General features: G+C 32.3%; 34 protein-coding genes and 1 tRNA gene (1 of these 35 only partly in view). 17 read left to right on the forward strand and 18 right to left on the reverse strand.

Features of this window, described 5'->3' with window-relative positions:
* On the forward strand, nucleotides 1–100 hold the end of the coding sequence (locus ACY3IT_RS09530) for a DUF128 domain-containing protein (RefSeq protein ID WP_463082708.1). 893 nt of this gene lie to the left of the window's left edge; the window shows 100 of its 993 coding nt (coding positions 894–993); its start codon lies beyond the left edge, outside the window; it ends in the stop codon at nucleotides 98–100.
* Here ACY3IT_RS09530 and argH read toward each other — a convergent pair.
* The 7 genes from argH to ACY3IT_RS09565 are packed head-to-tail and all read right to left on the reverse strand — an operon-like array spanning nucleotide 90 to nucleotide 10,311.
* A complete protein-coding gene (argH, locus tag ACY3IT_RS09535) occupies nucleotides 90–1,532 on the reverse strand; it encodes an argininosuccinate lyase (protein ID WP_463082709.1) in 1,443 nt (480 codons plus the stop codon). The genes ACY3IT_RS09530 and argH overlap by 11 nt on opposite strands.
* A complete protein-coding gene (gene carB / locus ACY3IT_RS09540) occupies nucleotides 1,496–4,663 on the reverse strand; it encodes a carbamoyl-phosphate synthase (glutamine-hydrolyzing) large subunit (protein ID WP_463082710.1) in 3,168 nt (1,055 codons plus the stop codon). The genes argH and carB overlap by 37 nt, the downstream gene beginning before the upstream one ends.
* 14 nt (nucleotides 4,664–4,677) lie before the next feature.
* A complete protein-coding gene (gene carA, locus ACY3IT_RS09545) occupies nucleotides 4,678–5,751 on the reverse strand; it encodes a glutamine-hydrolyzing carbamoyl-phosphate synthase small subunit (RefSeq protein ID WP_463082711.1) in 1,074 nt (357 codons plus the stop codon).
* On the reverse strand, nucleotides 5,748–6,911 hold the full coding sequence (locus tag ACY3IT_RS09550) for an aspartate aminotransferase family protein (RefSeq protein WP_463082712.1): 1,164 nt from the start codon (nucleotides 6,909–6,911) through the stop codon (nucleotides 5,748–5,750). The genes carA and ACY3IT_RS09550 overlap by 4 nt, the downstream gene beginning before the upstream one ends.
* A 10-nt stretch (nucleotides 6,912–6,921) precedes the next feature.
* Nucleotides 6,922–8,097: a bifunctional glutamate N-acetyltransferase/amino-acid acetyltransferase ArgJ gene (argJ, locus tag ACY3IT_RS09555; RefSeq protein ID WP_463082713.1), complete on the reverse strand. Its 1,176-nt coding sequence runs from the start codon at nucleotides 8,095–8,097 to the stop codon at nucleotides 6,922–6,924.
* A 17-nt stretch (nucleotides 8,098–8,114) separates the two neighbouring features.
* Nucleotides 8,115–9,125: an N-acetyl-gamma-glutamyl-phosphate reductase gene (argC, locus tag ACY3IT_RS09560; protein ID WP_463082714.1), complete on the reverse strand. Its 1,011-nt coding sequence runs from the start codon at nucleotides 9,123–9,125 to the stop codon at nucleotides 8,115–8,117.
* Complete coding sequence (locus tag ACY3IT_RS09565; RefSeq protein WP_463082715.1) at nucleotides 9,118–10,311, reverse strand: argininosuccinate synthase; 1,194 nt, start codon at nucleotides 10,309–10,311, stop codon at nucleotides 9,118–9,120. Before ACY3IT_RS09565 ends, argC begins: the two co-directional genes overlap by 8 nt.
* Nucleotides 10,312–10,577: 266 nt before the next feature.
* Between ACY3IT_RS09565 and ACY3IT_RS09570 the strand changes: the two genes are divergently transcribed.
* A complete protein-coding gene (locus tag ACY3IT_RS09570) occupies nucleotides 10,578–10,937 on the forward strand; it encodes an FHA domain-containing protein (protein ID WP_463082716.1) in 360 nt (119 codons plus the stop codon).
* Here the strand turns inward: ACY3IT_RS09570 and ACY3IT_RS09575 are convergent.
* Both ACY3IT_RS09575 and argF read right to left on the reverse strand, forming a co-directional pair.
* Complete coding sequence (locus ACY3IT_RS09575) at nucleotides 10,934–12,937, reverse strand: protein kinase domain-containing protein (protein WP_463082717.1); 2,004 nt, start codon at nucleotides 12,935–12,937, stop codon at nucleotides 10,934–10,936. The genes ACY3IT_RS09570 and ACY3IT_RS09575 overlap by 4 nt on opposite strands.
* A 38-nt stretch (nucleotides 12,938–12,975) precedes the next feature.
* Nucleotides 12,976–13,905 (reverse strand): ornithine carbamoyltransferase, encoded by a 930-nt coding sequence (gene argF / locus ACY3IT_RS09580; RefSeq protein ID WP_463082718.1) that lies wholly within the window; start codon nucleotides 13,903–13,905, stop codon nucleotides 12,976–12,978.
* Between the two features lie 111 nt (nucleotides 13,906–14,016).
* Here argF and ACY3IT_RS09585 point away from each other — a divergent pair, with 111 nt between their 5' ends.
* The 8 genes from ACY3IT_RS09585 to ACY3IT_RS09620 all read left to right on the forward strand — a co-directional run bounded on the left by ACY3IT_RS09585 (nucleotide 14,017) and on the right by ACY3IT_RS09620 (nucleotide 22,572).
* Nucleotides 14,017–15,279: an MFS transporter gene (locus ACY3IT_RS09585; protein ID WP_463082719.1), complete on the forward strand. Its 1,263-nt coding sequence runs from the start codon at nucleotides 14,017–14,019 to the stop codon at nucleotides 15,277–15,279.
* Nucleotides 15,245–16,141 (forward strand): AEC family transporter, encoded by an 897-nt coding sequence (locus tag ACY3IT_RS09590; protein WP_463082720.1) that lies wholly within the window; start codon nucleotides 15,245–15,247, stop codon nucleotides 16,139–16,141. Before ACY3IT_RS09585 ends, ACY3IT_RS09590 begins: the two co-directional genes overlap by 35 nt.
* Nucleotide 16,142: 1 nt before the next feature.
* Nucleotides 16,143–17,381, forward strand: coding sequence for a DUF401 family protein (locus tag ACY3IT_RS09595; protein ID WP_463082721.1), 1,239 nt, complete (start codon nucleotides 16,143–16,145; stop codon nucleotides 17,379–17,381).
* A gap of 37 nt (nucleotides 17,382–17,418) precedes the next feature.
* Nucleotides 17,419–18,933: a bifunctional metallophosphatase/5'-nucleotidase gene (locus tag ACY3IT_RS09600; RefSeq protein WP_463082722.1), complete on the forward strand. Its 1,515-nt coding sequence runs from the start codon at nucleotides 17,419–17,421 to the stop codon at nucleotides 18,931–18,933.
* 1 nt (nucleotide 18,934) lies between these two features.
* On the forward strand, nucleotides 18,935–19,174 hold the full coding sequence (locus ACY3IT_RS09605; protein ID WP_463082723.1) for a hypothetical protein: 240 nt from the start codon (nucleotides 18,935–18,937) through the stop codon (nucleotides 19,172–19,174).
* Nucleotides 19,153–20,898 (forward strand): pyruvate kinase, encoded by a 1,746-nt coding sequence (gene pyk, locus ACY3IT_RS09610; protein ID WP_463082724.1) that lies wholly within the window; start codon nucleotides 19,153–19,155, stop codon nucleotides 20,896–20,898. The genes ACY3IT_RS09605 and pyk overlap by 22 nt, the downstream gene beginning before the upstream one ends.
* Nucleotides 20,876–21,229 carry an FtsB family cell division protein gene (locus ACY3IT_RS09615; RefSeq protein WP_463082725.1) on the forward strand — a complete coding sequence of 118 codons (354 nt, stop codon included), beginning with the start codon at nucleotides 20,876–20,878 and terminating at the stop codon, nucleotides 21,227–21,229. The genes pyk and ACY3IT_RS09615 overlap by 23 nt, the downstream gene beginning before the upstream one ends.
* A 206-nt stretch (nucleotides 21,230–21,435) precedes the next feature.
* Entirely contained in the window at nucleotides 21,436–22,572 is a 1,137-nt protein-coding gene (locus ACY3IT_RS09620; RefSeq protein WP_463082726.1) for a putative DNA modification/repair radical SAM protein, read from the forward strand.
* An 18-nt stretch (nucleotides 22,573–22,590) separates the two neighbouring features.
* On the opposite strand, the gene ACY3IT_RS09625 is transcribed toward ACY3IT_RS09620, so the two are convergent.
* Entirely contained in the window at nucleotides 22,591–23,931 is a 1,341-nt protein-coding gene (locus ACY3IT_RS09625) for a GH1 family beta-glucosidase (RefSeq protein WP_463082727.1), read from the reverse strand.
* Between the two features lie 154 nt (nucleotides 23,932–24,085).
* Here ACY3IT_RS09625 and ACY3IT_RS09630 point away from each other — a divergent pair.
* From ACY3IT_RS09630 to ACY3IT_RS09640, 3 genes are all read left to right on the forward strand, one after another.
* Nucleotides 24,086–24,160: transfer RNA gene (locus ACY3IT_RS09630), tRNA-Asn, on the forward strand.
* A 152-nt stretch (nucleotides 24,161–24,312) separates the two neighbouring features.
* Nucleotides 24,313–25,308: a glycoside hydrolase family 130 protein gene (locus ACY3IT_RS09635; RefSeq protein WP_463082728.1), complete on the forward strand. Its 996-nt coding sequence runs from the start codon at nucleotides 24,313–24,315 to the stop codon at nucleotides 25,306–25,308.
* 44 nt (nucleotides 25,309–25,352) lie between these two features.
* On the forward strand, nucleotides 25,353–25,886 hold the full coding sequence (locus ACY3IT_RS09640) for an archaemetzincin family Zn-dependent metalloprotease (protein WP_463082729.1): 534 nt from the start codon (nucleotides 25,353–25,355) through the stop codon (nucleotides 25,884–25,886).
* Here the strand turns inward: ACY3IT_RS09640 and ACY3IT_RS09645 are convergent.
* Nucleotides 25,863–28,304 (reverse strand): beta-mannosidase, encoded by a 2,442-nt coding sequence (locus ACY3IT_RS09645; protein ID WP_463082730.1) that lies wholly within the window; start codon nucleotides 28,302–28,304, stop codon nucleotides 25,863–25,865. The two genes, ACY3IT_RS09640 and ACY3IT_RS09645, sit on opposite strands and share 24 nt — an antisense overlap.
* A gap of 99 nt (nucleotides 28,305–28,403) precedes the next feature.
* Nucleotides 28,404–29,189: an SHOCT-like domain-containing protein gene (locus ACY3IT_RS09650; RefSeq protein ID WP_463082731.1), complete on the reverse strand. Its 786-nt coding sequence runs from the start codon at nucleotides 29,187–29,189 to the stop codon at nucleotides 28,404–28,406.
* Between the two features lie 256 nt (nucleotides 29,190–29,445).
* Here ACY3IT_RS09650 and glgP point away from each other — a divergent pair, with 256 nt between their 5' ends.
* Complete coding sequence (gene glgP, locus ACY3IT_RS09655; protein WP_463082732.1) at nucleotides 29,446–31,158, forward strand: alpha-glucan family phosphorylase; 1,713 nt, start codon at nucleotides 29,446–29,448, stop codon at nucleotides 31,156–31,158.
* A 45-nt stretch (nucleotides 31,159–31,203) separates the two neighbouring features.
* Here glgP and ACY3IT_RS09660 read toward each other — a convergent pair whose 3' ends face one another.
* The 4 genes from ACY3IT_RS09660 to ACY3IT_RS09675 all read right to left on the reverse strand — a co-directional run bounded on the left by ACY3IT_RS09660 (nucleotide 31,204) and on the right by ACY3IT_RS09675 (nucleotide 35,527).
* Nucleotides 31,204–32,046 carry a carbohydrate ABC transporter permease gene (locus tag ACY3IT_RS09660; RefSeq protein WP_463082733.1) on the reverse strand — a complete coding sequence of 281 codons (843 nt, stop codon included), beginning with the start codon at nucleotides 32,044–32,046 and terminating at the stop codon, nucleotides 31,204–31,206.
* On the reverse strand, nucleotides 32,046–32,933 hold the full coding sequence (locus ACY3IT_RS09665; protein WP_463082734.1) for a carbohydrate ABC transporter permease: 888 nt from the start codon (nucleotides 32,931–32,933) through the stop codon (nucleotides 32,046–32,048). The genes ACY3IT_RS09660 and ACY3IT_RS09665 overlap by 1 nt, the downstream gene beginning before the upstream one ends.
* 63 nt (nucleotides 32,934–32,996) lie before the next feature.
* Nucleotides 32,997–34,241 carry an ABC transporter substrate-binding protein gene (locus ACY3IT_RS09670; protein WP_463082735.1) on the reverse strand — a complete coding sequence of 415 codons (1,245 nt, stop codon included), beginning with the start codon at nucleotides 34,239–34,241 and terminating at the stop codon, nucleotides 32,997–32,999.
* 95 nt (nucleotides 34,242–34,336) lie between these two features.
* Entirely contained in the window at nucleotides 34,337–35,527 is a 1,191-nt protein-coding gene (locus ACY3IT_RS09675) for an ROK family transcriptional regulator (RefSeq protein ID WP_463082736.1), read from the reverse strand.
* 146 nt (nucleotides 35,528–35,673) lie between these two features.
* On the opposite strand from ACY3IT_RS09675, the gene ACY3IT_RS09680 reads away from it, so the two are divergent.
* Genes ACY3IT_RS09680 through ACY3IT_RS09690 form a run of 3 tightly spaced genes read left to right on the forward strand, consistent with a single transcriptional unit; the run spans nucleotide 35,674 to nucleotide 38,697 of the window.
* Nucleotides 35,674–35,970 (forward strand): hypothetical protein, encoded by a 297-nt coding sequence (locus ACY3IT_RS09680; protein ID WP_463082737.1) that lies wholly within the window; start codon nucleotides 35,674–35,676, stop codon nucleotides 35,968–35,970.
* A 15-nt stretch (nucleotides 35,971–35,985) separates the two neighbouring features.
* Nucleotides 35,986–36,930: an aldo/keto reductase family protein gene (locus ACY3IT_RS09685; protein WP_463082738.1), complete on the forward strand. Its 945-nt coding sequence runs from the start codon at nucleotides 35,986–35,988 to the stop codon at nucleotides 36,928–36,930.
* Nucleotides 36,931–36,933: 3 nt separating this feature from the next.
* Nucleotides 36,934–38,697, forward strand: coding sequence for an Rqc2 family fibronectin-binding protein (locus ACY3IT_RS09690; protein ID WP_463082739.1), 1,764 nt, complete (start codon nucleotides 36,934–36,936; stop codon nucleotides 38,695–38,697).
* On the opposite strand, the gene ACY3IT_RS09695 is transcribed toward ACY3IT_RS09690, so the two are convergent.
* Nucleotides 38,647–39,558 (reverse strand): RluA family pseudouridine synthase, encoded by a 912-nt coding sequence (locus tag ACY3IT_RS09695; RefSeq protein ID WP_463082740.1) that lies wholly within the window; start codon nucleotides 39,556–39,558, stop codon nucleotides 38,647–38,649. The genes ACY3IT_RS09690 and ACY3IT_RS09695 overlap by 51 nt on opposite strands.
* A 6-nt stretch (nucleotides 39,559–39,564) precedes the next feature.
* Nucleotides 39,565–40,248 carry a Crp/Fnr family transcriptional regulator gene (locus ACY3IT_RS09700; RefSeq protein WP_463082741.1) on the reverse strand — a complete coding sequence of 228 codons (684 nt, stop codon included), beginning with the start codon at nucleotides 40,246–40,248 and terminating at the stop codon, nucleotides 39,565–39,567.
* Nucleotides 40,249–40,445 lie beyond the last annotated feature (197 nt).

Consider the following 40,445-nt stretch of genomic DNA (forward strand, 5'->3'; position numbering starts at 1 on the left):
AGCAGGAGTCATTGAATCAAATATTGATGCTATGAACGAAGCCATGAGTATACTTTATAAATATGAAGATCTTGTACCTATTAAGGATCTTACAAAATAATTCTTTCGATAATCTTGTCTATAGTTGGCAGTTTATCTTTTATAAGCTCCCATTTTAATTTTTGATCTTCTATAGACTGTCTTTTCTTTTTTATTACCTCTCTATTTAATGATGGATTAGGACTTCCCCATGTTTTCTTAGATTTGATACTTTCTTCTGGATTTAATAATTTAAAAATTTCTTCGTCAAAAAGGGGAGAAAAATTTTTCCATTCATCTATACTAAGTTCCTTAAAACTCTTCGAATTATCTTCACAATACTTTACTACTTCTCCCACCGTTTTATGAGCATCCCTAAAGGGCATCCCTTTTAAGACTAAATATTCTGCTATATCAGTTGCATAGAGAAAATCATTTCTTAAAATCTTTTCTATTCTATCCATATTAAATTCTAAATTCAGTATAAAATTACTCCATACTTTTAATGCCAATTTTAATTCGTCTATCACTAAAAAAACTGCAGGTTTATCTTCCTGGAGATCTCTATTATAACTTAAGGGTAAAGCCTTCAAAATAGTTAGAATATTCACAAGGTTACCTATAATCTTCCCTGTTTTTCCACGGGTAAGTTCAGCTACATCAGGATTTCTTTTGTGAGGCATCATACTACTACCTGTGGAGTATTCTTCTGGAAGTCTAATAAAAGAAAATTCTTGTGTAGACCATATAACAATCTCTTCAGAAAGCTTAGATAGGTGAGTAAAAACAAGAGATGAAAAATATATAAAATCGGCTACAAAATCCCTATCAGCCACCGAATCCATACTATTATCTGATACTTCTGAGAACCCTAAAATTTCTGCTACATAATATCTATCAAGTGGTAGATTACTTCCTGCTAAAGCTCCAGAACCAAGAGGCATTACATCCAATCTTTTATAAAGTTCACCCAATCTTTCTAAGTCTCTTGCAAACATTGAATCATAAGCCAAAAAATAGTGCCCTATAGAGACTGGCTGTGCTTCTTGTAGATGAGTATAACCAGGTATAGGAAAATCTATATATTTCTCCGCTATATATAAAAGATTTTCTCTAATTTTCAAGATCAACTGAGAAAGTTCATATGCTTCTTCTCTTAAGTAAAGCCTCAAATCTAACGCAACTTGATCATTTCTACTCCTTCCAGAGTGTATCTTCTTAGCTATATCACCGATTTTTTGAGTTAGATTTTCTTCTACATACGTATGAATATCTTCACTATCCTTTATATTATCAATATCATCTTTTAACAATTCATAAAGATTTTTAATTTCCTCTACTAAAACTTTTATCTCCCAATTTGTTATTAGACCAATTTTATTAAGCATTAATACATGGGCTAAAGTACCAATTAAATCAACTTTAAATAGCCTTTTGTCAAAATCCAAAGAATAAGTAAATTCTTCCACAGCTTTATCTAATGATTTTCTCCAACGGCTTCCCCAGAGAGCCATACTTCCTCCTTATAAAAATCTTGAACAGCTCTATAATCTACATCCAAATCTCCAAATTCATCAAGCATTTTTATAACTGCATTAAACATATCCTCTGTAACAATACATGGCAACCCAATATCATAACAAGCTCTTCTCCAACCTTTATCCTTATCGTCTATAGCAATAACAAGGTCGAATTCGTAAGATGCAAGGGTAGACATTTCATCATCCTTGAAATTCACTTTTATAAATCCTTCTTTATCTTCAAGAGAATAAAGTTTATAACCCTTTAAAATTAGTTTTTCCCATGGGGCTGAGAAAACAGAGGTTACAAATATTTTCCCTCCATTTATTGGAATTTTAATACCACTGGCATAAAGAGCCTTATAAAGAGCTTTAGCCCATTCATAATCTATTCCCATAACTTCACCTGTAGATCTCATTTCGGGGCCAAGTTCTACTTCAGCACCCTTAATCTTGGTAAAGGAAAATACAGGAGCCTTAATAGCATAATAATTTGGTTTCGGATAAAGGCCAGGTTTTAAGCCAAGCTCTCTTATGGTGTATCCTAAAGCAATTTTAGTTGCATATTTAACTAAAGGAAGTTTTAATGCTTTACTTAAATAGGGTACAGTCCTTGATGCTCTTGGATTTGCTTCTAAAACATATACTTCGTTTGTCTTATCAGAGATCACATATTGAATATTTAAAAGTCCTTTAACTTCAAGTCCTAAAGCTATTTTAGTAGAGTAATCCACTATAGTATCTATGATTTCATTTGATAGAGAATAAGGTGGAAAAACAGCGGTACTATCTCCAGAATGAATTCCTGCCCTCTCAATATGCTCCATAACTCCCGGAATAAAAACCTCCTTGCCATCACAGAGTATATCAACCTCTGCTTCCTTACCAACAATAAACTGATCCATCCATAAGGGAAGAATTATATCCCTTCTTTTAAAATAACTTTCCAAAGTTTCCATATCTTTTACAATTATCATTGCCCTACCCCCCAAAACATATGAAGGCCTCAATAATACAGGAAAACCAATCTCTTTTATTACCTCTTTTGCCTCTTCTAAGCTTCTTATATAAAATCCTTTAGGTCGTGGTATTTTATTCATCCTTAAAAATCTATCAAATTTTTCTCTATCTTCTGCCAAATCAATACTCTTTTGAGAAGTACCAAGTAGATAAAACCCTCTTTTTTCCAGATTCTTAGATAAGTTTATAGCTGTCTGTCCTCCAAATTGGGAGATAAATCCAAGAGGTTCTTCCTGTTCCATAATATTAGTCACATCTTCACTTGTAAGAGGTTCAAAATAAAGTCTATCAGACATATCAAAATCTGTACTTAACGTCTCAGGATTATTGTTAATCATTATAGAAACAAGTCCCTCTTCTTTTATTGCCTTAACTGCATGGACTGTACAATAGTCAAATTCTATTCCCTGTCCTATCCTTATAGGTCCACTACCTATGACCACTACTGACCTTTGTGGATTTTTCTGAGCTTCGTTCTCATCTTCATATGTGGAGTAGTAATAGGGAGTATTAGCAGAAAATTCGGCAGCACAGGTATCTACGATCTTATATACTGGAAAGATTTTATGAAGTCTTCTATAGGCGAAAATATCTTCTTTTGTAGACTTAAGGAAACATGACAAATCATAATCTCCAAATCCAATCTTTTTCAGACTCTTTAACTCTTCAGGTGAAATTTCATTAAGAGATTTATCTTTATATATTTTGGATATTTCTATAAGGTTATAAATTTTTGTTAAGAAAAATTTATCAATTTTAGTTAGATCATAAACTTCTTCTATGGAATAACCTCTCATAAATCCTTCAGCTATAAGGAATAATCTTCTATCATCCGCATTTTTCAATCCATTTCTTATCTCTTCATCTGACATATAAGAAAATCTTCTATCAAATAATCCCGCTTCAACTTCTAAGGACCTCAAAGCTTTAAGTAAAGCCTCTTCAAAAGTTCTACCAAGAGCCATGACCTCACCAGTAGCTTGCATTTGTGTTCCAAGTTTCCTATTCTTAACTTTAAATTTTTCAAATCCCCATTTTGGAATCTTAACTACCACATAATCTAATGTAGGTTCAAAAGCTGCGTAAGTCTCTCCAGTTACCGGATTTTTTATTTCATCCAAGGTTTTTCCAATAGCAATCTTAGCTGTAATTCTGGCTATTGGAAAACCTGTAGCTTTTGAAGCCAATGCTGATGATCTGCTTACTCTTGGGTTAACCTCAATCACAAAGTATTCCCTTTTATATGGATTTAAAGCAAATTGAATATTGCATCCACCTTCAATCTTCAAAGCTGTTATAATTTTCAAAGAAGCACTCCTAAGCATTTGATATTCTATATCATTAAGAGTCTGAGTAGGTGCTACAACAATACTATCACCAGTATGAATTCCCATAGGATCAACATTTTCCATACTACATACTGTTATTACATTTCCTTTTCTATCTCTCATTACTTCAAATTCTATTTCTTTCCAACCTACCACACTTTTTTCAAGAAGGGCTTGACTTACAGGGCTCAACTTTAAACTTCTCAATAACGCTTTTTCAAATTCTTCCTCTGTTTCTACTATTCCCCCACCAGTACCTCCTAAGGTATAAGCTGGCCTTATCACTAAAGGAAGGCCAATAAGCTCTAAAGTTTTTCTTCCTTCATCCATAGATCTTACAACAATACTTGGTAAAACAGGTTCACCAATCTCTTCCATCCTCTTTCTAAAAAGTTCTCTATCCTCTGCCATACTTATAGATTCTAACGAGCACCCTAAAAGAGGAATTCCATATTTCTCAATAATCCCTTTAGATGCAAGTTCCATTGCTAAATTCAAGCCTGTTTGTCCACCAAGAGTAGCAATTATACCATCTGGTCTTTCTTTTTCAATAATTCTTTCTACCACTTCAGCAGTAATAGGTTCTATATAGATCCTATCTGCCATTTCCCAATCTGTCATGATTGTTGCGGGATTAGAATTTATAAGTACTACTTCAATCCCTTCTTCTTTTAAAGCTCTACAAGCTTGAGTACCTGAATAATCAAATTCTGCAGCTTGACCAATAACTATTGGTCCTGAACCAATCACAAGTACTTTTTTATACTTTTTAGACAATCTCTTTCACCTCTCTATGAAATTAGATTGTAAAAATCATCAAAAATATATTTTGTATCCCATGGACCAGGAGATGCCTCAGGATGGAACTGTACAGCTATTAAAGGATAGGAATCATGCTTTATTCCTTCCACCGTATTATCATTAAGATTATAGTAATTTACTTCAAAACCTGGTGGTAGAGTTCTATCATCAACAGCATAACTATGATTCTGAGAAGTTATAAAAGTCCTTCCAGAGTCCACATGATAAACAGGATGATTAGCTCCTCTATGTCCAAATTTTAATTTATAGGTTCGAGCCCCCACACTTAATGAAAGAAGTTGAATTCCAAGGCATATACCAAGAATCGGTCTTTCCAGTTTTAATATTCTCCTTATAGTCTCTTGTACATATGGAACATTGGAAGGATCTCCAGGGCCATTTGAAAGAACTATTCCATCTGGATTATAGCTTTTAATATCTTCAAAGGATGCCCATGCTGGAAAAACTTTTATTCTTAAATTATACTTTAGAAGCTCTCTTATTATTCCTCTTTTTACTCCAAAATCTATCAGGGCAATTTTCTTATTCCCGTCCTCATTTATTTCGTAAGGAATTGTAGTAGTAACCCTTCTTACAAGATCTAAATAATTAAAATCATAAACTCCAAGCTTTTTAACTAACACAAAGGGGTCTTTCTCTTCGGTGGAAATAATAGCTTTCATAGTGCCAAATTTCCTTATTTCACGAACTATAGCCCTTGTATCTATTTTGTGGATACCAATTATCCTATTTTCTATCAAAAATTCCTCTAAGGATTTATCACTATTCCAATGAAATTTATAATCATTAAATTCTCTTGCAACAACACCTACACAATGAATCTTATTACTTTCTAATCTTTCAGAATCTATCCCATAATTTCCTATTAAAGGATAGGAAAAGACTATTATTTGATTGGCATATGATGGATCAGTAAGTACTTGGGGATATCCTACCATGCTGGTGTTAAAAACTATCTCACCTATTGTTTCTCCTTTATGTCCAAAACTTTCTCCAATAAAACTATGGCCTGTTTCTAAAACAAGAATCGCCTCTTTGCTCATAAGTTTTCACTCCTCTTTAATAAAACTTCTCTTATTTTTGAAATGCCATAATCTATTTCTTCTTTTTCTATGATAAGAGGAGGCAGTAGTCTTAGTACATTTTCACCTGCGGATAAGGCTACCACACCTTTCTCAATTAATTCCTCTAAAATATCTCTTACTTTAATCTTTAACTCTATTCCCCACATTAATCCCCTACCTCTTATATCTACTATCAATGGAGTTTCATTTCTTAACTCCAGAAGTTTTCCTTGAAGATAGGAACCCTTCTCCCTAACCCCCCTTAAAAATTTCTCATTGCCAATAGTATCCAGTACTGCAATTCCAGCAGAACAAGCAACTAAATTTCCTCCCATAGTAGTTCCATGACTGCCAGAAGTCATAGCACTTGCTATATCTTTAGTGGTACAAACAGCCCCTAATGGAAGTCCTCCCCCTAAAGCTTTTGCAAGAAGAATTATATCCGCTTGTATCTCATAAAACTCCTCAGCTAGAAAATATCCTGTCCTTCCAATTCCAGTCTGAATCTCATCAAGGATAAGAAGAATTCCTTTTTCCTTAGTTATCTCTCTTATCCTTTTAAGATATTCCTTGTCAGCTGGATAAACACCGCCCTCACCTTGTATAGGTTCCAATATAATAGCACATGTTTCTTCATCTATAGTTTCCTCTAATACCTCTATATTATTAAAAGGGACATAAGTAAATCCAGGTACTAAAGGTTCAAAACCCTCATGATATTTCTTTTGTCCAGTAGCGGATAAAGCACCATATGTTCTACCATGAAAAGAATTTTGCGTACTTATAATCTTCCACTTTTTACCCTGAAAAAACTTACGAGCCAATTTAATACTTGCCTCAACAGCCTCAGCACCACTATTAGATAAAAAAAATGCCTCCCTTTTTGTAAGGGAGGCAAGTCTTTCTAAAAGTTCAAACTGCGGTAAATTATAAAATAGATTTGATACATGAGCTAATTTTTCTATCTGATTTTTGACCTTTTCAACTATATGAGGATGGGCATGTCCTAAAGCATTAACTCCAATACCACTACTTAAATCCAGATACTTATTTCCGTTGCTATCAAAAAGCCAAACACCTTCACCCCTTACAAAGACGGGCTTAAACCTTTTATAAACAGGAAAAAATCTATCTTCCATTTTTTCCACCTCATGTCCTATAATATGCATTTATTTTTACATATTCCTCCGTCAAATCTGATCCCCATGAAACTGCATTATATCTACCTTCATTTAATACTATACGCACCATAACTTCCCTATTTTTTAAATAATTTTTGACTTCCTGAGAATTATACCTTAAAGGTTCATTTTTTGCAAAAACTAAATATTCACCAATATAAAGCTCTATCTTGTCTAAATCGATGTTGTATCCTGTTTGACCAATACTTGCTAATATTCTACCCCAATTATCATCCCCACCTGCAAAAGCAGCTTTTACTAAATTAGAAGTAATAACAGCTCTTCCTAAAACCCTTGCTTTTTTCAAACTTTCCGCCTTTTCAATTCTAACCTCAATCAATTTAGTGGCCCCTTCTCCATCTTTTGCTATCATCTTTGCCAAATCTTCAGTTAACATGTCAAATCCTTTTTGAAAAATATTCTCTTTAATTTCCTTTTCTGAAGTAGCAAAAAAAAGAACCGTATCATTTGTGCTGGTACATCCATCTACACTTATCTGATGAAATGATTTACCCACACCTCTTCTAAGAACTTTCTTCATAGCATCTTTTCCCAATTTAGCATTTGTGCCTATAAAAACCAACATGGTTGCCATATCAGGATGAATCATACCTGCTCCTTTTGCTATTCCAGATATTATTACATCACCATATTTAACAGATGACATTTTGGGAAAAGTGTCAGTAGTCATAATTGCTTCGGCTACTTCTCTTCCTGAATTCTTAGATAAAACCTTACATGCCAAATCAATTCCACTAACTATCTTATCCATTTCCAGATATGCTCCTATTTTACCTGTAGATGCCACAAAAACTAATTCCTTATCAATACCTAAATTTTGAGCAACTCTTTCTGCCATCATCTCTGCATCCTTTATTCCTTTTTCTCCAGTACAGGCATTTGCTTGCCCACTATTTATAACAATTGCTTGGATCATGCCACACTTTTCTAAATGCCTCTTAGAAACAATAATAGGAGCAGCCTTAACAGTATTTTTAGTAAACATAGCTTCAGCAAAAACTGGTTTATCAAGCACAATTAGAGCAAGATCCAATTTATTATCTTCTTTTAAGCCACAGGATACACCTGCTGCTTTTACACCATTTATATCAGTTAAATAAATTTCATCAAATTTCCATAACATATTTATCTCTCCTTAATCTATGGATATAAAGGTAAAAAATCAAGTCCTTCTTCCTCTGAAAAACCAAACATAATATTCATGTTTTGTACTGCTTGTCCCGCAGCTCCCTTTATCAAATTATCTATAGCCACAAATATTAATGCATTTTTAGTATTCTTATCTACTTGAGCACTTATAAATACCCAATTCGTCCCTCTTACTTTCTTAATTTCTGGGGAAGTAAAAGGAGGAAGAACTTTAACAAAAGGTTCATTTTTATATATATTCGTGTAAATTTCAAAAAGATCTTCAGAAGATATCTCTTCATTTAAAGGTACATATATGGAAGCAAATATACCTCTAAAGGTTGGTAAAAGTTGAGGTACAAATAAAACTTTTATATAACCAAATTCTTTAATCACATTCTCTATTTCAGGCTGATGCCTATGATTTAGAATAGAATAAGCCTGGAAATTTTCTGCAATATTTCCATATATATTTTTATCAGAAGGTTTTCTACCTGCTCCTGAAATCCCAGATTTTGCATCTATAATTGCAGATCCAAAAGTCTTTCCTTCCTTAATCAATGGATATATCCCTAAAATAGAAGCAGTAGGATAACACCCAGGATTTGCAATATATTTTGCCTTTTTTATTTCTTTTCTAAAAATCTCTGGAAGTCCATATACAACTTCCTCTAATACATTAGGTAATGTATGTTTTATACCATAAATTCTCTCATACTCATAAGGATTTTTAAATCTAAAATCTGCACTTAAATCTATGAATCTTTCTGGAACTCTACTTTCTGATAAAATTTTTAAAAGCTCCCCATTTCCAAGGGCAAAAAAGAATAAATCTAAATCATCCACATATTCTTGATAATCTTTTCTTTCCCTTATTATTAACTTGTCACCTCTAAATATATCAGCACCTTCAAAATGGTCAGTAAAAAGATATATTTTTTCTACTTTTCCATGTTTCAACAAGATCCGAGTAAGTTCTTGTCCTACATATCCAGAAGCACCTACAATACCTACTCTAATCATTTTGGTTTCCCCTTAATGCATATAGATAATTTTGAAGTCCAAAAAGTTTTATAAAACCTACTGCTGACTCAGTAGAAAAGGTGCTTCCTTTATCATAAGTAGCAAGCCCATGATCATACAAAGAGTAGGGAGACATTCTTCCTACTACAGAAAAATTCCAAGGCATAAGCTTTATCCTTACTTTTCCTGTGATTCTTTCTTGAGTTTTATCCATAAAGGCTTGAATAGCTTCTCTAAAAGGATCAAACCAAAGGCCATAATATACAAGTTCAGCATATTTCCCCTCAAGAATCTTCTTAAAATGTGCAAGTTCTCTTGGTAATACCATATCTTCTAAAGCTTCATGAGCCTTTATTATTACCACCGCAGAGGGTGCCTCATAAATTTCTCTAGATTTGATTCCCACAAGTCTATTTTCAATATGATCTATTCTTCCTATCCCATATGAACCAACGATCTCATTCAAGTTTTCTATTATTTGTAATAGATTTTTTCTTTCACCATTTAATTCTACAGGGATTCCTTCTTCAAAAGTAATTTCAATATAAGATGGTTCTTCCTTCTCTAATTTTGTCCATTGATAAATTTCCTCTGGAGGCTCCTGCCATGGATCTTCTAAAATTCCACCCTCTATACTTCTTCCCCACAAATTCTCATCAATACTAAAAGGACTTTTTCTTGAAACAGGTATAGGTATATTATTCTCTATTGCATAATCAATCTCTTCTTCTCTCGAAAAATTCCATTCCCTAACTGGAGCAATAATTTCTAAATCTGGTGCTAAGGCCTTCACCCCAAGATCTATTCTAACCTGATCATTTCCTTTTCCAGTACACCCATGAGCTACATACTTTGCTCCATTTTCCTTTGCCACTTTAACTAAATATTTAGCAATAAGAGGTCTTGATAGAGCTGTGGCAAGAGGATAAACTCCTTCGTACATTGCATTAGCTTTTATAGCAGGAATTATATAATCATTTACAAATTCTTCTTTTAAATCAAGAACATAAGCCTTCTTTACCCCTAAATTTTCAGCCTTTTTCTTTATTTCTTCCAAATCTATTCCCTGCCCAATATCTACTGTCAAAGTTATTACATCTAATGAATATTTTTGCATAAGCCATTTTATCGCTACAGAGGTATCTAATCCTCCAGAATATGCAAGCACTACTTTGTCTTTACTCATAACCATATACCTCCCAATCAATTTTGAAAAATTATACCATAAAAATGCAATTTTATGCATTATTTTAATAAACTTTAACAATCATTGCCAAATTTCGATTTTTCTTATATAATCATCAATAAAGATCTAAATGAAAGGGGGAAGGAAATTGAATATTTTTTTAGTTATTTTATTAGTAATCTTTATTGCCCTATTAATATATGATATTTTATATATATGATATTTATTTGAGAAGAAAGGAAAAAGGGAAAATCAATATCCAAAAGATGGGTAAAAATGATATAATAACTGGCACTTCTAATACTATGAAAATGGATGCTACACTTCTTCCTATAAATTGGGCATACTTAATCATAAAACATGGAGAAGATAGAGGTAAAGACTTTAAAATTATTAAAGACGAAACAACTATTGGAAGAGAAAGGGAAAATGACATTGTAATAGTTAATCCAACAGTGTCAAGATTTCATGCTAAGATAATAAGAAGTGAGGATAAATATTTTATAGAGGATTTGGGAAGTGCTAATGGAACAATGGTAAATGGATTAAAAGTTAATAAGGAACTTTTACATGATGGAGATATCATACAATTAGGAGATATGGTTTTAGTATTTAAATGCCTCTAATTATCTTTTTTATCTTTATCCCTTCTTATAATTGTATCTGAAGATGAAATATTTTTCTCTTCATAAGGATGTAAAGGATAACCTCTATTGAGGTCATCAATTAATTCTTCTGGAGTTTGATATCTAAATTCTGGAAAACGGGCAGTCATTTTTTTAATAATCATAGCTATTCCTTCAGGTATATTGGGATTGATACTCCTTACATCTGGTAATTCTTCTTGATATCTTTTTAACATAAGAGAAATAGTTGTTTCTTCAGCATAAGGTAATAATCCAGTTAACATTTCATAAAAAACTATTCCTAAGGAAAAAATATCAGATCTAATATCTACTTTTTTACCTTCTAACTGTTCTGGAGATGCATACTGAGGAGTACCCATAAAAATACCTGTCTGAGTTAATGTGGTAAGTCCCCCTATTCGGGCAATTCCAAAATCCATGAGTTTTACTTTACCATTATTAGTTATCATAATATTTTGAGGTTTTATATCTCTATGTACAATATTTTTTGAATTTGCATAGGAAAGAGCACAAGCAACTTTTTTTATAATTTCCACTGCTAAATCCACAGGTATAGGACCTTTCTCCTCCATAATTTTCTTCAAATCTTTCCCTGACACATATTCCATTACCATAAATACATGATCATCCTCTTTTCCATGATCAAGCACCTTAACGATACTAGGATGATCAAGATCTTTACATACTTGTATTTCTCTATAAAATCTTTCTAAGACCTCTTTATCTTCTGCATATTGGGGATGAAGTATTTTTATGGCAACATCTTTCTTAGTAACTAAATCTTTTGCCAAATAAACTGAAGCCATACCCCCAGATCCTAGTTTTTTCAATATTTTATATCTTTTCTTAATAGTAATTCCTTCTAATCTTTCCTTAGGCAGTATACTCTGATATACCAAATTTCCTAAAAAACCCAATACCATCCCAAGAGAAGGAGAAACCACAGGAGCTATAATATGTTTCAAGAACAAATAATAAGAAAGTCCAAAATATAACAAGATAAGAAAGATAGTTATAAAAACATTCAAAACCATCTTTTTACCTAAAAAAATACCTGTAAAAAATACAGAAAGAAAATTAATTATTAGAATTAAAGGGAAAATTATGGTTTTAAAATAATCATCATTTAACAAATTATCAAGAATATTAGCATGGATTTCTACACCCGGCATATATGAATATGATTTTCCAGAAGGAGATAAATATCCTGAAAAAGGATGGAGAAAAGTATCTTTTAACATAGGAGAAACAGCTCCCACAAAAATAATCTTATTCTTAAAAGTATTAGGAGTGAATCTCCCATTTAAAACATCTATATAGGAAAAATATCTAAATGATCCTTCTCCACCCCTAAAATTTATATAAAAGAACTCAGGTAATTTATAAATATATTTATATGGAAATTCATTTCTAACTATCCCATAAACCACAAGCGGTAATGAATAGTATTTAATACCTGTTTCATTCACTTCATAAGGTCTTGCCCTTCTGACCTTATTATCGTCATCTATTAATACATTACTATAACCCGTAGCAAGAGAAGCTTCCTTTATTATATCTACCGGTTCTTTTAGAGAAAGTAGACTTATATTAAGCCTTTTATCAAAATAAGTATATAAATAATTAGATAAAACAACTTTCTTAAAGGATTTCAAGCTTTTAGCAAATATGGTATCCTTAGCTGTTTTGGTATCAAACAAAATATCAAAAACTACAAGTTTAGGATTTTCTTTTCTTAGAACTTCAAGAAATCTACCATGAATAGATCTTTCCCAAGGCCAATTTCCAATACCTTCAATTGAGTTATCGTCTATACCAACAATAACAATATCTTCTGAGGGTTTTGTCTCTCCCCTAATATGAAATCTTAGATCTATAGTTTGTTTCTCCCATACCTTAAAAAAGGTTAAAGAGGACAAACCTAAGAGTAATACAAAGAATACTAAAAGTATACCTATCTTAATGAAAACACTTCTCATAGAAATATTTTACATTAAAAATGAATTTTAAAAAAGCATCAAATAAACAAAGCCAAGATAGCTTTTTGTACGTGTAGTCTGTTTTCTGCTTGATCAAAAACCACCGAATGTTCCCCATCCATAACATCATCTGTAATCTCTTCACCTCTATGGGCAGGAAGACAATGCATTACTATAACATCATCTTTTGCCAAACTAACAAGATCTTTGTTTAACTGATATGGAGGAAAAACCCTTCTCCTTAACTCTTTCTCTTCCTCTTGTCCCATACTTACCCATACATCTGTATATAAAACATCAGCATTTTTTACTGCTTCTTTTGGATCTTCTATAATTTGCACACTTCCACCTGTTTTATTAGCTAAATCCTCAGCTTTTCTTATAATCTCTAAAGGAGGATAATATTCTTTTGGAGATGAGCATACTATCTCCATACCTAAAAGAGCTCCGGCCAAAATTAACGAATTAGCCACATTATTTCCATCACCAAGATAAACTATCTTTAATCTTTTATATCCCTTTTTTTCAAAAATAGTATAGTAATCAGAAATAACTTGACATGGATGTTCCAAATCAGAAAGTCCATTTATCACCGGTATATTAGCCCATTTTGCTAACTCTTCTAAAGTTGAATGTTGATAAACCCTTGCCATTATACCATCCACATATCTTTCAAGTACCCTCGCTGTATCAGAAATTGTTTCTCCTCTCTTTAGTTGCATATCTTGAACATTAAGATAAAGAGGATATCCTCCCAATTGATATACTCCTACCTCAAAAGATATTCTTGTCCTGGTAGATAGTTTTTCAAAAAATAAGGCTACTGTTTTTCCTTTCAGATAATCATGCTGTTTTTTTCCAGAAAGAAAATCACTTTTCAAACTTTTAGCAAGAGAAAATATATACTCCATTTCTTCTTTTGAAAGATCCAAAATAGAAAGTAGATCTCTTCCCTTCATATATCCCATAAAAGTAATCCTCCCAACAAATAATTATTTTCTTGATTTTAAATTATACATTAAATTTTTCATTTAATATTAGTCTTATCTGAAGATTAAAAATTTGATATTATAAAAGCTATGAGTCTAAGAGAAAAGGATTATAGCTGGAACTTTATAGTCAATGCCATAGATAATGCATTCTTTAATTTGGGAATGACCTTTGGTTCTATTCAGACCCTCTTACCCTTATTTGCCAAGAATTTAGGTGCTGGAAATCTTGAGATTGGATTAATTCCTGCAATTGCAAACTTAGGATGGGCAATTCCAGCCATATTAGGTGCAAGAGCTTCAGAAAGATATAAAAGAAAAATAGAATTAGTATTAAAAGTAACCATGGGAGAAAGACTTCCATATCTTTTTATGTCTTTTATAGCCTTCTTTTTAGCATCTCCTTTTCCAAAACTTTCTTTATATCTGTCATTATTTTTACTTGCCATTGCAACATTTTCAATGGGATTTTTAGGACCTCCTTGGATGAGCATGATAAGTAAGGTAATACATCCAAGTAAAAGAGGAACCTTTTTCGCAATGGGAAATGGTTTGGGAGCTATAATGGGGATTGGAGGTGCTTTTTTAGCGAGATATTTCCTTTCCACCTATCAATTTCCAATAAACTTTGGCTATTCTTTCCTTTGTGCTGGAATAGCTCTATTAATATCCTTTGTTTTCCTATCTTTGACCAGAGAGGAACCTGACGAAAATGAAGTTCAAGATACATCCCTCACTGAGTATATCAAAAGTATAAAGATAGTCTTTAAAGATAAAAATTTTAGAAATTATACAATCTCAAGAATTCTAAACACCTTTTCATTATCCTTTATCAGTTTTGTATCAGTTTTCTCTGTAAAACAATTTAAAATTCCAGATAAGATAGTTGCAGACTTTACAGGCATCCTTTTAATTTCCCAAGCTCTTTCATCCTTTATCATAGGCCCCATAGGAGATAAATTTGGTCACAAGATAACCCTCCTTTTGGGAAGAATTTCAACATTAATATCTCTTATTCTTCTCTTAACTGCAAATAATATAATTTCTTTCTATACGGTTTATATTTTTATCGGAATTATAAATAGTGCTTTCTATGTTGGAGATTTAGCCTTTATACTTGATCTTTCCCCTTCCCAAAGAAGAGAACTTTATTTAGGATCTATCAATCTTATTTTTGCACCTTTTTCCTTTATAGCTCCTATTTTGGCAGGAAAAATTGCAGATACAAAAGGATATTACTTTCTTTTTCATTGCTTACTCATTTTAGGAATAATAAATATTCTATATTTCGTATATAAAGTGGAGGATCCAAAGAAAAATGTCAAAAACATTAATAACTCTGATTTTAATTAGTTTATTAGGATTTATCTCTAAATATAAGATATTTAGAGAAGAAGATAGAGAAATATTTTCAAAATTCGTATACAACTTTTCTTTACCTGCTTTAGTATTTTATTCTATTTACACTAACCCCCCACAAATTTCATTATATAAAGTAGTAATTGTAGAATGGATAGTTAGTATCATAACTGGTATTCTTGCTCTACTTATAGGTTTTGGACTAAATCTAAACAAAAAAACCATTGGAAGTCTTTTTCTTGTAAGTGTGGGTGGTAATGTAACCTTTCTAGGATATCCTATTATGGAGAAACTTTATGGAAATCAAGGTTTAACTGTTGCTATCATTTATGATCAATTAGGTATGATTATTTTTATATACACAATAGGTATTATCTTGATAAGTTTGCTAAGTGCTCAGAAAGTAAATCTTAACTTTACAATAAAAAAAGTAGTAAATAATCCCCCTTTATGGGGATTAATTTTAGGATTTATAATTTCACCCTATAAACTTCCTGATTTTTTAATCGATAGTCTTTCCATATTAGGAAAAGCCACAACACCACTCATGATGTTTCTTTTAGGTTTATCCTTTTCAAAACCACAAAAAAACAATAAATCCACATTAGGTATTATCTCAGGTATTACCTTAAAACTTCTCTTATTTCCCTTTCTTGCTTTAATCTTTTCAAGAGTATTAGGAATAACCGATGTACCCTATAAAGTCACTGTATTAGAATCTGCTATGCCATCCATGCTAACAGCCTTAGTGCTTGCTTTACAATTTGATTTGGACTCTGTTTTTGCCTCCCATGTAATAATTTATTCCACATTAATTTCTCTTATCACATTAAACTTATGGATAGGGGTGATATAAGATGATAGCTCTCTTAAAGGTAACCATTATTTTTGGTATTATTGTAGTATTAATATCCAAAAAATTCCCTCTTCATTGGGCACTTTTAGGTGGAAGCATAATTATGGGTATAAGCTTTGGCCTATCCATAAATACTATTTTAAAATCCTTTTTTGAAGCAGTTAAAGACTGGAATACTATTAGTCTTCTTTTAATCCTATATCTCATAGCAGTATTTGAATCCATATTAAAAGAAAAAGAAGTATTAAAAAAAATGGTTAATTCGCTAAAAACTTTGATTAAAGACGATAAAATTCGTTTGATATCTATGCCAATCATAATGGGCCTTCTTCCATCTGTAGGCGGAGCTCTTTTTTCTGCACCTTTCATAGAAGAATCAACAGACAATGATAATTTAGAACCTGAAAGAAAAAGCTATATAAATTATTGGCTTAGGCATATATGGGAACCATTTCTACCTATATATCCAGGAATTATATTGGTTTCAGCTCTAACCCAAACTCCTATAAACATTCTTGTAAAAGAAGCATTACCATATGGATTATTCGTACTTGCTATAGGTTTACTTTTTTCCTTTTATAAAATGCCCTCTAAAGAGATCGATTCCTTAGAACAAGCTCAAGATCAAAATTTAGAAAACCAAGGTATATCAATTTCTCAAAATCCCATTAAAGATTTTATAATCTCCTTCCTACCTATTTTGATATTAATCTTTGCTGTAATCTTTCTTCATTTTGATCTTTTATATGTTCTTTTAGGAATTGTTATTTTGCTTTTTGTCATATTTCGTTTTGATACACACCAAATTTTTAATACATTAAAGACTTCAATAAAACCACAGAATCTAATCTTGATATTAGGGGTAATGATCTTCAAAAAAATGTTAGAAGTTACAGGAGCAGTATCAGATATTGCCTATTTACTTAACTTTTCTTTCATTCCAACCCCTCTTATTTTCTTTTTGATACCCTTTATAGTTGGCATATTAACTGGAGTTACCTCTGCTTCTATTGGAATTAGTTTTCCAATATTAGTGGGAATGCTTCCATATGTTAATCCATTAAAATACATCTTATTGGCATTCTTAAGCGGATATCTAGGAGTAATGGTATCTCCTATGCATCTTTGTTTAGTTCTTACAAGGGAATATTTTAATGCTGATTGGAATAAAGTTTACAAGTATATAATGAAAAGTGGAATTTCATTCGGAATTTTTATATTTATAAGATTCTTGTTATAATTAAAACATAATCTTTCCAAAGGAGGATTAAAAAACAATGAGGTATTTAAAAAAAACTCTCCTTCTCCTGTTGATTTTATTTCTTCTTATTAGCCTCTCTTTCTCTCAAACTTCCAATTTAATAGATATAAAGATACTCCACATCAATGATTTTCATGGAAGACTTCTACCATACATTGTGAAAAGCATTAGTGAGAAAATTCCAGTAGGTGGCGGAGCCTATTTAGCCTATATGATAAACGAAGAAAGAGCTAAGAATCCAGAAGGCACCATACTTCTTTCTGCTGGAGATATGTTCCAAGGTACTCCTATATCAAATATATTTAAAGGCGAACCCGTTATTAAAATAATGAATTATCTTAAGTTTGATGCCATGACCATTGGAAATCATGAATTTGATTGGGGACAAGATACTCTGCAACAATGGATAAAATCCTCCAATTTTCCCTTTTTAGCGGGAAATATATTAAAAGATGAAACATATCTTCCAAATGTTAAACCCTATATCATTATTGAGAGAAAAGGTCTTAAAATTGCAATAATAGGACTTACAACTACTGAAACTGCTTATATAGTAAAACCTGATTATGTTAAAGATTTAACTTTTATAGAACCTGAAAAAGTACTCCCTAACTTAATTAGGGAAGTAAAAAACCAAGGAGCCAATTTAATAATAGTATTATCCCACTTAGGTTATGCTGCAGATAAAGCCCTTGCAGAAAAGGTTCCTGGAATTGATGTAATAGTAGGAGGACATAGCCATACAGTAGTTACAGATCCTTTAATAGTTAGAGGAACAATTATTGTACAAGCAGGATACAATGGTATATATTTAGGGGTTTTAGATTTAAAAGTACAACCTGAAACTGGTTTAATTTTAGGTTTTACAAAAGAAAAAGAACTAAAAACTGTTTTTGCAGGACCCGAGGATAAATATGACCCTAATGTAGCCGAAATAATTGACAAATATAATGCTCAACTTAAAGAAGAATTTTCGAAAATTGTAGGGGAAACTCTTGTGGATCTTGTAAGAAATTATAATGAAGAATCAAACGTAGGTAATGTAATATGTGATGCAATGTTAGAAGCAAGTAATGCCCAAATTGCATTCCAAAATAGCGGTGGCATAAGAACAGATATCCCTAAGGGTAAAATAACAATGGAACAAGTATATACTCTACTTCCCTTTGATAATGTATTGGTAATAATGGATCTAACAGGAAAAGACATATTAGATCTTTTAGAACAAAGCGCTACCTTAGAAAAGGGTATTTTACAAACTTCAGGAATTAGAGTAAAATATAATATGACAAGACCTATAGGATCAAGGGTGATAGAGGTCTTTGTTGGGAATGAACCCTTAGATTTAAACAAGGTTTATAGAGTAGTAACCAATGATTTTCTTGCTGCGGGTGGAGACAAATTTACAGCTTTCACAAGAGGCAAAAATATTATCTACGGAGATATGTTAAGAGATGTTTTTGTAGAATACTTGAAAAAACATTCTCCTATAAATCCAAAGGTGGAAGGAAGGAGTATAATTATAAAGTAATTTGAAAGAAAAGATTAAGGTTTTTGTAAATAATAAATTGTTAGAAGTATTTCAGGGCATGCAAGTAAAGCATGCCCTGATTTCTTATGACATGGATATCTATAAAAAATGCATAGATGGGGAGTATATTGTTGTTAATGAAGATGGTTTTGAGATTGGATTAGAAGGAGCGCTCTCAGATAATACTAAAATATATATTAAACAAAGGAGGGAAAAAAGTTGTTTAGAAAGACCAAAATAGTATGTACAATAGGTCCTGCCAGTGAAAAAGAAGAAGTATTAAAGGAACTTATTAGAGCAGGAATGGATGTGGCAAGATTAAACTTCTCCCATGGAGATTATAATGTCCATGGAGAAAGAATAAGACTTATAAGAAAATTTTCAGAAGAATTAGACAAACCAATTCCTATTATTCAAGACCTTCAAGGACCTAAAATAAGGATAGGAGAATTAGAAAAGGACAAAATATTTATCAAAGATGGAGAAGAAATCTATCTTACTCCTAAGGAAACTATAGGCAACGAGAAAATTCTTTATGTTAACTACCCCTATCTATTAGAGGATGTAAATATTGGAGATAGAATACTTATAGATGATGGACTTATAGAATTAAAAGTCATGGATAAAAAAGAAGACAAATTAGTATGTGGAATTATTCATGGGGGTTATCTTTCAGAAAGAAAAGGAGTTAATTTCCCAGACTCTAAATTAAGAGTTTCACCTCTTACAGAGAAGGATAAAAAAGATACCATATTTGGCATAGAAAACAAGGTAGACTACATTGCATTGTCCTTTGTGCAAAGAGCTTCAGATATAATAGAGTTAAAAGAATTCCTTGAATTACATGATGCCAAAATTCCTGTAATAGCCAAAATTGAAAAAAGAGAAGCAGTAAATAATTTTAAAGAAATATTAGAAGTAGCAGATGCTATAATGGTAGCAAGAGGAGATTTAGCAATAGAGATTTCAAATGAGGAAGTTCCCTTAATTCAAAAAAGAATAATAAAGGAAACAAGATTAGCAGGAAAACCTGTAATTACAGCCACCCAGATGTTAATATCTATGGTAAGTAATCCTACTCCCACAAGGGCAGAAGTAAGTGATGTGGCAAATGCCATATTAGACGGTACAGATGCTATTATGTTATCAAACGAAACTGCAATGGGTAAATATCCCATAGAAAGCGTAAAAATGATGGATAAAATTGCAAAGAAAGTTGAAGAAAGCTTTCCATATGACGATTTTTTAAAAGAAACAGATTGTAATACTACTATAACTAAAGCTATAACCTTCTCCACATGCCAAATAGCCAAAGAAATAAAAGCTTCAGCAATTGTAACAGCTACTCATAGTGGTTTTACAGCAAGACAAATATCAAAATATAGACCCAATGCTCCCATATTTGCCATTACCCACTTTTCTGAAGTAAGAAGAAGACTCAACCTATCTTGGGGTGTAATTCCACTTTTAACTGAGATTTTTTACACTACCGATGAAATGTTTGAAAAATCTACCAAGTTACTTCTTCAAAAAGAATATGTTAAAAGAGGAGACACAGTTGTAATCACTGCTGGTATACCCATGGGAATCTCTGGTATGACAAATCTTATAAAGGTACATGTAATAAGTGATATCATAGGACAAGGACATGGACTTGGTGGAGATTCCAAAACCGCCAAGGTTATATTAGCTCAAAACCCTAAGGAAGCTCTTAGTAAAGAGATAGATGGAGCTATATTACTGATAAAGTCTTATGATCTTGAGATAGAACCTCTCTTTGACAAATTAGTCGGTCTTGTTATTGAAGATGAAAAAATTCCACCATCATTAATCCCATGGAGAAGTAAGGGATTAGGTATAATAGTTGGAGCCAAAAATCTCTTTGAAAAATTAAGAGATAATGAGATTATAACTATAGACCCTGAAAGAGGAGTAATATATCGTGGGGTGGCAAGAATATCTTAAAAAGGACAGAAAGAAAAGAAATCCTATAAGCAAAATACTTTTAGTTCTTTTTTTTCTATATCTAAGCCCATCTATATATATGGGGATTAGAGATTATATAACTTATTCCCAAAAACTAAAGGAACTTTATCAAAGAAAATCAGTCCTTGAAAAAAAAGTTAAAGAATTAAGAGAGATAGCTTACAATACAGATGATCCATATATAATAGAGAAAATTGCAAGAGAAAAACTTTTTATGGCAAAACCTAATGAAGAGCCAATCCTAATAATTGAGAAAAAAGAAGAAGAGAAAAATCTTTGGGATAAAATAATAGATCTTTTTAAAAAGTAGTATTTTGATATAATATCATTTGATAAAACTAAACTTATAGCAGGGGTGAAAGAAATGGGAAAACAATGGAGGGTAATACTTAAGAGGAAAAGAAGAAAGGCAAGAGAAAAAAGGAAAAAGGAAAGGCTAAAGCTACTTTTAAAAGAACTTAAAAAGGCTTAATTGATATTTTTTTATTTTAAAAAAGGACCCTCATAGATGACAAAATGCATATAAGCGATAAAATCGAAATATTAGCAGAATCAGCAAAGTTCGATCTATGTGGGTCCTTTTTATGTTCTCAAGAAGCCATAAAAAGAAAGCCATCCATAAGCGGTTGGATCTATCCTACAGTCCTTCCTGATGGAAAGACAGTAAGACTTTTAAAAATTTTACTCTCAAATGATTGTATTCATAACTGCTATTATTGTGCTAACAGAGCTAATAGACCATTTCAAAGAGTAACTCTTACAGCAGATGAGCTTGTTAGATTATTCTTAGAACTTCATAGAAAGAATTTGGTAGATGGATTATTTTTAAGTTCCGCAATAACTAAATCACCTAAATATACTATGGAACAAATGCTAAAATCGGTAGAAATACTTAGAGAAGTTCACAATTTTAAAGGATATATTCATTTAAAAATACTCCCAGAATCTTCTTTAGATTATATAGAGACCGCTATAAAATATGCAGATCGAATTTCTATAAATTTGGAAGCCCCATCAGAAAAATATCTAAAAGAAATTGCGCCTGAAAAGAATTTTAATTTTCTTCTTCAAAAATTGGAAACTTTAAAAGAATTATATAAAAAGGGGTTAAGGACAAAAGCAGGTATAACAACTCAATTTGTAGTTGGTGCATCACAAGAAAGGGATAAAGAAATTCTTAACCTTACCTTCAATCTCTATAAAAATTATCATTTATCAAGAGCCTATTTTAGCGCTTTTCAGCCTATTCCCCTTACTCCTTTATCCGACCTTCCACCTACTTCTACTTGGAGAGAAGTAAGATTATATGAAGCTGATTTTCTAATAAGAAAATATGGTTTTGATATAGAAGAACTTGTGTTTAATGAGAATGGAAATTTACCTCCGGATGAAGATCCTAAAACAGTATGGGCTAAAAATCATCCTGAATTTTTCCCTATAGAGATAAACTCTGCACCATATGATAAACTCATAAGAATTCCTGGAATAGGTCCAGCCTTTGCCTCAAGAATAATCAAAGCGAGAAGAGAAAATAAGATAAAAGATTTAAAAGAATTAAAGAAAATAGGAATTCCAATAGAAAAGTGCAAAAATTTCATTCTTATAAATAGAAAAAGCCCTTCCTCTTCTAAAAATCAACTTACTCTTTTCTGAGGAAGGGCTTTTAACTTGCTAATCTTCTAATCCATTTCGCTCAATTATCCCTTTATAAAAATAAGCACTTTCTTTTAATATTCTTTCCTGATTTTCATAATTAACATATATAATTCCAAACCTCTTACTAAATCCATGCCCCCATTCAAAATTATCCATTAAAGACCATACAAAATATCCCCTTAAATCTACACCATCTCTGATAGCAAAATAAGCTCTCTTAATATGTTCTCTCAAATAATTAACTCTCTTAATATCATTAACTTTACCATTCTGCAAGATATCATCAAAAGCTGCCCCATTTTCAGTAATGTAAATTGGAATTTTATAACTACTATATAGCTGAACTAAAATGTCATAAAGCCCATCAGGATATATTTCCCAGTTCATAGCAGTAACTTCACCATCACCTTGAACCCTACTTATTCCTGTATAAGGATCTTCAGAATTTGCTTTTACAATACTTCTGGTATAATAATTAATTCCAATAAAATCTATAGGTTGAGATATAATATCGAAATCTCTTTCTTCAACTTTAAAAACCCAAGGTGTTTTCTCTAAAACCTTCCAAGCACTTTCAGGATAAGACTTTTTAAAAATAGGATCTAAAAACCATCTATTTGAAAAAGCATCATGCCTTTCTACAGCTATTAAATTCTCCTCTGTATCTTTCTCAGGGTATACAGGAGCAACATTAATAGTTATACCGATACTTCCTTTATATCCTTCTTCTTTATAAATCTGGACAGCATAACCATGAGCTAAAAGAAAGTTATGGCTTGCAATAAATGCCCCTTTCATATCTCTTTTCCCTGGAGCATGTATACCCCAACCATAACCCAAGAATGCATTTACCCAAGGCTCATTTAATGTAATCCATAAATCAACCCTATCACCAAATTTATAGAACAGAAATGAAGCATACTCAGAAAAATATTTTGCAACATCTCTATTTAACCAACCACCAATATCCTCAAGAGTTTGAGGCAAATCCCAATGATATAAAGTTATTGCAGGTTTTATTCCTTTCTCGAGAAGTCTATCAATAAGCTTATCATAAAAGGCTAAACCCTTTGGATTCACCTTCCCTTTTCCTTCTGGAAAAATTCTTGGCCACGAAATAGAGAATCTATAAGCCTTAAGCCCAATATAACTCATTAAATCCACATCTTTCTCCCATAAATGATAATGATCACACGCCACATCTCCATTCTGATTCTGATAAATAGTACCTGGAGTATGAGAAAACCTATCCCAAGTACTTTCTCCTTTCCCATCCTCATTCCAAGCTCCCTCTATCTGATAAGACGCTGTTGCAGCTCCCCATAAAAAGCCTTTAGGAAATATCAGTTCTTGCATCTTTTATCCTCCTTTATCAAAGTTTTATACATAACCTTTGATATATTACTAAAGCAAAAAGTTTTTGGGAAGAGGGTAATAATTAAAAAAATATATAGTACTTGATTTTCCAAAAAGTTTTTTATATAATTTTTTACAACAATAACTTATTCGCTCCTCGGTAGCTCAACGGTAGAGCGGCCGGCTGTTAACCGGCGGGTTGCAGGTTCGAATCCTGCCCGAGGAGCCAATTTATTTATTATTATCCCCATAAATTAAATCCAATTTATTATTAATTTCAATTATCAAAACCCCACTTTTATGTTACTATTTTCACTGATATTTATTGACTTAACAGAACATCTAAGTTAACATAAATAGAAAAAAAGGAGGCTTTAAATTATGGGTAAAGTCCAAATTATTGGAGAAAAGATTCCAAATTTACCCTGGGAAGAACGCCCAAAAGGTTGTAATGATGTAGTATGGAGATATTCTAAGAATCCCATCATCAAAAGGAACCATATTAAAAGAGCAAACAGCATATTTAACAGTGCAGTAGTTACATTCAATGGAAAATTTGCAGGGGTTTTTAGAGTTGACGACAAAGCAAGATCAATGAACTTGCACGCCGGATTTAGTGATGACGGAATTAATTGGACTATTGAAGAGGAACCTATTAACTTCATACAAGAAACTAAGGATCCATTGGTAAGTGAATACAAATATGATCCAAGAGTTACTTTTATTGAAGATCGATATTATATTACATGGTGTAACGGTTACCATGGACCAACCATAGGAGTAGGATATACCTTTGATTTTAAGGAATTTTATCAATTAGAAAATGCCTTCTTACCTTACAATAGAAATGGAGTACTTTTTCCAAGAAAAATAAATGGCAAATATGCTATGTTAAGCAGACCTTCTGACAGAGGTCATACACCTTTTGGGGATATATTCTATAGCGAGAGTCCAGACATGATCCATTGGGGTTGTCATAGATTTGTTATGTCAGCAGGACTTACTGGATGGCAATCCCTTAAAATAGGAGCAGGTCCTACTCCTATAGAAACTAGCGAGGGTTGGCTCTTAATCTATCATGGAGTATTACTTTCTTGTAATGGTTATGTATATAGCTTTAGTGCTGCCCTTTTAGATTTAGAAAAACCATGGAAAGTAAAATATAGAGCTCGTTCTTATCTACTTTCCCCTCAAGAATATTATGAATGTGTAGGAGATGTACCTAATGTAGCATTTCCTTGTGCATCCTTATGTGATGCTGAGACAGGTAGGCTTGCCATCTATTATGGCGGTGCGGATACAGTAGTTGCTCTTGCTTTTGCGTATGTGGATGAGATAATTGATTTTCTAAAAGAAGATGGAATAAAATATGAATAAAAATAAAAAGAGGGAGAGTAATCCCTCTCCCTCTTTATAAAAAAATGGAAAAATTTATATATTTGGTTCCTTTTGATAATATAGATAAAGATATTTTAGACTTTCTTTCAGCAAATCTTCCTAAGATTATTCCTTTTCCTGTAAAAACATACTTTAACTTACCTATACCCAGCAATACTTACAATCCTGAAAGAAATCAATACCTTTCTTTACCTTTTCTTGACATACTTACCAAATTAAAAATACCCGATAGTTTTAAGGTCCTTGGAATAACGAATGTGGATTTATATACCCATGGACTTAATTTTATATTTGGGCAAGCAAAACTTAATGGAAAAGAAGCCTTAGTAAGTATAGCACGATTAGATAATAGTTTCTACAGATTACCGAAAAATCATGAAATTTTATATATCCGCACCTTAAAAGAATCGGTCCATGAACTTGGACACACTCTGGGTCTCTCCCATTGTCCAAACCCAGAGTGTGTCATGCATTTTTCTAATTCTATATCAGACACCGATAGAAAAAGCTATAATTTCTGTCCTATTTGTAAATTAAGCCTTTCTTACCTTTTTTAAATTCAATCCTTTAATTTTTAAATTTTCTTCTATCTCTTTAAGAGTATAGGGAGCTCTAAAAATTACCTCATATTTATCTTTTGGATAAATAGTAAAATAATTATCTTCCCATTCCGCATTTGGAAGTTCCAATGCTACAAATAAAGCAATGAAATCACTTTCCAAAAGTACTCTATATATTTCTTTGTCAAGCTCCTCTACAGTATAAATAACTTCTGCCTTAGGGAGTTCTAAATGTTTAAATGGAACAAAGAAATATTCGTTCTGATCAACTAAATTACCCTTTTCATCAAAAAGTTGTACATAGAAAAATTCTCCATATTTATCTACTTCTTCCAAAGGAACTGTTATAGCATTTAGAGATGTATTAGGAGAAAGATCAAGAGCAGTTTCCTTCTTACCTCTCCTTTTTCCTTTAAAAGTACTAAATGCATATTCTATTTTACCCTCAAAATATTGCAGGGTATCATTAACTACAAAGATTAAAAGTTTACCGTCTCTTGGTTCTATATTTACTTTCAGATTCTTAAAAGACCTTTTTACAAAATAGTAAGAAGGTTTCAAGTTTTTATAATAATCAATTATGCTCCAACTCACTACCGGCCAACAATCGTTAAGTTGCCATATCAGTGCTCCTGCAGTATGGAACTTATTATTTCTCCAGTGTTCTATTCCTGTTTTTAACGCTAACCCTTGGATGATTTGAGAAAGATATATGTAATCATCCATATCAGATGTAATTTTAAAATAACCAGAAATATACCTTAATATTCTTTCTGTACCCTCATAAGCCTTGTTATGAAATTCAATTTCCCTACTTTGAGGATGATATTCTTTCTCAGAAGTAATAAACTTTCTGATAGTCTCTGAAACAGGAGGAGCCTGCATTCCAAACTCACTTACAAATCTAGAATTATCTTTAAGATACTCTTTAAAGTCTTTCCATCCATGCCATATATCCCAGTTATGTCTATCTCCCGCCTCCTCACTATTTGGATACCTTCCACCGTAAGGGCTACTTGGCCAATATGGCCTTGTTAAATCAAGTCTGGCACATACATCTGGCAAAACTTTACTATATATCTCCTCTCCCCAGAACTTATCTCTTTCACCCCACCATTTTGCTACATAGCCCCAATTATTCTCATTATTACCACACCATAAAACAATAGAAGGATGATTTCTTAACCTCTTAACAACAAATTCTGCTTCCCTCTGTACTTCTTCTAAAAATTTCTCATCATCTGGATATTCCGCACATGCAAACATAAAATCTTGCCAAACCATTATGCCAAGTTCATCACACAAGTCGTAAAATATATCATTTTCATATATTCCACCACCCCAAACTCTAAGCATATTAGTTCCCATTTCTTTAGCTTTTGTTAGAAGAAATCTATAATCTTCTTCTCTTAATCTTGGAAGAAAACTATCCGCTGGTATCCAATTTGCCCCCTTAGCAAAGATGGGTACATCATTTACTTTGAAAATAAAAGATTCACCTTTCTCGTCTTCTTTTGTATATAGCTCTACTTTTCTTATTCCAAAAGTTTCCTCTATTTTATCTAAAACCTCACCTTTCTCATCCAAAAGAATCAGTTGTATTTTATACAAGTTCTGTTCACCATATCCTTGCGGATACCAAAGTTTAGGATCTTTTATAGTTAATGGTATCTTTAAAAATACTCTTCCTTCTGGGAGGGTAAATCTTAATCTTTGTTCCAAAACAGGCTTTTTATGTGAGATCCTAAACGCCACATCTACACTCATAGCTTGTTGAATCTCTATATCAAGCTCCAGATTTATATGGGCAGGATTACCTAAATTCCTTAAAGGAACCCATACATCTAAAATTCTCGCTTTATCCCAACCCTTTACTTTCACTGACTTCCACAAACCTGAAGTAGCAAGTCTTGGTCCCCAGTCCCATCCAAAGGAATATTGAGCCTTTCTACCAAAAACTCGGGGAGAAAAATCTCCTCCATGAAGTTTATATGGATAATTATCTGCTCTTTCTTTAAGCGTTTTTGTAGGTGACAAAAGCTTCACTTCAAGAAGATTTTCCCCCTCTACTAATATATTTTTTACATCAAAACACCAAGGAATAAACATATTATCTGTTTCTCCTATTTTCTTCCCATTGAGATAAACTTCAGAAAAAGTATCAATTCCTTCAAATTCCAATTCTATAGCAGAATGCTTTAAGAAATCCTTATCTATATTAAATTTTTTCCTATATATCCAATCTTCTTCCTCTACCCATTGAACCTTTAGTTCATTTTCCCCCACAAAAGGATCTGGTATTAAATTATTATCCATTAAATCTAAGTGAACACAACCTGGTACTTTAGCTTTAAGCCATTTTCTCTCTTTTGTATTTCTAAACTCCCATTCACCATCTAATTTAATGACATCCATAACTAAAAATCCTCCCCTAAGGTATAAAAATTTTGTTTAGTATAACTTATTAACTTGTAAAAATCAAAATCTCCTTAGGGGAGTATTAGGATAATAAATTCATTTAATATTTATATTACCCATTGAACATCTTATAATAATTTCTGATTTCTCACCATTCCCATATATATATGTATCACCTTTCACAATCATATCTGGCCTTCTTTCGACAGATGCTTCACCCATCGTAACTTTTACTACTAATTTTCCATCAAAATCATCAGGAAGTACTATGGACATATCTCCAGTATTACAAATTAATTCTCCTTGAGAGGGAGCTTTAGCAAAGACAATATCCAAATCTCCCATATTTACCTCAGCCCTAAATTTCTCACTCTCTATATATAAATCACCATCACCCATTTTTATGAGAATCTCACTTTCCTTCGCAACTAATTTTCCCTTTACATCCCCTGCGGAAACTTTCATCTTAACCGTGTTTAATTTCGGTAAATTCAAACTAAAATCTCCTGCAGAAAATTTAATCAAGTTATCTTCTAAAATGAATACACCTTCTCCCTTTATCCTTATCTTTTCTTCTTGCCAAACATCTATACCTAAATCACCTGCTGTAATCTCTAAAAATATTGGTTTATCCTCTGACCATTCATATTCCTCATCTACATGCTTTATCCCCTTCATACTATTTACTATAACGCCCGGTATGATAGAAAAAGCAGAAGTTAAAGCATCGGTTACAATCTCTCCCATATTAACAAACCCAAATTTATCCTTCCTCTTTGATTCTTTCCTTTCCTCAAGAGCCTCAATAAGTTTCTCAGCTTCATCAGCTTTTATTTTTCCTTCTTCTAAAAGTTTTAAAATTCTTTTTAATTCATCATCCATATTCCTTATACCTCCATTTATTAATATAGATTTTTAAAAATTATAAAATAAAATTTTATATTTTTCAATATTAAGATCTATAAATTTTATCATATTTTACTAAAAGTAAAATATTTTATATATAACTAACATGTGTTAAGAATTAATAAAAACCTGTTATCTTCTAATATTCGTTTAATTTTACCTATTTGAAGTCGCATGATTTTTGTTATATTATTAAGAAGAATTTAAAACAAAAAAAGGGAGGTATGAGAGATTGAATACAGCCATATTTGACCGTTTAAAAAAAGAAGAGGTTATTGCCTACTTCTCTATGGAAATAGCTTTAACTTCTGATATACCAACATATAGTGGAGGCTTAGGTGTTCTAGCAGGTGATACAGTAAGAACAGCTGCTGATTTAAACATTCCATTTATTGGAATTACTCAGATAAGTAGAAAAGGATATTTTAAACAAGTAATAAAAGAAGATGGTACTCAAATAGAACAACCAGCTACCTGGGATCCAGAAAAATATATGTCTCCTCTTCCAATTAAAACCTTTGTTGAAATTGAAGGTAGAAAAGTATATATTCAACCTTGGGTATACTATTGGAAGTCTATTCACGGACATGTTGTACCTGTCATATTCTTAGATACCAATCTACCAGAAAATTCTGAAGAAGATAAAACTATTACTGATATCCTATATGGTGGCGATCTATCCTACCGTCTAAAGCAAGAAATAGTATTGGGAATAGGAGGAGCAAAAGTATTAAAAGAGTTAGGACTTAGAATTAGAAAATATCATTTAAATGAAGGACATTCTGCTCTTCTCACCTTAGAACTTTTAAAAGATGAATTAAATAATGGTAAATCCTTAGAAGAAGTAGTAGAGAATGTCAAGGAGAAATGTATTTTTACAACCCATACTCCTGTAGAGGCTGGACATGATAAATTTACATACGACCTTGTTTCAAGAATTTTGGGAAATTATATCTCTATAGATTTAATTAAAAAATTCGCAGGAGAAAATGTTCTTAATATGACTCTTCTTGCTTTAAATCTTTCCGGATATATAAATGGTGTTGCAAAAAGGCATCAAGAAATATCTCTTTCCATGTTCCCTGGCCATAGAATATATGCCATAACTAATGGAGTTCATTCCTTTACTTGGACTTCTACCCCATTTCGAGAACTTTTTGACAAATATATTCCAGGATGGGCAACTGAACCCGAACTTCTTACAAGAGCCCAATTTATTCCAAGCGAGGAAATTTGGCTTGCCCATAAACGAGCTAAAAGGGATCTTATAGATTATATATATGCCCAAACAGGAGTAAAATTTGAAGAAAATGTGTTAACAATAGGTTTTGCAAGAAGAGCTACAGCATATAAAAGACCCCACCTTTTATTTTCTGACATTAATAGACTTAAAAAGGTAAAAAGAAAAGGACCTATTCAGATCGTTTATGCTGGTAAAGCTCATCCCAAAGACATAGAAGGTAAAAAACTAATTAAAGAAATATATGAATACATCAAAGAATTAGAAAAAGATATCAAAATTGTATATTTACAAGATTATAATATGGATATGGCTAAAAAGATTGTAGCAGGTGTAGATGTATGGTTAAACACCCCCCAAAGACCATTAGAAGCTTCTGGTACCAGTGGCATGAAGGCCGCTCATAATGGTGTAATTAACTTTAGTGTACTAGATGGTTGGTGGATAGAAGGCCATGTAGAAGGATATACTGGTTGGTCCATTGGTCCCTCACCATTGGAGGAAAAAAGCTTAGAAAATCATGTTCAAGAAGAAATTGATGATTTATATAATAAGCTTGAATATATAATTTTACCAACCTATTATCATCATTGCGATGATTGGATTAAAATCATGAAAAACTCTATCTCTAATTTAGCCTCATACTTCAATACGCATAGGATGATGAAGAGATATATTACAGAAGCATATTTTAAAAATAGATAAATAAAAAGGGGGGAGCTTTTATATTAAAAGGCTCCCCCTTTCTTATTAAATACCTGACAAAGAACCTGATAGCAAGCCTCGCATAAAATATCTACCAAGAAATATATATACTAAAAGAGGAGGCAAAGCTGTTATTAAAGCACCTGCCATCTGAATATTCCATTGTACAAAATAACTTCCTGCAAGATTATTCAAAGCTACTGTAATAGGCTGAACAGAAGGATTAGGGGCAACTACAAGTCCAAATAAGAAATCATTCCATATAGAAGTAAATTGCCATATCATAACCACAGCAAATGCAGGCATAGACACTGGAAGAACAATTCTCCTATAAATACCAACAAAATCTGCCCCGTCTATTTTAGCAGCTTCTATCAGTTCTGAAGGAATAGTAGAGTAATAATTTCTAAAAATAAGGGTAGTTATTGGAATACCATATACTATATGCACAAATATAAGACCTGGAATAGTACTATAAAGTTTTATCTTCTGTAATACCTGCACTAAAGGTATAAGAATACTTTGATAAGGTATGAACATACCAAATAAAAGCATAGGAAAAAGTATATCTGCTCCTTTAAATCTCCATTTTGTAAGTACATAACCATTCATAGAACCCAAGAAGGCAGAAAGAATAGTAGCAGGAATAACCAAATACACACTATTCATAAAATTCTGAGAAAGCCCCCTAAGTCCTCTCTTTGGATCTCCTTTCCATGCCTGTATAAAACTTTCAAAACTAATAGTTTTGGGAAATCTCCACATGGTCTTAAGATCAACTTCTGCAAAACTTTTTAGACTTGTAACCACAAGCACATATACGGGTGTCAAGTAAAAGATTGCAAAAAGTATCAGGAAAAAATATATTAATAATCTTCCTAATCTCATTATCTCTTAACCTCCGATTTGAGGCTATATTTTAGATAAGGAATAATTAAAACCCCCACCATTAAAAGAAGAATTATTGCTATACTTGCTCCTTGTGCAAAATGATTCCCTCTAAAGGTAGTATCATACATGAATAAGGCAGGAACATCACAAGAAAAACCTGCTCCAGATCCTGTCATTGCAACAACCAGATCAAAAATTTTTAAAGATATATGGCCTAAAACTATTATGGCACCCAAGGTTATTGGCCTTAAGAGAGGTAAAACAATATATCGATAAACTTGCCACATATTAGCTCCATCTACCTGAGCTGCCTCAAATAATTCATTTGGAATTCCTCTTATTCCAGCTAAATACATAGCCATTACATATCCTGACATTTGCCATACTGCAGCTATAACTACAGCTTTTATTCCTATTTTTGGATCTGTGTACCAGCCACTTTTCAAGAAAGAAAGCCCAATTTTATCCAAGATTTGGTTTAGCCCAATAGGATTATTTATAGTACCAGGATTTAATATCCATCTCCATATAACACCTGTTACTACAAAAGATATAGCCATAGGGAACAGATAAATATTTCTAAATATGTTTTCTCCTTTTATCTTTTGATCTAAAAGGATGGCAAGAAGAAAACCTAAAATTAAAGATGATATAAGAAATAGAGCTGTAAAAACTAATGTATTTTTCATAGATATTTGAAAGCGAAGATTCTGAAAAAGTTCTATGTAATTTTTTAATCCAACGATACTAAAACTTGGAAATATATCATTCCAATCAGTAAGAGAAATAAATCCAGTCCAAAAAATAAAAAAATACACAAAAATAGCTATCAATATGATTGATGGAAGAATAAAAAGAAAAGAATACAATTTATCCTTTTGCAATATCTTCACCACCCTTAAAAGTTATCAGGGGGAGAGTAAAACCCTCCCCCCTTAAAAATTCTCTTATTGTTTTACTCCATTTTTAATAGCCACATTAACAAGGGCTCTCTGGGTAGTCTTTACATCTGGTCTTACCACAAAGAGGGAAATCACATCCTTAAATTCTGTTACCCATCCTTCAGAAGCGGCTGCACCATGCATTACGCTTGGAACTATCTTATGCTTTAACCAATCATCCATACAAGATCTCTGATAAGCTGGGAATTTAGATTTATCAACATCTGTCCTTGCTGGAATTGATCCTTTCTTAAGATTAAAAGCTTCTTGTCCTTCCTTTGATCCAAGAACTTTCAAGAAGGCTATAACATTATTTCTATTTTTAGCTCCTTTTGGAAGTCCAAAACTATCAGATAAAGCATCAAAAACTCCAGCATTACCAGGAGCAAGAACCCATCCAAAATCTTCAAATCCCTTAGCATAGAAATAACCGACAGCCCAGTCTCCCATGATAGTCATAGCTGCAGAACCATCTACAATTAATGCACAAGCCTCATCCCATGTCCTTGCTGAGTGATCAGAATTTACATAACTTAACATTTTCTTAAAGGTTTCTAAAGCATCAGTCACCTTAGGATCGGACCACTTTGTTTTTCCATTCCATAATCCCTTATATCCCTCAGCACCAAGTTTTCCAATCAATACAGTCTCAAATACATGAGCAGCTTCCCATCCATCTTTTGTTCCAAGAGCAAAAGGTATAATTCCTTTAGCTTTCAATACTTCAGCTACCTTAAAGAACTCGTCAAAAGTCTTAGGTGGAGTTAAATTGTTCTCTGCAAAAATCTTTTTGTTATACCATAATACATTAGCTCTATGAATATTTACTGGTACAGACCAGTACTGTCCATTATAAGACACAATGTCAAGTATACCTTTTGGCATTACTTTCTCCCAACCTTCTTGCTTATAGAGGAAAGTTATAGGCTCCATAAACCCTGTTTTTACCCATGTATCTATTAACTCATGACCTGCATGAACTTGGAATGTGTCTGGTGGATCTCCACCCAACATTCTTGTCTTAAGAACTGCCTTTGCATTTGCACCAGCTCCTCCTGCCACTGTAGCATTAATAACTTCTACACCAGGATATTTTTTCTGGAAAATTTCAATCAAAGCCTGAAGTCCCTCAGCCTCTCCTCCTGCAGTCCACCAACTAAAAATTTCTAATTTACCTTTTGATTGAGCAATGGATGTAAAAGTCAATAGTACTAAAAAGATTAACAAAAGACTTAAAATTTTACGATACATAATAAAACCTCCCCCCAAATAGAATTTTAGAATCTAAGGATAAAGGATATTAGGATAGACACCTCCTTTTTTGTGGGGTTTAAATATACATTATCTTACATAGTTGAAAGTACTGGCCCTTCAAATATATCCCAGAAAGCCCAAATACCTGCTCCAATAAGCTCTGCAGGATATTCCAGGAAAGAAGTAAGCTCTATCTTAACTTTGCCAGCATCTTCAGTTATACTTTTCCGCCTTACTATATCAACCAGTTTCTGTCTTATATTTTCCCAAATCTCCTTTGTATCGTTCTTTATAAGTGGACCACCAAGGATAATTACATCAGGATTAAGACCATTTATTATATTTATTATTCCAATACTTATATCCTCAATATAAGAATCTAAAACTTTCTCATCTTGAATCTCGGCAAATTCTTTTTCAAGATCAAATCCAGCCTTTTTCGCATTATCACTTCCCAAAGATGCATATCTTTCCCAACATCCCAAATTTCCGCATTTACACTTTATTCCACTCCTACTTACTGTCATATGCCCAAATTCACCTGCTGTATTTGCCTTCCCACGATAGAGTTTCCCCTCTAATATTAGTCCTGTTCCCACACCTTCTCCTATAAATATGTACACAATATTTGCATCAGATAATTCTATTCTTTCCCCCAACATTCCTTCTGCAACCACTGCCATATTTGCCTCATTATCCATTTTCACAGGAATATCAACAGAAAATTCCCTTCTGAATCTTTCTGTTATCATATCTCCAAGGGGTAAATTCCTCCAATTAATATTGGGAGCTACTACTACATTCTTAAAAGTATTATCCACTATTCCAGGAATTCCTATACCCATAGCGTGAGTCTTACCAAGACCATCAGGGAACAGCTCCTTTGTATATTGAACTACTTTATCTATAAACTCATTAGGATTTTTGGGCGTTACAAAACTTTTTACAGACCTTATTTTCATAGAGAAATCAACCCTTGCAATGGTAGAATGAGTAACACCTACTTTTATAGCTATAACATTCCGATAATCAGGATTTAACCCTAACATTATAGCCCTTCTACCAATCCTCTTGGTTACATAAGGTTGAATCTCTACAATCATTCCTTCAGAAATAAGACTGTTTATAAGCCTTGTAATTGTACTTTTACTAAGACTAAACCTTCTGGCAAGTTCTGTACGAGAGATATTTCTACATCTCAAAAAAGCATTTAAAACTATAGTTTTATTAACTTCCCTTTGCTGATTCGCTCTACTACCTCTTCCTGTTCTTATAAATACCATAAATACTAATTTCCTTTCTATTAGTTCCTCATTGAAAATAATTCTACTATAATTTAACAACAATCTGTTTAATTTGTCAATAATATCTTTGTTAATGTTAAAATAGAAATATGAAAAATCTGAATAAAAATGGAGGTCTTTGAGAAATGTTTAATTGGCTTAAAAAACTTTTCTCTTCCACAACCACTCTATCTCAAAGTTTCATTGTATCAGTAAAATGTAAAAGATGTGGAGAAATCATAGATGTAAGAATAAGACCTAAGGAAGAAGCAAATCCTGAATTTGGGGAAACGGATCAGATTATAAAATATGATCTATACAAAGATGTATTAGGAACAAAATGTCCCAACTTAATGAGACTACATATTGAGTTTTCACCAAACTGGAGTATACTTTCAAAAGAAACCGAAAATGGAGAAATTTTAGAAATAAAAAATTTATAAAAGGAGGTTTCCAAAATGCAATATAGAAAATTAGGTAGAGCAGGAATAAAGTTAAGCGTAATTGGACTTGGAGCATGGCTTACCTTTGGAGAGAAGGTAGATTATGACCGTACAAGGGAATGTATATTTACAGCAATAGATAATGGTGTAAATTTTATAGATCTTGCAGATGTATACGCAAAAGGAGAAGCAGAAAGGGTAGTCGGTAAAATATTAAAGGACTTTAGAAGACAAGATCTTGTTATCTCCAGTAAAGTATACTGGCCTATGAGTGATAATATTAATGATCGGGGACTATCAAGAAAGCACATTATGGAATCTATAGATGGATCTCTAAAAAGACTTGGAGTAGACTATTTAGACCTATATTTCTGTCACCGATTTGACCCTGAAACTCCCATCGATGAAGTTGTAAGAGCTATGGATGATCTTGTTCATCAAGGTAAAATATTATATTGGGGAACCAGTGTATGGACAGCTGCCCAAATTGAAAGTGCAGTAGGTACTGCCATTAAATACAATGCTTACTTACCTCAAGTAGAACAACCTCGCTACAATATGCTGGATAGACATATAGAGCCAGAAATCATACCCACATGTGCAAAACATGGAATAGGTATTACAGTATTTTCTCCTCTTGCCCAAGGAATATTAACTGGAAAATATAATAATGGAATCCCTGCAGGAAGCAGAGCAGAATGGAGCGATTGGCTTAAGAATGAACTAAATGAAGAAAATATAGAAAAAGTTAGAAAATTAACAAAATTAGCCCAAGAAATAGGAATAACTATGTCCCAGCTTGCTTTAGCTTGGATATTAAGAAGACCTGAAATAACTTCCGCTATAGTAGGTGCCACAAGACCTGAACAACTTAAAGAAACATTAAAAGCAGGTGACATTACTTTATCTCCTGATGTTTTAGACGAAATAGAAAAGATTCTTGCTAATGCACCTAAATAAAAAATGAATTTAAAAGTAAGCTTTGATCTACTAACATTAGAAGTTTTTTATGAGGAGACAAAAGATATAATAATTGATTCTATCATTGAAAAAATATATCAGATAGGAAGCACTGACATATTTTGGGAAATTTATTCTCCTCATAATGGAAGATATAATTTAGTTCTCTCTGTTCATCCCCAATTATATAGAATACAGTTAACCAGAAAAAATTTCCCATACCCATCAAAACCCCCCTCCTTTTCTATGCTTTTAAGAAAACATTTGGAGGGGGGAAGAATCTTAGATTATTACCTAATACCCCAAGAAAGAATTATAGAATTTAAGATTAAAACCTTTCCTGAAGAAAGTAAAAAGGTAATATTAGAACTTATGGGAAAATATAGTAATCTCATACTGGTAAATGAGAATAATATAATAATAGATGCCATAAAACATGTTCCAAGTGAGATAAACAGATTTCGAGAAGTCATACCTGGAGCAAACTATATTTATCCCCCTAAAAGCATAAAGATACCTATCTCAGAATTAACGGAAGACAAACTTGAGAGTCTTCTAAATAAGGACATCCCAATAAGAGATCTCATACTAAAAGAAATATCCCATATGAATCCTCATATAGTAAATGAAATTATAGAAGATATAGGAAATAAGATGGCAAATATACTTACTCTAACAGAGAAGAATATATTAAAAGAAAGACTTTTAAATATCAAAGAAAAAATAATAAGAAGAGAATTCAAACCTATCGCCTATCTAATAAATGGTGAACCTATTACTTTCTCCCTTTTTCCCCTCAAAGAGTATGAAGATTTAGAGAAAAAAGAGTTTGATAAGGTCTATAAATTGGTAGACTATATATATTCTTATGCCTTTGAAAAAGCATTATTCACTCAGAAAAAAAATAGATTGTTGGAAATTATAAAAACCAATATAGAAAAGGTTGAGGAAAAAATAAAAGAGTTAGATTCTCAAATAAAAGAAGGCGAAGATTCAGAAATCTTTAAAATAAAAGGAGAAATTCTTATTCTTAACCAAAGCTCAATAAGAAAGGGGCTTGAAAAAGTAACCTTTCTTAATCCCTATAATCCTAATGAATATATAGAAATAGAATTAGATCCAAGTCTATCTGCTATTGAAAACGCCCAAAAATATTTTAAAAAATATAAAAAACTTAAAAGAGGAATCTCTATTTTGAAAGATTATAAAAGTAAATTAGAGGAAGAATTGTTTTATCTAAATTCTATTGAATTTTCTATTGAAAATGCAAATTCCCTCTCAGAACTAATGGAAATAGAAGAGGAACTTGAAAAGGAAGGATATATAAAAGAAAAGAAAGAGAAAAGCCAAAAGAAAATCAAAAAATCGGAACCTTACAAATTTATAAGCTCCGATGGTTTTGAAATTTATGTCGGTAAGAACAATAAACAAAATGATTATATAACTTTTAATTTAGCAAAGCCTGAAGATATATGGTTACATGCCAGAGGAATTCCAGGTGCTCATGTGATAATCAAGGCTCAAGATAAGGAAGTTCCAGATAGCACTTTATATGAAGCAGGAGCTTTAGCTGCCTACTTTAGTAAAGGAAGAAATTCCACCTATGTACCTGTTGATTATACCTTCAGAAGATATTTGCAAAAACCTAAAGGAGCTAAGCCAGGTTTTGTAATATATAAAAATGAAAAAACCATTTTTGCCAAACCTGAAGAAGCCTTAATATTTTTGTCTCAAGAGTTTAAGGACTCTTTCAAAGTCAGATGGTAAAGGGACAGAAAAACTCATTCTTTCATACGTTCGCGGGTGTATGAAAGAAATCTCCTTTGCATGAAGAAGCTGACCTTTCACACCAAATCTCTTATCAATCCTACCATAAATCTCATCACCTACAATTGGAAAGCCCAAATGGGATAAATGTAATCTAACTTGATGAGTTCTTCCTGTCTCTAAACTTGCAGATACCAAAGTATATCCCTTAAACCTTTCTAAAACTTTAAAATTAGTAATAGATATCTTACCATTATAAACTATAGCCATTTTCTTTCTGTAAACTGGATGCCTTGCCATTGGAAGTTCTACCCTTTTTTCATCCCAAGGAATCTCCCCCTCACATAAAGCCCAATATACCCTTTTTAGAGTTCTATTCTTTAATTGCTCAGATAATTTCTGATGAGAAAAATCATTCTTAGCTACCACTAAAAGTCCTGTTGTATCTTTATCTAATCTATGCACTATTCCAGGTCTTAGTTCTCCTCCTATTCCTGAAAGATCTTTTACTTTATACAAAAGAGCATTTACAAGGGTATCTTGATAATGACCATGGGCAGGATGCACAACCATTCCTCGTGGCTTATTTATAACCAAAAGATCATTATCCTCGTAAATTATCTGAATGGGTATATCCTTAGGTATAATTTCAGTATTTTCAGGAGGAGGAATTATCACATTAATAATATCTCCAGGCTTAACCTTATAACTGCTTTTAACTATAAATCCATTAACCTTTACATAACCTTCATCTATAAGAACTTGAATCTGAGAACGGGAAAGATGAACTTTTTTAACTAAATACTTATCTATTCTATCAATTTCATCCTTATTTTCTACTATGAGTTGATACTCTACCATTCCTGATTAATATATTTTTTCTCTAAGCTTAGAGATATCTCTTATAAGAATATGATTTTTCTTTATATCAATTATACCCTCATCTTCAAAAGATTTAAGCACCCTAATTGCTGTTTCTCGAGAAATACCCACAATATTTCCAAGTTCTTGTCTTGTAAAATCTAAATCAATAAGTATTCCATCCTTTATAGGATGACCTCTCTCCATTGCTATATCAATTATCACTCTGGCTATTCTGCCTGGAGCATCAAGAAACATTAGAGTTTCAATCTGCCTATTAGCCTTTCTTAATCTTAAAGAGAGAGTTCTTAATATCTTAAGGGCTATTTGAGGATGATTATAAAGTAGATTTAAGAAATCTTCGCGATTTATTATCATTACCGATGTATCTTCTAAAGCCACTACAGTAGCAGACCTTGGCTCACCATCAAGAAGAGACATCTCTCCAAAAAACTCAGTGGGATAAAGAATGGAAAGAATTCCTTCTTTACCTTCCTCCGTCTCTAAAATAACTTTTATCTTTCCAGAACATATCAAAAAGAAGAAATTACCCGTTTCTTCGTCCTTTTGGAAGATGACAGTGTCTTTTTTAAAATCTTTTTTCTTAGCTATCTCTAATAGCTTATTTAATTCTTCTTCAGAAAAATCTGAAAATATAGGGACCCCTTTAAGAAATTCCTTCAAATCCATAATTCAATTATATAATAATAAAGGATTAAAAACCACATTATTTTTAACTCTTACCCTTTAAATTGCCATTTTTCAGATTAAGATAAAAACTAATTGTTAGATATCAAAGAAAAAATTTTTTCAATTTGTATATTAAGGGTATATTTGCTAAAATTACATTTGTATCTTAAAAAAGAATTACAAGGAGAAACTCTCTC

Source organism: Dictyoglomus sp. GBS (assembly GCF_055179815.1).

Excerpts from the sequence above, each read along its gene's own strand:
- argH (WP_463082709.1), bottom strand. The coding sequence starts at position 1,532 with ATGGCTCTCTGGGGAAGCCGTTGGAGAAAATCATTAGATAAAGCTGTG.
- carA (WP_463082711.1), bottom strand. The coding sequence starts at position 5,751 with ATGAGCAAAGAGGCGATTCTTGTTTTAGAAACAGGCCATAGTTTTATT.
- ACY3IT_RS09550 (WP_463082712.1), bottom strand. The coding sequence starts at position 6,911 with ATGGAAGATAGATTTTTTCCTGTTTATAAAAGGTTTAAGCCCGTCTTT.
- argJ (WP_463082713.1), bottom strand. The coding sequence starts at position 8,097 with ATGTTATGGAAATTTGATGAAATTTATTTAACTGATATAAATGGTGTA.
- argC (WP_463082714.1), bottom strand. The coding sequence starts at position 9,125 with ATGATTAGAGTAGGTATTGTAGGTGCTTCTGGATATGTAGGACAAGAA.
- ACY3IT_RS09565 (WP_463082715.1), bottom strand. The coding sequence starts at position 10,311 with ATGAGTAAAGACAAAGTAGTGCTTGCATATTCTGGAGGATTAGATACC.
- ACY3IT_RS09570 (WP_463082716.1), top strand. The coding sequence starts at position 10,578 with ATGGGTAAAAATGATATAATAACTGGCACTTCTAATACTATGAAAATG.
- ACY3IT_RS09575 (WP_463082717.1), bottom strand. The coding sequence starts at position 12,937 with ATGAGAAGTGTTTTCATTAAGATAGGTATACTTTTAGTATTCTTTGTA.
- argF (WP_463082718.1), bottom strand. The coding sequence starts at position 13,905 with ATGGGATATATGAAGGGAAGAGATCTACTTTCTATTTTGGATCTTTCA.
- ACY3IT_RS09585 (WP_463082719.1), top strand. The coding sequence starts at position 14,017 with ATGAGTCTAAGAGAAAAGGATTATAGCTGGAACTTTATAGTCAATGCC.
- ACY3IT_RS09590 (WP_463082720.1), top strand. The coding sequence starts at position 15,245 with ATGTCAAAAACATTAATAACTCTGATTTTAATTAGTTTATTAGGATTT.
- ACY3IT_RS09595 (WP_463082721.1), top strand. The coding sequence starts at position 16,143 with ATGATAGCTCTCTTAAAGGTAACCATTATTTTTGGTATTATTGTAGTA.
- ACY3IT_RS09600 (WP_463082722.1), top strand. The coding sequence starts at position 17,419 with ATGAGGTATTTAAAAAAAACTCTCCTTCTCCTGTTGATTTTATTTCTT.
- ACY3IT_RS09620 (WP_463082726.1), top strand. The coding sequence starts at position 21,436 with ATGCATATAAGCGATAAAATCGAAATATTAGCAGAATCAGCAAAGTTC.
- ACY3IT_RS09625 (WP_463082727.1), bottom strand. The coding sequence starts at position 23,931 with ATGCAAGAACTGATATTTCCTAAAGGCTTTTTATGGGGAGCTGCAACA.
- ACY3IT_RS09635 (WP_463082728.1), top strand. The coding sequence starts at position 24,313 with ATGGGTAAAGTCCAAATTATTGGAGAAAAGATTCCAAATTTACCCTGG.
- ACY3IT_RS09640 (WP_463082729.1), top strand. The coding sequence starts at position 25,353 with ATGGAAAAATTTATATATTTGGTTCCTTTTGATAATATAGATAAAGAT.
- ACY3IT_RS09645 (WP_463082730.1), bottom strand. The coding sequence starts at position 28,304 with ATGGATGTCATTAAATTAGATGGTGAATGGGAGTTTAGAAATACAAAA.
- ACY3IT_RS09650 (WP_463082731.1), bottom strand. The coding sequence starts at position 29,189 with ATGGATGATGAATTAAAAAGAATTTTAAAACTTTTAGAAGAAGGAAAA.
- ACY3IT_RS09660 (WP_463082733.1), bottom strand. The coding sequence starts at position 32,046 with ATGAGATTAGGAAGATTATTAATATATTTTTTCCTGATACTTTTTGCA.
- ACY3IT_RS09670 (WP_463082735.1), bottom strand. The coding sequence starts at position 34,241 with ATGTATCGTAAAATTTTAAGTCTTTTGTTAATCTTTTTAGTACTATTG.
- ACY3IT_RS09675 (WP_463082736.1), bottom strand. The coding sequence starts at position 35,527 with ATGGTATTTATAAGAACAGGAAGAGGTAGTAGAGCGAATCAGCAAAGG.
- ACY3IT_RS09680 (WP_463082737.1), top strand. The coding sequence starts at position 35,674 with ATGTTTAATTGGCTTAAAAAACTTTTCTCTTCCACAACCACTCTATCT.
- ACY3IT_RS09685 (WP_463082738.1), top strand. The coding sequence starts at position 35,986 with ATGCAATATAGAAAATTAGGTAGAGCAGGAATAAAGTTAAGCGTAATT.
- ACY3IT_RS09690 (WP_463082739.1), top strand. The coding sequence starts at position 36,934 with ATGAATTTAAAAGTAAGCTTTGATCTACTAACATTAGAAGTTTTTTAT.
- ACY3IT_RS09695 (WP_463082740.1), bottom strand. The coding sequence starts at position 39,558 with ATGGTAGAGTATCAACTCATAGTAGAAAATAAGGATGAAATTGATAGA.
- ACY3IT_RS09700 (WP_463082741.1), bottom strand. The coding sequence starts at position 40,248 with ATGGATTTGAAGGAATTTCTTAAAGGGGTCCCTATATTTTCAGATTTT.